General features: G+C 69.2%; 53 protein-coding genes and 1 pseudogene (1 of these 54 running past the window's edge). 25 read left to right on the top strand and 29 right to left on the bottom strand.

Annotated features, from left to right (window positions below; translation table 11 throughout):
- From ripB to SKC42_RS24660, 3 genes are all read right to left on the bottom strand, one after another.
- Positions 1-184: the beginning of an NlpC/P60 family peptidoglycan endopeptidase RipB gene (gene ripB, locus SKC42_RS24670; protein ID WP_330966860.1), read on the bottom strand. The gene continues 551 nt to the left of window position 1, outside the view; 184 of the gene's 735 nt are visible here — the first part of the coding sequence; the start codon lies at positions 182-184; its stop codon lies beyond the left edge, outside the window.
- 25 nt (positions 185-209) lie between these two features.
- Positions 210-1,655, bottom strand: a complete 1,446-nt coding sequence (gene ripA / locus SKC42_RS24665; protein ID WP_330966859.1) for an NlpC/P60 family peptidoglycan endopeptidase RipA — start codon at positions 1,653-1,655, stop codon at positions 210-212.
- A 228-nt stretch (positions 1,656-1,883) separates the two neighbouring features.
- Complete coding sequence (locus SKC42_RS24660; protein ID WP_330966858.1) at positions 1,884-2,432, bottom strand: Rv1476 family membrane protein; 549 nt, start codon at positions 2,430-2,432, stop codon at positions 1,884-1,886.
- Between the two features lie 346 nt (positions 2,433-2,778).
- Here SKC42_RS24660 and SKC42_RS24655 point away from each other — a divergent pair, with 346 nt between their 5' ends.
- Both SKC42_RS24655 and SKC42_RS24650 read left to right on the top strand, forming a co-directional pair.
- On the top strand, positions 2,779-5,604 hold the full coding sequence (locus SKC42_RS24655; protein ID WP_330966857.1) for an aconitate hydratase: 2,826 nt from the start codon (positions 2,779-2,781) through the stop codon (positions 5,602-5,604).
- Positions 5,605-5,616: 12 nt separating this feature from the next.
- Positions 5,617-6,222, top strand: a complete 606-nt coding sequence (locus SKC42_RS24650) for a TetR/AcrR family transcriptional regulator (protein ID WP_330966856.1) — start codon at positions 5,617-5,619, stop codon at positions 6,220-6,222.
- A gap of 29 nt (positions 6,223-6,251) precedes the next feature.
- Here SKC42_RS24650 and SKC42_RS24645 read toward each other — a convergent pair whose 3' ends face one another.
- The 5 genes and pseudogenes from SKC42_RS24645 to SKC42_RS24625 form a co-directional block, all read right to left on the bottom strand.
- Complete coding sequence (locus tag SKC42_RS24645; protein WP_330966855.1) at positions 6,252-6,443, bottom strand: helix-turn-helix domain-containing protein; 192 nt, start codon at positions 6,441-6,443, stop codon at positions 6,252-6,254.
- Between the two features lie 91 nt (positions 6,444-6,534).
- A complete protein-coding gene (locus SKC42_RS24640; protein ID WP_330966854.1) occupies positions 6,535-8,163 on the bottom strand; it encodes an ABC-F family ATP-binding cassette domain-containing protein in 1,629 nt (542 codons plus the stop codon).
- A gap of 18 nt (positions 8,164-8,181) precedes the next feature.
- Positions 8,182-9,009: pseudogene (locus SKC42_RS24635) on the bottom strand (enoyl-CoA hydratase); the annotation flags it as partial.
- A gap of 9 nt (positions 9,010-9,018) precedes the next feature.
- On the bottom strand, positions 9,019-9,378 hold the full coding sequence (gene trxA, locus SKC42_RS24630; RefSeq protein ID WP_330966853.1) for a thioredoxin: 360 nt from the start codon (positions 9,376-9,378) through the stop codon (positions 9,019-9,021).
- 7 nt (positions 9,379-9,385) lie between these two features.
- Positions 9,386-9,796, bottom strand: a complete 411-nt coding sequence (locus tag SKC42_RS24625; protein ID WP_330966852.1) for a MerR family transcriptional regulator — start codon at positions 9,794-9,796, stop codon at positions 9,386-9,388.
- Between the two features lie 32 nt (positions 9,797-9,828).
- Here SKC42_RS24625 and SKC42_RS24620 point away from each other — a divergent pair, with 32 nt between their 5' ends.
- The 4 genes from SKC42_RS24620 (at position 9,829) to SKC42_RS24605 (ending at position 14,352) form a co-directional block, all read left to right on the top strand.
- Positions 9,829-10,860 (top strand): NAD-dependent epimerase/dehydratase family protein, encoded by a 1,032-nt coding sequence (locus SKC42_RS24620; protein ID WP_330966851.1) that lies wholly within the window; start codon positions 9,829-9,831, stop codon positions 10,858-10,860.
- 99 nt (positions 10,861-10,959) lie between these two features.
- On the top strand, positions 10,960-12,789 hold the full coding sequence (locus SKC42_RS24615; RefSeq protein ID WP_330966850.1) for an acyl-CoA dehydrogenase: 1,830 nt from the start codon (positions 10,960-10,962) through the stop codon (positions 12,787-12,789).
- A gap of 70 nt (positions 12,790-12,859) precedes the next feature.
- Positions 12,860-13,627: a DUF5666 domain-containing protein gene (locus SKC42_RS24610; RefSeq protein ID WP_330966849.1), complete on the top strand. Its 768-nt coding sequence runs from the start codon at positions 12,860-12,862 to the stop codon at positions 13,625-13,627.
- On the top strand, positions 13,594-14,352 hold the full coding sequence (locus SKC42_RS24605) for a DUF5666 domain-containing protein (RefSeq protein ID WP_442932248.1): 759 nt from the start codon (positions 13,594-13,596) through the stop codon (positions 14,350-14,352). The genes SKC42_RS24610 and SKC42_RS24605 overlap by 34 nt, the downstream gene beginning before the upstream one ends.
- An 11-nt stretch (positions 14,353-14,363) precedes the next feature.
- Here the strand turns inward: SKC42_RS24605 and SKC42_RS24600 are convergent, their stop codons facing one another.
- Genes SKC42_RS24600 through SKC42_RS24570 form a run of 7 tightly spaced genes read right to left on the bottom strand, consistent with a single transcriptional unit; the run spans position 14,364 to position 20,623 of the window.
- Positions 14,364-14,711 (bottom strand): metal-sulfur cluster assembly factor, encoded by a 348-nt coding sequence (locus SKC42_RS24600; protein WP_330966848.1) that lies wholly within the window; start codon positions 14,709-14,711, stop codon positions 14,364-14,366.
- Positions 14,686-15,174 (bottom strand): Fe-S cluster assembly sulfur transfer protein SufU, encoded by a 489-nt coding sequence (gene sufU, locus SKC42_RS24595; RefSeq protein WP_330966883.1) that lies wholly within the window; start codon positions 15,172-15,174, stop codon positions 14,686-14,688. Before sufU ends, SKC42_RS24600 begins: the two co-directional genes overlap by 26 nt.
- Complete coding sequence (locus SKC42_RS24590; RefSeq protein ID WP_330966847.1) at positions 15,171-16,418, bottom strand: cysteine desulfurase; 1,248 nt, start codon at positions 16,416-16,418, stop codon at positions 15,171-15,173. The genes sufU and SKC42_RS24590 overlap by 4 nt, the downstream gene beginning before the upstream one ends.
- Before the next feature lie 2 nt (positions 16,419-16,420).
- Positions 16,421-17,254 (bottom strand): Fe-S cluster assembly ATPase SufC, encoded by an 834-nt coding sequence (sufC, locus tag SKC42_RS24585; RefSeq protein WP_330966846.1) that lies wholly within the window; start codon positions 17,252-17,254, stop codon positions 16,421-16,423.
- Positions 17,251-18,417: a Fe-S cluster assembly protein SufD gene (gene sufD, locus SKC42_RS24580; protein WP_330966845.1), complete on the bottom strand. Its 1,167-nt coding sequence runs from the start codon at positions 18,415-18,417 to the stop codon at positions 17,251-17,253. Before sufD ends, sufC begins: the two co-directional genes overlap by 4 nt.
- Positions 18,414-19,865: a Fe-S cluster assembly protein SufB gene (sufB, locus tag SKC42_RS24575; protein WP_330966844.1), complete on the bottom strand. Its 1,452-nt coding sequence runs from the start codon at positions 19,863-19,865 to the stop codon at positions 18,414-18,416. The genes sufD and sufB overlap by 4 nt, the downstream gene beginning before the upstream one ends.
- A complete protein-coding gene (locus SKC42_RS24570; protein WP_330966843.1) occupies positions 19,862-20,623 on the bottom strand; it encodes a helix-turn-helix transcriptional regulator in 762 nt (253 codons plus the stop codon). Before SKC42_RS24570 ends, sufB begins: the two co-directional genes overlap by 4 nt.
- A 176-nt stretch (positions 20,624-20,799) precedes the next feature.
- On the opposite strand from SKC42_RS24570, the gene SKC42_RS24565 reads away from it, so the two are divergent.
- The 5 genes from SKC42_RS24565 (at position 20,800) to SKC42_RS24545 (ending at position 25,916) form a co-directional block, all read left to right on the top strand.
- Positions 20,800-21,090 carry a hypothetical protein gene (locus tag SKC42_RS24565; RefSeq protein WP_330966842.1) on the top strand — a complete coding sequence of 97 codons (291 nt, stop codon included), beginning with the start codon at positions 20,800-20,802 and terminating at the stop codon, positions 21,088-21,090.
- Positions 21,091-21,357: 267 nt separating this feature from the next.
- The gene (mptB, locus tag SKC42_RS24560) at positions 21,358-23,082 is read left to right on the top strand and encodes a polyprenol phosphomannose-dependent alpha 1,6 mannosyltransferase MptB (protein WP_442932246.1); all 1,725 of its coding nucleotides are present in this window, start codon (positions 21,358-21,360) and stop codon (positions 23,080-23,082) included.
- Positions 23,079-24,026, top strand: a complete 948-nt coding sequence (locus SKC42_RS24555; protein ID WP_330966840.1) for an ABC transporter ATP-binding protein — start codon at positions 23,079-23,081, stop codon at positions 24,024-24,026. The genes mptB and SKC42_RS24555 overlap by 4 nt, the downstream gene beginning before the upstream one ends.
- 65 nt (positions 24,027-24,091) lie before the next feature.
- Complete coding sequence (locus SKC42_RS24550; RefSeq protein ID WP_442932250.1) at positions 24,092-24,802, top strand: ABC transporter permease; 711 nt, start codon at positions 24,092-24,094, stop codon at positions 24,800-24,802.
- Positions 24,803-24,947: 145 nt separating this feature from the next.
- A complete protein-coding gene (locus SKC42_RS24545) occupies positions 24,948-25,916 on the top strand; it encodes a COX15/CtaA family protein (protein ID WP_442932245.1) in 969 nt (322 codons plus the stop codon).
- Here the strand turns inward: SKC42_RS24545 and SKC42_RS24540 are convergent.
- Positions 25,866-26,516 carry a hypothetical protein gene (locus SKC42_RS24540; protein ID WP_330966838.1) on the bottom strand — a complete coding sequence of 217 codons (651 nt, stop codon included), beginning with the start codon at positions 26,514-26,516 and terminating at the stop codon, positions 25,866-25,868. The two genes, SKC42_RS24545 and SKC42_RS24540, sit on opposite strands and share 51 nt — an antisense overlap.
- 19 nt (positions 26,517-26,535) lie before the next feature.
- On the opposite strand from SKC42_RS24540, the gene SKC42_RS24535 reads away from it, so the two are divergent.
- On the top strand, positions 26,536-27,510 hold the full coding sequence (locus SKC42_RS24535; protein ID WP_330966837.1) for a quinone oxidoreductase family protein: 975 nt from the start codon (positions 26,536-26,538) through the stop codon (positions 27,508-27,510).
- Here the strand turns inward: SKC42_RS24535 and SKC42_RS24530 are convergent.
- Positions 27,507-29,063: a PPE family protein gene (locus tag SKC42_RS24530; protein WP_330966836.1), complete on the bottom strand. Its 1,557-nt coding sequence runs from the start codon at positions 29,061-29,063 to the stop codon at positions 27,507-27,509. The two genes, SKC42_RS24535 and SKC42_RS24530, sit on opposite strands and share 4 nt — an antisense overlap.
- Positions 29,064-29,365: 302 nt before the next feature.
- Entirely contained in the window at positions 29,366-30,304 is a 939-nt protein-coding gene (locus SKC42_RS24525) for a heme o synthase (RefSeq protein WP_330966835.1), read from the bottom strand.
- 265 nt (positions 30,305-30,569) lie between these two features.
- Between SKC42_RS24525 and tkt the strand changes: the two genes are divergently transcribed.
- From tkt to SKC42_RS24495, 6 genes are all read left to right on the top strand, one after another.
- Positions 30,570-32,666 (top strand): transketolase, encoded by a 2,097-nt coding sequence (gene tkt, locus SKC42_RS24520; protein WP_330966834.1) that lies wholly within the window; start codon positions 30,570-30,572, stop codon positions 32,664-32,666.
- A 14-nt stretch (positions 32,667-32,680) separates the two neighbouring features.
- Positions 32,681-33,802: a transaldolase gene (tal, locus tag SKC42_RS24515; protein ID WP_330966833.1), complete on the top strand. Its 1,122-nt coding sequence runs from the start codon at positions 32,681-32,683 to the stop codon at positions 33,800-33,802.
- Positions 33,799-35,340 (top strand): glucose-6-phosphate dehydrogenase, encoded by a 1,542-nt coding sequence (gene zwf, locus SKC42_RS24510; RefSeq protein WP_330966832.1) that lies wholly within the window; start codon positions 33,799-33,801, stop codon positions 35,338-35,340. Before tal ends, zwf begins: the two co-directional genes overlap by 4 nt.
- A 74-nt stretch (positions 35,341-35,414) precedes the next feature.
- On the top strand, positions 35,415-36,326 hold the full coding sequence (opcA, locus tag SKC42_RS24505) for a glucose-6-phosphate dehydrogenase assembly protein OpcA (protein WP_330966831.1): 912 nt from the start codon (positions 35,415-35,417) through the stop codon (positions 36,324-36,326).
- Positions 36,323-37,069 (top strand): 6-phosphogluconolactonase, encoded by a 747-nt coding sequence (gene pgl, locus SKC42_RS24500; protein WP_330966830.1) that lies wholly within the window; start codon positions 36,323-36,325, stop codon positions 37,067-37,069. Before opcA ends, pgl begins: the two co-directional genes overlap by 4 nt.
- A gap of 2 nt (positions 37,070-37,071) precedes the next feature.
- Positions 37,072-37,470: an ATPase gene (locus tag SKC42_RS24495; RefSeq protein WP_330966881.1), complete on the top strand. Its 399-nt coding sequence runs from the start codon at positions 37,072-37,074 to the stop codon at positions 37,468-37,470.
- Positions 37,471-37,477: 7 nt separating this feature from the next.
- Here SKC42_RS24495 and SKC42_RS24490 read toward each other — a convergent pair whose 3' ends face one another.
- The 6 genes from SKC42_RS24490 to gap are packed head-to-tail and all read right to left on the bottom strand — an operon-like array spanning position 37,478 to position 44,489.
- Positions 37,478-38,302, bottom strand: coding sequence for a DUF1206 domain-containing protein (locus tag SKC42_RS24490; RefSeq protein WP_330966829.1), 825 nt, complete (start codon positions 38,300-38,302; stop codon positions 37,478-37,480).
- 16 nt (positions 38,303-38,318) lie between these two features.
- Complete coding sequence (gene ppc, locus SKC42_RS24485; protein WP_330966828.1) at positions 38,319-41,126, bottom strand: phosphoenolpyruvate carboxylase; 2,808 nt, start codon at positions 41,124-41,126, stop codon at positions 38,319-38,321.
- Between the two features lie 45 nt (positions 41,127-41,171).
- Positions 41,172-41,405: a preprotein translocase subunit SecG gene (gene secG, locus SKC42_RS24480; protein ID WP_047313827.1), complete on the bottom strand. Its 234-nt coding sequence runs from the start codon at positions 41,403-41,405 to the stop codon at positions 41,172-41,174.
- 30 nt (positions 41,406-41,435) lie between these two features.
- Positions 41,436-42,221: a triose-phosphate isomerase gene (gene tpiA, locus SKC42_RS24475; RefSeq protein WP_330966827.1), complete on the bottom strand. Its 786-nt coding sequence runs from the start codon at positions 42,219-42,221 to the stop codon at positions 41,436-41,438.
- On the bottom strand, positions 42,218-43,453 hold the full coding sequence (locus SKC42_RS24470; RefSeq protein ID WP_330966826.1) for a phosphoglycerate kinase: 1,236 nt from the start codon (positions 43,451-43,453) through the stop codon (positions 42,218-42,220). Before SKC42_RS24470 ends, tpiA begins: the two co-directional genes overlap by 4 nt.
- 4 nt (positions 43,454-43,457) lie before the next feature.
- Positions 43,458-44,489, bottom strand: coding sequence for a type I glyceraldehyde-3-phosphate dehydrogenase (gene gap, locus SKC42_RS24465; RefSeq protein WP_330966825.1), 1,032 nt, complete (start codon positions 44,487-44,489; stop codon positions 43,458-43,460).
- Positions 44,490-44,759: 270 nt separating this feature from the next.
- On the opposite strand from gap, the gene SKC42_RS24460 reads away from it, so the two are divergent.
- A complete protein-coding gene (locus SKC42_RS24460; protein ID WP_330966824.1) occupies positions 44,760-45,245 on the top strand; it encodes a hypothetical protein in 486 nt (161 codons plus the stop codon).
- 111 nt (positions 45,246-45,356) lie between these two features.
- On the opposite strand, the gene SKC42_RS24455 is transcribed toward SKC42_RS24460, so the two are convergent.
- From SKC42_RS24455 to SKC42_RS24440, 4 genes are all read right to left on the bottom strand, one after another.
- Positions 45,357-46,172, bottom strand: coding sequence for a L,D-transpeptidase (locus SKC42_RS24455; RefSeq protein WP_330966823.1), 816 nt, complete (start codon positions 46,170-46,172; stop codon positions 45,357-45,359).
- A 151-nt stretch (positions 46,173-46,323) separates the two neighbouring features.
- Positions 46,324-47,751: a phytoene desaturase family protein gene (locus tag SKC42_RS24450; RefSeq protein WP_330966822.1), complete on the bottom strand. Its 1,428-nt coding sequence runs from the start codon at positions 47,749-47,751 to the stop codon at positions 46,324-46,326.
- Positions 47,748-49,505, bottom strand: a complete 1,758-nt coding sequence (locus tag SKC42_RS24445) for a DUF3556 domain-containing protein (RefSeq protein WP_330966821.1) — start codon at positions 49,503-49,505, stop codon at positions 47,748-47,750. Before SKC42_RS24445 ends, SKC42_RS24450 begins: the two co-directional genes overlap by 4 nt.
- A 94-nt stretch (positions 49,506-49,599) precedes the next feature.
- Positions 49,600-50,034 carry a hypothetical protein gene (locus SKC42_RS24440; protein ID WP_330966820.1) on the bottom strand — a complete coding sequence of 145 codons (435 nt, stop codon included), beginning with the start codon at positions 50,032-50,034 and terminating at the stop codon, positions 49,600-49,602.
- Between the two features lie 140 nt (positions 50,035-50,174).
- Between SKC42_RS24440 and SKC42_RS24435 the strand changes: the two genes are divergently transcribed.
- Genes SKC42_RS24435 through SKC42_RS24425 form a run of 3 tightly spaced genes read left to right on the top strand, consistent with a single transcriptional unit; the run spans position 50,175 to position 53,899 of the window.
- Entirely contained in the window at positions 50,175-51,008 is an 834-nt protein-coding gene (locus SKC42_RS24435) for a lysophospholipid acyltransferase family protein (protein WP_442932244.1), read from the top strand.
- A 3-nt stretch (positions 51,009-51,011) separates the two neighbouring features.
- Entirely contained in the window at positions 51,012-52,655 is a 1,644-nt protein-coding gene (fadD12, locus tag SKC42_RS24430; protein ID WP_330966819.1) for an acyl-CoA ligase FadD12, read from the top strand.
- Positions 52,652-53,899 carry an alpha/beta hydrolase gene (locus tag SKC42_RS24425; protein ID WP_330966818.1) on the top strand — a complete coding sequence of 416 codons (1,248 nt, stop codon included), beginning with the start codon at positions 52,652-52,654 and terminating at the stop codon, positions 53,897-53,899. The genes fadD12 and SKC42_RS24425 overlap by 4 nt, the downstream gene beginning before the upstream one ends.
- Here the strand turns inward: SKC42_RS24425 and SKC42_RS24420 are convergent.
- Complete coding sequence (locus SKC42_RS24420; RefSeq protein ID WP_330966817.1) at positions 53,896-54,843, bottom strand: GlxA family transcriptional regulator; 948 nt, start codon at positions 54,841-54,843, stop codon at positions 53,896-53,898. The genes SKC42_RS24425 and SKC42_RS24420 overlap by 4 nt on opposite strands.
- 76 nt (positions 54,844-54,919) lie before the next feature.
- Here SKC42_RS24420 and SKC42_RS24415 point away from each other — a divergent pair, with 76 nt between their 5' ends.
- Genes SKC42_RS24415 through SKC42_RS24405 form a run of 3 tightly spaced genes read left to right on the top strand, consistent with a single transcriptional unit; the run spans position 54,920 to position 56,401 of the window.
- Entirely contained in the window at positions 54,920-55,576 is a 657-nt protein-coding gene (locus SKC42_RS24415) for a DJ-1/PfpI family protein (protein ID WP_330966816.1), read from the top strand.
- Between the two features lies 1 nt (position 55,577).
- Positions 55,578-55,916: a hypothetical protein gene (locus SKC42_RS24410; protein ID WP_330966815.1), complete on the top strand. Its 339-nt coding sequence runs from the start codon at positions 55,578-55,580 to the stop codon at positions 55,914-55,916.
- Positions 55,913-56,401, top strand: a complete 489-nt coding sequence (locus SKC42_RS24405; protein ID WP_330966814.1) for a DUF2269 family protein — start codon at positions 55,913-55,915, stop codon at positions 56,399-56,401. The genes SKC42_RS24410 and SKC42_RS24405 overlap by 4 nt, the downstream gene beginning before the upstream one ends.
- Positions 56,402-56,666 lie beyond the last annotated feature (265 nt).

Here is a 56,666-nt window from a genome sequence, read left to right as displayed (position 1 = left end):
AGGCGTTGGCGACGGCCAGCGGGTCGCCGGGGGCACCGGCGCTGATCATCGCGGGCAGGGTGGGGTCCCACCCGCCGGGGTCGGCCGCGGCCACCGGGGCCGGACCGGCCACCGACAGCATCAGTCCGGTCACCACGGCGGCGATCCAGGCGAAGGTCATCGGGCGAAAACGCTTGTGACGCATGGCTCCTCGTTTGCTACTCACTCGTTCACCACTCGATGTACCGAACCACGTAGGGAGTCATGCCGCTGGTGCGCACCGGCGCCACGCGGACCTTCAGGCCGATGTCGGGCGCCTCGAGCATCTGGCCGTCGCCGAGGTAGATGGTCACGTGCTGGCTGCCGCCCGGGCCGTAGAAGATGACGTCGCCGCGCCGCATCTGGGAGGACGGGATCTTGCGCCCCAGGTTGTACTGCGACCCCGAATAGTGGGGCAGCTTGATGCCCACCCCGGCGAACGAGTACAGGACCAGGCCCGAACAGTCGAAGCCGGTGATGCCGGCGCCGGAGTCGATACCGCGGCTCGCACCGGCCGCGTTGCCACCACCCCAGGAGTAGGGCACGCCGATCTGCGACATCCCGCGCCGGATCACGTACTCGGTGGCCTGACGCCCGTACACCCGCGGAATGCGCCCCGCGGTGCCGCCGGCCGCGTTGGTGATGCCGGTGTCGTCGGGCTTGAGGATGCCGAGCTGCTGCAGGAATCCGCGGCCCATGCTGGCGGTCACCTGCGTGGACGTCGCCGAGATGCCCAGCACCTGGTTGATCACCGCGATCGGGTCGCCGGGGACATTCGCGCTCGGGACCATGGGCAGCGTCGGGTCCCAGCCATCCCAGCGGCGGGCGCCGCCCTGCGGCGCGAGCGCGCCGGGCGACCCGCCGTCCCAGCGGTCGCCCGACGTGGGGGCGCCGGAGCCGCCCTGCCCAGCCGACCACTGCCGCGAGGCGGCCTCGCGCTTCGCCGCGTCCAGCCTGGCCTGGGCGGCGTCACGCTGGGCCGCCAGCCGGGTGATCTGCCCGCGCTGGTCGTCGAACTTCTGCTTGGAAGTGGTCAGCGCCGCGACGGCGGCGTCCTGGCTGGCTTTGGCGTCGGCCGCGGCCTTGTCGGCCTTCTGCTTGGCCAACCGCGCCGCCGATTCCCTGTTCACCTGCTCGGTGCGGGCGCGCTGCAGCTTGGCCATCACCTCTTGCGAGCTGGACGTCAGCGCCCGGGAGGCGGATTCGGTGGCGAGGATGTCCTCTGGACTGCGCGCGGTGAGGTAGCTCCCCGACGGCCCGTTCATGTAGGTGGCGGCGGCGAAGGTGTCAAAGCGCTGTTGCGCCGCGGCGATCGCCGCGTTGGCATCTTTGACGGCCCCTTGGCTGTCGTCCAGGTCGTGTTGGGCGGCGGCCACGTTGTCGCGCGCGGTTTCGACGTCCACCAGCGCCTTGTTGACGCTCTCCTGCTCGGACTGAATTTCTGCGCTCAGGTCCTCCAGGCGCTGATTGGCCTTGGCGACGTCGGCGATCAGCGCGGCCATGCCGTCGACATTCGGGTCGGCGTCCGCCAGACCCGGCGTGCAGAACAACAGGGCCGCACTCACGATCGACGGCACGACCGGCCGAACCAGCCTCGCGGCCGGTCGCGCGGAAGACCCCAAGCGTGCGCGTCTCATTCGACTCAGGTCTCCCTACGGCTCAACGCGGACGGCGGCGCCGGCCACGCTTCTGGCCACGGCGCCCAAGACAACACCAGCATCATTTGCACCGTACGTCACAAGAGACGCCATGCAAGCGCTCAAAACAAACTGCGCTCAGGACGTGCGTTTACTGTGACCGAATGGTGACCTGCGATGTTTGCCGCCCGACCGACTCGGGGCGGCCAGGCGAACCGAAACGCGGCCTTAGGCGGTGTTAGTCGGTGTCACCAGGCCCGCCGGGCCGGGGCCCTGAGGCGTTGCTGAACGCTTGGCGCACAGCTGCAGCAACCGGGCGCCGACGGCCGACGCGAGCACGGCGACGAGCAGGAAAATGGTGAGGCCGGTCCAGGGGAATTCCGGCGTTTCCAGCTCGTTGACGAAGTGCTGCGCCGAGACGACGGGATTGCCGGTCTTGGCGATGTCCTCGCCCGCCTCGAGCGTGACGCGGGGGAACTGGGTGCTGTACGTGCCGACGTAACTCGGGCTGAGGGTCAGGACCGTGGCGTCGCGGTAGTCCGCCCCGACGACCGTGGAGATGTCGCGCAGCGGGGTGTCATTCGGGGGGTTGTGGTCGAGCAGCACGATCTTGAGGTGGATGCCGTGGGCGTGCGCCTGATTCACGACGTCGAGCAGGCCGGGCACGACCGCGGCCGGCGCGCTGACGCCCTCGGCGGCGACCTGCGCCTTGATGGCGGCCATGTCGACGTCCTGTGGGATGTAGAGCGGCAGGACGAAGGAGTCGTGCCCGGTCATTTCGCCTCCCTGACTAGTGCTACAGGCACCGTACGCGAGGCGGGCTCGCGATCGCCCGCCCGTCGGTCGTGGCACCGTGGACCCGCGCCGCCGCCCTTGCCCTTGCCCTCACGACACATAACCGTCGCACACGACACGCCGACGCGGGTGTGCGACGTTTATGCCTCGAGAGCGTGCCCCTGCGCAAGTCCCAAGCGAGTCCACCCCGGGGGGTTTAAACCGCCGTGGAACGCGACAAGACTGGACGATACGAGTGCCCCGCCCGAATGCAGGACAAGCGTACTGTTAAAGTGGCACCGCCGCCGACACGGCCCGTCGGCGAAAGAACTTAATTCAGGGAGCTGATGTGACTAGCAAGGACTCGGTGAACTCGTTCGGAGCGCGCGACACCCTCAAGGTCGGCGACAACAGTTACCAGATCTACCGCCTGGACGCCGTCCCCAATACCGAGAAACTGCCCTACAGCCTCAAAGTCCTCGCCGAGAACCTGCTGCGCAACGAGGACGGCGCCAACATCACCAAAGACCACATCGAGGCGATCGCCAACTGGGATCCGAAGGCGGAACCCAGCATTGAGATCCAGTACACCCCCGCCCGCGTCGTTATGCAGGACTTCACCGGGGTGCCGTGCATCGTCGACCTGGCCACCATGCGCGAGGCGATCGGCGACCTGGGCGGCAAGGCGGAGAAGGTCAACCCGCTGGCGCCGGCGGACCTGGTGATCGACCACTCCGTGATCGCTGACCTGTTCGGCACCGCCGACGCGTTCGAGCGCAACGTCGAGATCGAGTACCAGCGCAACGGCGAGCGTTACCAGTTCCTGCGCTGGGGCCAGGGTGCATTCCGCGACTTCAAGGTGGTGCCGCCGGGCACCGGCATCGTGCACCAGGTCAACATCGAGTACCTGGCGAGCGTCGTGATGGAGCGCGACGGGGTCGCGTACCCGGACACGTGTGTGGGCACCGACTCGCACACCACGATGGTCAACGGCCTCGGCGTCCTGGGCTGGGGCGTCGGCGGCATCGAGGCCGAGGCCGCCATGCTGGGCCAGCCGGTGTCGATGCTGATCCCGCGGGTCGTCGGGTTCAAGCTGACCGGCGAGATCCAGGCCGGCGTCACGGCGACCGACGTCGTGCTGACCGTCACCGAGATGCTGCGCAAGCACGGCGTGGTCGGCAAGTTCGTCGAGTTCTACGGCGAGGGCGTGGCCGAGGTGCCGCTGGCCAACCGGGCCACACTGGGCAACATGAGCCCCGAATTCGGTTCCACCGCGGCCATTTTCCCGGTCGACGAGGAGACCATCTCCTACCTGCGGTTCACCGGCCGCTCCGAGGAGCAGCTGGCGCTGGTCGAGGCCTATGCCAAAGAGCAGGGCATGTGGCACAACCCCGAGCACGAGCCGGCCTTCTCCGAGTACCTCGAGCTCAACCTTTCCGACGTCGTGCCGTCGATCGCCGGCCCCAAGCGCCCGCAGGACCGGATCGCGTTGTCCGACGCGAAAGCCACCTTCCGCGAGCAGATTCCGGGTTACGTCGGCGACGCCCCCGAGAAGACGGGCTACACGAAGCTCGACGAGGCGGTCGACGAGTCCTTCCCCGCCAGCGACCCGGGGGCACTGGAGAACGGCCACGCCGACGATGCGCCCGGCGGAACTCCCGTGCACTCCGCGGCCGCGCACGCCGAGGGCCGGGTGAGCAACCCGGTGACGGTGAAGTCCGACGAGCGCGGCGAATTCGTGCTCGACCACGGCGCGGTGGTGATCGCCGCGGTCACCTCGTGCACCAACACCTCCAACCCCGAAGTGATGCTGGGCGCGGCGCTGCTCGCCCGCAACGCCGTCGAGAAGGGCCTGACGTCCAAGCCGTGGGTGAAGACCACGATGGCCCCCGGCTCCCAGGTCGTCAACGACTACTACGAGAAGGCCGGGCTCTGGCCGTACCTGGAGAAGCTGGGCTTCTACCTGGTCGGCTACGGCTGCACCACGTGCATCGGCAACTCGGGCCCGCTGCCCGAGGACATCTCGAAGGCGATCAACGACAACGACCTCTCGGTTGCGGCGGTGCTGTCCGGCAACCGGAACTTCGAGGGCCGCATCAACCCGGACGTCAAGATGAACTACCTGGCGTCCCCGCCGCTGGTGGTCGCCTACGCGCTGGCCGGGACGATGGACTTCGACTTCGACTCCCAGCCGCTCGGTCAGGACAAGGACGGCAACGACGTGTTCCTGAAGGACATCTGGCCGTCGCAGAAGGACGTGTCCGACACCATCGCCGCGGCGATCAGCCAGGAGATGTTCACCAAGAACTACGCCGACGTGTTCAAGGGCGACGAACGGTGGCGCAACCTGCCCACCCCGAGCGGCAACACCTTTGAGTGGAACGAGGATTCGACCTACGTGCGCAAGCCCCCGTACTTCGAGGGCATGTCGGCCGAACCCGAGCCGGTCAAGGACATCAGCGGCGCCCGGGTGCTCGCGCTGCTGGGTGACTCGGTGACCACGGACCACATCTCCCCCGCCAGCAGCATCAAGCCGGGCACCCCGGCCGCCCAGTACCTCGACGAGCACGGCGTCGCGCGCAAGGATTACAACTCCTTCGGCTCCCGGCGCGGCAACCACGAGGTGATGATCCGCGGCACGTTCGCCAACATCCGGCTGCGCAACCAGCTGCTCGACGACGTCTCCGGCGGCTACACCCGCGACTTCACCCAGGACGGTGCCCCCCAGGCGTTCATCTACGACGCCGCGCAAAACTATGCGGCGCAGAACATCCCGCTGGTGGTGCTGGGCGGCAAGGAGTATGGGTCCGGCTCGTCCCGGGACTGGGCCGCCAAGGGCACCCGGTTGCTGGGCGTGCGCGCGGTGATCGCCGAGTCGTTCGAGCGCATCCACCGCTCCAACCTGATCGGCATGGGCGTCATCCCGCTGCAGTTCCCGGAGGGCAAGACCGCCACGGAATTGGGGCTCGACGGCACCGAGGTGTTCAACATCACCGGCATCGAGGCCCTCAACGACGGCAAAACGCCGAAGACGGTGCACGTCAAGGCCAGCAAGGACGGGAGCAACCCGATCGAGTTCGACGCGGTGGTGCGTATCGACACCCCCGGGGAGGCCGACTACTACCGCAACGGCGGCATTCTGCAGTACGTGTTGCGCAACATGCTCAAGTCGTAGTCGTCAGCGCCTGTGCCCAAAGTCAGCCAGGATCATCTGGCGGCCCGCCGCCGCCAGATCCTGGACGGCGCGCGCCGTTGCTTTGCCGAATACGGTTACGACAGGGCGACGGTACGGCGGCTGGAACAGGCGATCGGGTTGTCGCGCGGGGCGATCTTCCACCACTTCCGCGACAAGGACGCGCTGTTCTTCGCGCTGGCGCACGAGGACGCCGAGCGGATGGCCGACGTCGCGTCCCGCGAGGGCCTCATCCAGGTGATGCGCGACATGCTCGCCGCGCCCGACCAGTTCGACTGGCTGGCCACCCGGTTGGAGATCGCACGCAAGCTGCGCAACGACCCGGCGTTCAGCCGCGGCTGGGCGGAGCGCTCGGCGGAACTGGCGGCCGCGACCACCGCCCGGCTGCGCCGGCAAAAGGAAGCGCAACGGGTGCGCGACGACGTCCCAGGCGACGTGCTGCAGTGCTACCTGGAACTGGTTCTCGACGGCCTGGTCGCCCGGCTGGCATCGGGGGAAGATCCGCAGCGGCTGTCCGCCGTCCTGGATCTGGTGGAGACCTCGGTGCGCCGCAACGACTCCGGCGGCGATCGCAGCGCCACTACGAACAAGGGGACATGATTTCGCAGTGACGCTGCGCTCGCGTGGATCTACCGATGCCGCGACGTGTGATTAGGGCCGCCGCGGCCGCGCATCGTGGTTCCCGACTCCCGCAGCATGCTGTGAATCGCGCCGTAGGACCGGCCGGTGCTGGCGGCGAGGTTGCGGATGCTGGCCCCGCCCTCGTAGGCGTTGCGCAACTCGTCGAGCATCTCTTCACGAGTCTTCGTTGAGTTCTCCATTACGCCACACCCCTGCTTGAACACGATGTCAAGCAAATAGGGTAAGAACCCGCCGCCGAAAACGGGCGGAATTGGCCGAATCCGTTGCCGGCTAGGCCAGCTCGATGAGGTCGCGGTACTCGTCGGACCAATGATCCTCGGTCCCGTCGGGCAGCAGCACGACCCGCTGCGGGTCGAGGGCCTCGGCTGCCCCGGGGTCGTGGGTCACCAGCACGACCGCGCCCTGGTAGCTGCGCAGCGCGTCGAGCACCTGTTCGCGCGACGCGGGATCGAGGTTGTTGGTCGGCTCGTCGAGCAGCAGCACGTTGGCGGTGGACGCCACCAGGCCGGCCAGCGCGAGCCGGGTCTTCTCGCCGCCGGACAGCGTTCCCGACGGCTGTTCGAGCTGCGGGCCGCTGAACATGAACGCGCCGAGCAGGCCGCGCAACTCCTGCTCGCCGGTGTCGGGCGCCGCGTGCCGGATGTTCTCCCACACCGTGGCGTCGTTGTCGAGGGTGTCGTGCTCCTGTGCGAAATAGCCGATCCGCAAACCGTGTCCGGGCTCGATGGCCCCCGTGTCGGGTTTCTCGACACCCGCCAGGACGCGCAGCAGCGTGGTCTTGCCCGCGCCGTTGAGGCCCAGCACCACCACCCGCGAGCCCCGGTCGATCGCCAGATCGACGCCGGCGAACACCTCGAGCGACCCGTACGCCTTGCTCAGCCCGGAGGCCGTCAGCGGCGTGCGCCCGCACGCGGCCGGGGTGGGGAACCTGATCCGGGCGACCTTGTCGGCCACCCGTTCTTCGTCGAGCGAGGCCATCATCCGATCGGCCCGACGTAACATGTTCTGCGCCGCAACGGCTTTGGTCGCCTTGGCGCCGAGTTTGGCCGCCTGGGTGCGCAGCGCGGCGGCCTTGCGCTCGGCGTTGGAACGCTCCCGGCGGCGGCGCTGCTCGTCGGTGGCCCGGGCGTCCAGGTACTTCCGCCAGTCCATGTTGTAGACGTCGACCTCGCCGCGGACGGCGTCGAGGAACCACACCCGGTTGACCACGTCGGCAAGCAGTTCGACGTTGTGGCTGATGATCACCAGCCCGCCGTTGTGACCGCGCAGGAAGTCGCGCAGCCAGCCGATCGAGTCCGCGTCGAGGTGGTTGGTGGGCTCGTCGAGCAGCAGGGTCGTGGACGACCCGGCGCCGGTGTCCGACGCGGCGAACAAGATGCGCGCGAGCTCCACGCGCCGGCGCTGGCCGCCGGACAGCGTGCGCAGCTTCTGCGTCAGCACCCGTTCGGGGAGCCCGAGGCTGGCGCAGATGCGGCTGGCCTCGCTCTCGGCGCTATAGCCGCCCAGGGCGACGAACCGCTCCTCCAGCTGCCCGTAGCGGCGGATCGCCCGGTCGCGCGCGTCGTCGTCGGCCACCTCGGCCATCAGCGCCTGCTGCTTTTCCAGGTCGGTGAGCAGGACGTCGAGCCCGCGGGCCGACAGCACGCGGTCGCGGGCCAGCACGTCGAGGTCGCCCTCTTTGGGATCCTGTGGCAGGTAACCGATTTCACCGCCCCGGCTGACCGATCCGGCGTACGGTTCGCTTTCCCCGGCCAGAATGCGCAGGGTGGTGGTCTTGCCGGCACCGTTGCGGCCGACCAGCCCGATGCGGTCGCCGGGCTGCACGCGCAAGTCCGGGCCGTCCGGCGAGAGCAGGATGCGCGCGCCCGCGCGGACCTCAAGGTCCGTGGCCGTGATCACATCTGCTCCCTTGGCATGTCATTTGTCGTCGGTGAACACCGCAGGTCGGCGCTCTGCGCGCGCGGCGACCGCTTCTTCGAAATTGGCGGTAAGCAAGCGGACGAAAAGCTGTCCCAAGCCCTCGGCTTGCATGTGCCCCTCCAGGCTACCGGCGTCCAGTCCACTCCACAGTGTGCGTTTGGTCAACTCGATGCCGGGGCGGGAGAACGCCGCGATCCGGGCGGCGATCGCATAACAGGTGTCCAGGAGCTGGCCTTCGGGCACCTGGTTCGACACCAGGCCGATGCGCTCGGCCTCCTCGGCGCTGATGTCACGGCCGGTCAGCATGATCTCGAACGCGCGCGACGACCCGATCGCCCTCGGCAGCAGGTAGGAGAGGCCCAGCTCGCTGGCCGTCAACCCGTTGTTGATGCCCGCCGCGCGGAAGTAGGCGCTGGTCGAGGCGACCCGGATGTCGCAGGCCAGGGCGAGGCACAGCCCGCCTCCGATGGCCGGACCGTTGATCGCCGCGATCACCGGCTGGTGCAGCCGCCGCAGCGCCAGGATGACGTCGTCCAGCAGCTCCATCGAGCGCAGCGCATACGTGGGCCGGGTCAGCCCGTCGACGTGCGGCACGCTCCCGGCCGACTTGTGGTCGGCGCCCGAGGAGAAGCCCCGGCCGGCCCCGGTCAGCACGACCACCCGGACCGCGTTGTCGTATGTCACCTTCTCGAGGGCCTCCTTGAGCGGGATCATGACGTCGAACGCCATGGAATTCATCCGCTCGGGCCGATTGAGGGTTATCAACGCCACCCCGGGCCGCGGGTGCTCCACCAGTACCAGGCTCACCCGAGAACGGTAGCGTGCAGCCGCGCCTCAGGCCTGTTCGGCTTGCCCTTCCTGGACCGCGTCGACGTCGAACGCCCGGATTTGCTGCACGAGGTCCTCCAGCGCCGAGGGCGGCAGGGCCCCGGCCTGGTTGAACAGCAGCTTGCCCTTCTTGAAGGCCATCAGCGTGGGGATCGAACGGATCTGAGCGGCGGCCGCGAGCTGTTGCTCGGCCTCGGTGTCGACCTTGGCGTGGACGATGTCGGGGTGCTTCTCCGACGACGCCTGGAACGTCGGCCCGAACTGGCGGCACGGCCCGCACCAGGACGCCCAGAAGTCGACCAGCACGATGTCGTTGCCCTCGATGGTGTCGTTGAACTTCTCAGCGGTGAGATCAAGAGTTGTCACACCGGCGCTAACGCTCAGACCTGGCCCGATGTTCCCGGCCCCAGCCGCGCGGGTCGTCGGCGCCCTCGAGGTAAGCCTCCAGTGTCGCGCGCCGTTCGGCGATGCGTAGCTCCTGCGCGGCCAGCGCGTCGCGGACCCGCCGGATGCGGTCCCGCAGCGCCGAGCAGGCCACCTCGGGACCCGGCTCCTGGGTGCAGGGGAGCACGTCGCGGATCACCGTCGAGGGCAGCCCGGCCCGGTACAGGTCCTGGATGAACGCGACGACGCGCGCGGCGTCCGGACCGTACTCGCGGTAGCCGTTGGCTCGCCGCTCACTGTGCAGCAGGCCCTGGCTTTCGTAGTACCGCAGGGCGCGCGCGCTCACGCCTGTCGCCGCGCTCAATTCTCCGATCCGCATCGCCCCATCAGACCTTGACATTGACGCTAACGTCAAGGCTTAGCGTCGGCTCCATGACTGACTTTCCCCCTTATCGACAGACCGTGCTCGTCACCGGCGGTTCGGGCTATCTCGGCAGCTGGACCATCGTCGAGTTGCTGGAGCGCGGTTACCGCGTGCGCACGACAATCCGCGACCCGGCGCGCGAGGTCGCCGTGCGGTCGATGATCGCGCGCCGCACCGGCGACACCGACCGGCTGTCGTTCGTGCAGGCGAACCTGCTCGACGACGGCGGCTGGAAGCGGGCGGCCGACGGGACCGACTTCGTGGTGCACGCCGCGTCACCCATGCCGGTCGGGGAATACCGCGGCAGCGACATCGTGGCTCCCGCGGTGGAGGGCACCCGGCGCGTGCTGCGGGCCGCACGGGAAGCCGGTGTGCGGCGCGTCGTCCTGACATCCTCGGCAATGGCCGCCCTGCCGGACCAGGCGGCTGGCCGCGTCGCCGACGAGACCGTGTGGAGCAATGTCGCCACCTCCTCCCGCGCGGATATCTATGCCCGCGCCAAAACCGTTGCCGAACAGGAGGCTTGGTCTTTCGTCGCGTCGACCGGCGACCTGGAGCTGACCAGCGTGTTGCCCTGTTTCCTGCAGGGTCCCGTCCTGGGCGCCGATTATTCGGGCTCGGTCGACATGGTCGCGATGATGCTGCGCGGCAAGTTCCCGGCCCTGCCACGCGTCGGCTGGGACATCGTCGACGTTCGCGACATCGTGGATCTGCACCTGCGCGCGATGACGTATCCCGAAGCGGCCGGTGAACGCTTCATCGGATCCGGCGAATTCTTGTGGCTCACAGACGTTGCCGCGATCTTGCGGGAGAACCTGGGCAACGGGGCCGCGAAGGTGCCGCGCCGCACGCTGCCGAACGCCGTCGTCCGGGCCGGCGCGCTGTTCAGCGGGCTGATGAAGGACATCGTCCCGCGTCTGGATACCCACCAGTCGGTCAGCTCGGACAAGGCACGGCGATTGCTCAGCTGGACGGCGCGGCCGGTGGCCACGACGCTGCTGGACACTGCGCGGAGCCTGATCGCCGAGGGCCTCGTCTAGCGGTCCGCCCCGACGAACCGACTCCCGAGGTTACGGTTGCGTACGCTTTCCCGCGTCCGACACACTAGGCGGGACGATCCGCCGACTGAGGGAATCACATTGGGTCACTACATCGCCAACGTCCGTGACCTCGAGTTCAACCTGTTCGAGGTACTCGAGATCGGCACCGTTCTCGGCGGCGGGCACTACGGCGACCTCGACGAGGACACGGCGCGCACAATCCTGGCGGAGGCCGCCCGCCTCGCCGAAGGACCCGTCGCCGAGACCTTCGCTTTCGCCGACCGCAACCCGCCGGCGTTCGACCCGGCCACCCACACCATCAGCGTGCCCGACGAACTGGCCAAGACGGTGCGGGCGATCCAGGAAGCCGGCTGGTGGCGGCTGATGCTGGACGAGGAGATCGGCGGCATGGCGGCGCCCCCGCCGCTGGCGTGGGGTGTCAACGAGATGATCATCTGCGCCAACCCGTCGGCGAACTTCTTCTGCCTCGGCCCTTTGATGGCCCAGGCCCTGTATGCCGAAGGCAACGAAGAGCAGCGGCGCTGGGCGGCCGAGGGCGTCGAGCGAGGCTGGGCGGCCACCATGGTACTCACCGAACCCGATGCGGGCTCCGACGTCGGCGCGGGCCGCGCCAAAGCCGTCGAACAACCCGACGGGACTTGGCACATCGAGGGCGTCAAGCGCTTCATCTCCGGCGGCGACGTGGGCGACACCGCCGAGAACATCTTCCACCTGGTGCTGGCGCGGCCCGAGGGCGCCGGCCCCGGCACCAAGGGGCTCAGCCTGTTCTACGTGCCCAACTATCTCTTCGACCCCGAGACGTTCGAACTCGGTTCGCGCAACGGTGTTTTCGTCACCGGCGTGGAGCACAAGATGGGCATCAAGTCCTCCCCCACGTGCGAATTGACCTTCGGCGCAACGGATGTCCCCGCGGTCGGGTACCTGGTCGGCGGGGTGCACAACGGGATCGCGCAGATGTTCACCGTGATCGAGCACGCCCGCATGACGATCGGCGTCAAGGCCGCGGGCACCCTGTCCACCGGCTACCTGAACGCCCTGGCGTTCGCCAAGGAGCGGGTGCAGGGCGCGGACATGACCCAGATGGCGGACAAGACCGCGCCGCGCGTCACGATCATGCACCACCCCGACGTGCGCCGCAGTCTGATGACGCAGAAGGCTTACGCCGAGGGCCTGCGCGCGCTCTATATGTACGCCGCCGCCCATCAGGACGACGCTGTGGCGCAGCATGTTTCGGGTGCTGATCACGACATGGCGCACCGCATCGACGACCTGCTGCTGCCCGTCGTCAAGGGGGTGAGCTCCGAACGGGCCTACGAGGTGCTGACCGAGTCGCTGCAGACGCTGGGCGGCTCGGGGTTCCTGATGGACTATCCGCTCGAGCAGTACATCCGCGACTCCAAGATCGACTCGCTCTACGAGGGCACCACCGCCATCCAGGCGCTGGACTTCTTCTTCCGCAAGATCGTTCGCGACCGCGGCGCCGCCCTACAGTTCCTGACGGGCCAGATCAGCCGGACCATCGACACCTGCGACGAGGCGCTCAAGCCCCAGGCGCAGGCGGTGCAGACCGCGCTCGACGACGTCACCGCGATGACGGCCGCCCTGACCGGCTACCTGATGTCCGCCGGGCAGCAACCGACCGACATCTACCGCGTGGGGCTGGCGTCGGTGCGATACCTGCTCGCGGTCGGTGACCTGCTCATCGGATGGCGCCTGCTGGTGCACGCGGGGGTTGCGCACGCCGCGCTGGGCGACTCGCCGTCGCAGAAGGACGAGCACTTCTACCGGGGCAAGGTCGCGACCGCGACGTTCTTCGCGAAGAACGTGCTGCCCAGGCTGACCTCCTTGCGGGTCGTCCTCGAATCGATCGACGACGACATCATGCGTGTCTCCGAAGACGCCTTCTGATACACAGGTCAGACACAGCTTCAGCGGGTACATCTTTTCGTGGTCCACACCACGATTGGAGATGCCCCCGATGTCCGCCAGTCCCCGGCTCGCCCGGTTCGCCATCCTGACCGTCGCGGGCGCCACCGCGCTTTCCCTCGCCGCCTGCGGTTCATCAAACAACGCGACTCCGACGTCGACCTCCACCTCGACGGTGACCTCCACCACCACGGCGCCGGCCCAGGGCGAGGCGAAGGTCAGCGGCCTGATCGCGTCGGTGGCCGGCAACTCGATCCAGGTCACCAAGGAGGACAAGACCAACGCCACCGTGAACTTCACCTCGACGACCAAGATCACCGAGGTCGCCCCCGCCACGTTGAGCGACGTCACCTCGGGCAGCTGCGTCACCGTGCGGCCCACCAAGGAACAGGCCCAGGGGCAGCCGGTGACCGCGGCGGCCGTCCGGCTCAGCCCGTCGGTCAACGGCACGTGCCCCGAGCCCAAGGCCGGTCCCGGTGCCAGCACATCGCCGCCGTCAGGGCCGCCGTCCGGGCCGCCCTCGCCGGGGCCCGCGCAGCCCAAGGCGCTGCGAGGCTCGGTGGCCTCGGTGTCGGGCAACACGATCACCGTCGCGGGCGCAGACGGCAGCGGCAACACGACGCAGACGGCCGTGACGGTCGATGACCGGACCAAGTACTCCAAGCTGGCCACCGGCACCCCCGCCACGATCACGCAGGGCAAGTGTGTGATGGCGCGCGGCACGACGGAGAACGGCGGCGCGCTGCAGGCCACGTCGATCAACGTGCGGGCGGCCGTCGACGGCAAATGCGGCGGCCCGGGGAAGCCGCCGGGCCACTGAGTCCGCGCCTGCTCCGGTTCGCGGGGGGCGCGCTCGTCGTCGCGCTGGTCGCCCTGGGACTCAGCATGTGCGGGCACTCGAACGACACGGCGAGCTACACCGGAAAGCCGACGGTGTCCGCGGTCCCCCCGGCCCCGGCCCCGCCACCGAGCGCCGCGCCGCCGGGGCCGCCGCCTCCGCCGGCGGCCAAGGACTACGTCGAGGGCATGGTGCAGTCGGTGTCGGGTGACACGATCGCGCTGCGCACGCGGACCGGGGCGGCGACGGTCGACTTCACCCCCACCACGCCGGTCTTCCAGGTTGCCCCGGCCCAGCGCGGTGACGTCACCGTGGGCAGCTGCGTCAACGTGCGGGCGATCCCGCAGAGCGCACCGGGTGCGGGGATCACCGCGCAGGCGGTGACGATTGCTCCGACCGTCGACGGCAACTGCCCGCCGCCGACCGGGTTCTACGGCACGGTCGCCTCGGTCTCAGGGAACACGTTCGCGGTCAGCGGGATCGGCCCCGGCGGCCCGACCAGCGTGACCGTCGACGACTCGACGTCCTACAAGAAGCAGACCCTGTCCAGCGCGCAGGCGATCTCGAACGGCGCGTGCATGGGCGCCCAGGGCACCGAAGACGGCGGCGCGCTGCGGGCGGTGACGATCAGCCTGGAGCAGTGCCCCCCGATGGGGGCGCCGCACCACCACCTGCACATCCCCCACCTCCCGCACCTACACCTGTAGGGCGGGCCCGGTCAGACCGTGAAGCCCAGGGCGCGCAGCTGCTCGCGGCCGTCCTCGGTGATCTTGTCCGGTCCCCACGGCGGGTTCCACACCCAGTTGATCCGAAGGTCGTCGACGAGGCCGCTGCTCACCAGCGCGCTGCGCGACTGGTCCTCGATGACGTCGGTCAGCGGGCAGGCCGCCGACGTCAAGGTCATGTCGATCAGGGCGACCGTGCCGTCGTCGCCCTCCTCGAGGTTCATGCCGTAGACGAGCCCCAGGTCGACCACGTTGATGCCCAGCTCCGGGTCGACGACGTCGCGCATCGCCTCCTCGACGTCGGCGAGCAGTTCTTCATCCGGTGCGGCGGTCTCGCTCATCTGCAACCTCCTCGAAAGCCGAGCTGGCCTGGGCCAGCGCATCTTTAAACGCCATCCACCCCAGCAGCGCGCACTTCACGCGCGCCGGGTACTTGGCCACGCCCGCGAACGCAACCCCGTCACCGAGCACGTCCTCGTCGCCCTCGACGGTTCCCCGCGAGGACACCATCTCGGAGAAGGCGGCGACGGTCTCGAGCGCCTCGGTCAAGCTCTGGCCGATCACCTGCTGGGTGAGCACGGAGGTGGCCGCCTGGCTGATGGAGCAGCCCTGCCCGTCGTAGGAGACGTCGGCGACGCGCTCGCCGTCTTCCGACAGCGCGACCCGCAGGGTCACCTCGTCCCCGCAGACCGGGTTGACGTGATGCACCTGCGCCCCGAACGGCTCCCGCAGCCCGCGGTGCTGCGGATGCTTGTAGTGATCCAAGATCACGTCCTGATACATCTGTTCCAGGCGCAAGGTCAGTCTCTCCCGAAGAAATCCAGCGCGCGTCGCACGCCGGCCACCAGCCGCTCGACCTCGTCGGGGGTGTTGTACACCGCGAACGACGCCCGCGCGGTGGCCGCCAGGCCGAACCTGCGGTGCAGCGGCAGCGCGCAGTGGTGCCCGACGCGCACCGCGACACCCTCGTCGTCCAGCACCTGCCCAACGTCGTGCGCATGCACACCGGAGACGACGAACGAGACGGGCGAGCCGCGGTCCTCCATCGACGTCGGGCCGAGGACGCGCACACCCTCGATGCCGGACAGACCCTCGAGGGCGGCCGCGGTCAGCTCGCGCTCGTGGGCCCGGACGGCGTCCATGCCCAGCGCCCCGAGGTAGCGCACGGCCGCGCCGAGCCCGACCACCTGCGAGGTCATCGGCGTGCCGGCCTCGAACCGCTGCGGCGGCGCCGCGTAGGTGGCGGCCTCCATGGTGACCGTCTCGATCATCGACCCGCCGGTGAGGAACGGCGGCAGCTCGGACAGGTGCGGGCGCCGCCCGTAGAGCACCCCGATCCCGGTGGGGCCCAGCATCTTGTGCCCGGAGAACGCGGCGAAGTCCACGCCCAGCGCATGAAGATCGACCGGCTCGTGCGGCACCGACTGGCAGGTGTCAAGCACGGTCAGGGCGCCCACCGCCCCGGCCCGCGCGACCAGCTCATGCACGGGCGCGAGCGCCCCGGTCACATTCGAATGATGGCTGAAGGCAACGACTTTGACGCGATCGTCGAGCCGCAGCGAGTCGACGTCGATGCGCCCGTCGTCGGTCACGCCGTACCACTTGAGCGTGGCGCCGGTCCGCCGGGCGAGTTCCTGCCACGGGATCAAGTTGGCGTGGTGCTCCAACTCGGTTGTGACAATGACATCGCCGGGCCCGACGGTACGCTGAAACCGGTTGTCGCCCAACGCGTATGCCAGCAGGTTGAGCGCCTCGGTGGCGTTCTTGGTGAACACCAATTCGTCGGTGCCGGCGCCCACGAACGCCGCGATGTCGGCGCGGCCCTGCTCGTAGGCGTCGCTCGCCTCCTCCATCAGCTGGTGCGCACCCCGGTGCACCGCACCGTTGGAGGTGACCAGGAACTCCCGCTCGGCATCGAGCACCTGCAGCGGGCGCTGCGACGTGGCGCCGGAATCCAGGTACGCCAACTGCTTTCCGCCGCGCATGGTGCGCTTGAGGATCGGAAAGTCAGCGCGGATGGCGTCGACGTCCAGTGGATTCGCGGCCATGCCTACGCCCCCGCGGCGGCTTGCGGCGATCGCAAACGCGGCGAAGCCGGGCTCCGGAGGTCGCCGCCACCGGCCTGGGTGAAGCGCTCGTAGCCGTTTTCCTCCAGCTCGTCGGCCAGTTCCGGGCCGCCGGACTCGATGATGCGGCCGCCGACGAACACGTGGACGAACTGCGGCCGGATGTAGCGCAGGATCCGGGTGTAGTGCGTGATCAGCAGGATGCCGCCGTGCTCGGCTTCCGCGTAGCGGTTGACCCCCTCGCTGACCACTCGCAGCGCGTCGACGTCCAGTCCGGAGTCGGTCTCGTCGAGGATCGCGATCTTCGGCTTGAGCAGATCCAGCTGCAGGATCTCGTGACGCTTCTTCTCCCCGCCCGAAAACCCTTCGTTGACACTGCGTTCGGCGAACGCCGGGTCGATGCCGAGGTCAGACATCGCGGCCTTGACCTCTTTGACCCACAGCCGCAGTTTCGGCGGTTCGCCGCGGACGGCGGTGGCGGCGCTGCGCAGGAAGTTCGACATCGACACCCCCGGCACCTCGACGGGGTACTGCATCGCGAGGAACAGGCCGGCCCGGGCGCGCTCGTCGACGCTCATGTCCAGGACGTTCTGGCCGTCCAGGGTGATCGAGCCTGACGTCACCCGGTACTTCGGATGCCCGGCGATGGCGTAGGACAACGTCGACTTGCCGGAACCGTTGGGGCCCATCACCGCGTGGGTCTCGCCGGATTTGATGGTCAGGTTGACGCCGTTGAGGATGGGGATCTCGCGCCCACCCTCGGGCGCGTTCGGGTCCTCGACGCTGACGTGCAGGTCTTTGATTTCCAGGGTCGTCATGACGCTGTTGCTCTCGATTCTGTTTTCGCCAATTCGTTTTCGATGGCCGCGGTGAGGCGTTCCCGGATGTCCGGCATCGCGATCTTAGAGATGATCTCGCCAAAGAAGCCGCGCACCACCAGCCGGCGGGCCTGATCTTCGGGAATCCCGCGCGAGCGCAGGTAGAACAATTGCTCGTCGTCGAACCTGCCGGTGGCGCTGGCGTGTCCGGCCCCGGCGATCTCGCCGGTCTCGATCTCGAGGTTGGGCACGGAGTCGGCGCGCGCGCCGTCGGTCAGCACCAGGTTGCGGTTGACCTCGAAGGTGTCGGTGCCGGTAGCGGTGGCGCGGATCAGCACGTCGCCCACCCAGACGGTGTGCGCGTCGGGCGCCGACGACGCCGGATCCCCTTGCAGCGCGCCCTTGTAGAGCACGTTGGACCTGCAGTTCGGTTGCGCGTGGTCGACCAGTAGCCGCGACTCGAGGTGCTGGCCGGCATCGGCGAAGTAGAGGCCTAACAGCTCGGCGTCCCCACCCGGGGCGGCAAAGCGCACGTTGGCCGAGGTGCGGACGACCTCGCCGCCCAGCGTGACGGCGACGTGGCGCAGCACCGCATCCTTGCCGAGCTTGGCGTGGTGGGCGCCGACGTGGACGACGTCGTCGGCCCAGTCGGCGATCCACACGACGGTGAGCCGCGCGGCGTCGCCGACGACGAATTCGACGTTGTCGGCGTACGTTCCGCCGCCGCGGTGATCGATGACGACGACCACCTCGCCGAGCTCCTCCACCCGGATCTGCAGGTGACCGTAGGCCACCGCGCCCTCGCCGGGCCCCGTCACGGTGATGCCGACCGGTTCGGCGATCTCCGCGCCCCGGCCGACGGTGACCACGGTCGCCGAGTTGAACGACGAGAACGCCTGCGCCGCAACGCGATCGGCGGGAACGCCGGCCTCCCCCAGCCGCTCGTCGCCGCGGCGCACCGTCTCGACGCGCACGCCCTCCCGGTCGGCGACCTCGATGCGCGCGCTGCCGGTGGCGGGCGCGGAACCGTCGTGCAGGCCGCGCAGCCGTCGCAGCGGGGTGAACCGCCACATCTCGTCGCGTCCGCTGGGAACCTCGAAGGCGTCCACGTCGAACGACGCGAACAACTCGCCCTTGTTCAGGGCCGCCGCCGGAGACGTCATCCGACCGCACCCTCCATCTGCAACTCGATGAGCCGGTTGAGCTCGAGGGCGTACTCCATCGGCAGCTCCTTGGCGATCGGCTCGACGAAGCCGCGGACCACCATGGCCATCGCCTCCTCCTCGGTCAGCCCGCGGCTCATCAGGTAGAACAGCTGGTTCTCGCTGACCTTCGACACCGTGGCCTCGTGGCCCATCGTGACATCGTCCTCGCGGATGTCGACGTACGGGTAGGTGTCGCTGCGGCTAATCGTGTCGACCAGCAGCGCATCGCATTTCACGCTGGAGCGCGACCCGTGCGCGCCCTTGTTCACCTGCACCAGGCCGCGGTAGGAGGTGCGGCCGCCGCCGCGGGCCACCGACTTCGAGACGATGTTGCTCGAGGTGTTCGGCGCCAGGTGCAGCATCTTCGCGCCGGCGTCCTGGTGCTGGCCCTCGCCGGCAAAGGCCACCGACAGCACCTCACCCTTGGCGTGCTCGCCGGTCATCCAGACGGCGGGGTACTTCATGGTGACCTTGGAGCCGATATTGCCGTCGACCCATTCCATGGTCGCGCCGGCCTCGGCGCGGGCGCGCTTGGTTACCAGGTTGTAGACGTTGTTCGACCAGTTCTGGATCGTCGTGTAACGGCAACGGCCACCGGGCTTCACGATGATCTCCACGACGGCCGAGTGCAGCGAGTCCGACGTGTAGATGGGCGCGGTGCAACCCTCCACGTAGTGCACGTAGGCGTTTTCGTCGACCACGATCAGCGTCCGCTCGAACTGGCCCATGTTCTCGGTGTTGATCCGGAAGTAGGCCTGCAGCGGGATGTCCACGCGCACGCCCGGCGGCACGTAGATGAACGAGCCACCGCTCCACACCGCGGTGTTGAGGGCGGAGAACTTGTTGTCCCCGGCCGGGATCACCGTGCCGAAGTGCTGCTGGAAGAGCTCCTCGTGCTCGCGCAGGCCGGTGTCGGTGTCGACGAAGATGACGCCCTGGGATTCCAGGTCCTCGCGGATCTGGTGGTACACCACCTCGGACTCGTACTGGGCGGCCACGCCCGCCACCAGCCGCTGCTTCTCGGCCTCCGGGATGCCCAGCCGGTCGTAGGTGTTCCGGATGTCCTCCGGCAGGTCGTCCCACGACGCCGCCTGCTTCTCGGTCGAGCGCACGAAGTACTTGATGTTGTCGAAGTCGATGCCGGACAGATCCGAACCCCAGTTCGGCATCGGCTTGCGGTCGAAGATCCGCAGCGCCTTCAGCCGGGTCTGCAGCATCCACTCCGGCTCGTTCTTCTTGGCGGAGATGTCGCGGACCACCGCCTCGGACAACCCGCGCTGCGCGCTGGCGCCCGCGATGTCGGAGTCAGCCCAGCCGTAGCCGTAGCGGCCCAGCGAGGCGATCGCCTGCTCCTGGGTCAACGGCTCGGTGGCCTCGATAGCGGCCTTGTCGACCTCCAGGGTCATAACGACGCTCCTTCGTTGCTTGTCGTGTGGCGCGGGCTGGGCGCCTTGCTCGTGGTCTGGGTCAGCGGGACGTGCGTGGTGCAGGCGCAGTTGCCGTTGACGATCGTCGCCAGCCGCTGCACATGGGTGCCCAGCACCTCGGCCATGGCCTGCCTCTCGGCGTCGCACAGCTCCGGGAACTCCTCGGCGACGTGCGCCACCGGGCAATGATGCTGGCAGATCTGCACGCCGTGGATCGGGCCGCCCACCCGCGCGGTGGTCGCCACGTACCCGGCTTCGGTCAATGCGGCGGCGATCCGGCCCGCCGCCTCCTCGATGTCCGCCTCCGCCGCGCCGTCCGCCGGCGCGACGTCGGCGAGGATGGCGTCGATCCGCTGCCGGGCGAACGTCTGCACCGCGGCCTCACCGCCGATGGCCCGCAACTGCCGCATGGCGGCCGCCGCGAGGTCGTCGTAGGCGTGGTCGAGCTTGGCCCGGCCGGCCGGCGTCAACCGGTAACGCTTCGCCGGACGCCCGCGCCCCACCTGTTGCCACGCCGCGGCGGGGGCCGATTCGGCGTCACCCGCCTCGATGAGCACGTCCAGATGGCGCCGAACGCCCGCGGCCGACAAGCCCAGCCGGTCACCGATCTCCCCGGCGGTGATCGATCCGGACTCCACCAGCAGCCGCACGATCGCCCGGCGGGTCTGCTTGTCGGGAACCGGACCGGCGGCCAGCGCCGATGCCGCGGGGATTTTCACAACACCAGTGTGACGCAATTCCGGGGATCGGTCTAGCGAGGGTCCCCTCTGTCGGGGTTGCGCTGATCACACTCCCGCGCACGGCGGAAGACCATTGGCACCGACGAGGGGACCTTCGCCCTTAGCACGCGGGCCACCGCGCCGAATAGCGTCGGCGGCGGTAGTGAAAAACAAAATCCCAGGAAGGAATTGGCATGCCTGACACGACTGAATCGAAGTCCGTCGCATCGCGTTCGAGCGACCTGCTCGACGAGGTACGCGAATCGGCCAAAGCCGGCCAGCACGCCGCGGCGGAGGCGCTTCGGGCGTTCCACAAGACCCTCGACGAGGCAATCCCGGAGGCGGTGCAGCCGCTGCGCACCAAGATTGTCGACGCCGCCATCGAAATGGCCGACAAGCTCGTCGCCGCCCAGTATCAGTTCAACCGCAGGCTGGTCTCGACCGCCGACCGGGCGCTGAGCAGGGCCGACGGCGAAAAGAAGTAGCCAAGACCGCTGGGGGGCCGGCTATCGCCGGCTCCTCTTCAGCGTTGTGGACCAAACGCTTTCGGGTGATCCGGGTTCGTCTACGACCGGTCTGGGGCCGGTCTGGGGCACGAGCCAATGCCGCTGTGGCCGAACGCAATTTCGTCCGTGGAATCCACCCGGCATCGGGATCCGCTTCGGGCACACCGCATAACTCGAAGCCGGTGGTTCCCGGCCGGGGATGTGATGGCGGCGGGCGGCGAGCCCCGCTGCCGCTACGCTGCTCTGATGGCAGCCCGCCACCATTCACTCAGCTCGTCGATCGCCAGCCTGCACGGCGACGAGCAGGCGGTGGGCTCTCCGCTCAACGCTACCGAGCTCACGGCGCTGCGCCGCACCCGCCTGTTCGGCGCCACCGGCACCGTGCTGATGGGGATCGGGGCCCTGGGCGCCGGGGCCCGGCCCGTCGTGCAGGACCCCACATTCGGCGTGCGGTTGCTCAACCTGCCGTCCCGGATCCAGACCGTGTCGCTGACCATGACCACCACCGGGGCGGTCATGATGGCGCTCGCCTGGCTGATGCTGGGCCGGTTCGCACTGGGCAGCAGGCGGATGTCGCGCGGCGATCTGGACCGAACGCTGTTGCTGTGGATCCTGCCGCTGCTCATCGCGCCGCCGATGTACAGCAAGGACGTCTACTCCTACCTGGCGCAGAGCCAGATTTCGCTGGAGGGGCTGGACCCGTACCGGGTCGGTCCGGCGTCCGGACTCGGCCTGTCCCATGTGTTCACGCTGTCCGTGCCGACGCTGTGGCGGGAGACGCCCGCGCCGTACGGGCCGTTGTTCCTGTGGATCGGGCGGGGAATCTCGGCGCTGACCGGCGAGAACATCGTGGCCGCGGTGCTGTGCCACCGGCTGGTGGAGCTGGCCGGCGTCGGCCTGATCGTGTGGGCCACGCCGCGGTTGGCGCGGCGCTGCGGCGTCGCAGAGGTCAGCGCGTTGTGGCTGGGCGCCGCCAATCCGCTGCTGATCATGCATTTGGTCGCCGGCGTACACAACGAGGCGCTGATGCTCGGCCTGATGCTCGCGGGGGCCGAGTACGCGCTGCGGGGGATCGCTTCCCCGAAACTGCTGCCGTCCTCCTGGCGGCCCGGACCCGACTGGGAACCGCTGGGCATGCTGCTGGCCGGCTCCGTGCTGATCGTCCTGTCGTCGCAGGTGAAGCTGCCGTCGCTGCTCGCGCTCGGGTTCGTCACCATGGCGTTGGCCTACCGCTGCGGGGGCAATCTGCGCGCGCTGCTGCTGGCGGGCGGCGCGATGACCACGCTGTCGCTGGCCGTGATGGCGCTGGTCGGGTGGGCCAGCGGGCTCGGTTTCGGCTGGATCAACACGCTAGGCACCGCCAACGTGGTGCGCAGCTGGATGTCGCCGCCGACGCTGCTCGCCCTGGGCACCGGGCAGGTGGGCATCCTGCTGGGTCTGGGCGACCACACCACCGCGGTGCTGGGTCTGACGCGTGGCATCGGCGTGCTGATCATCACCGTGATGGTGACGTGGTTGCTGATCGCGGTCTTCCGCGGCCGGCTGCATCCGATCGGCGGCCTGGGCGTCGCCTTGGGCATCACCGTGCTGCTCTTCCCCGTGGTGCAGCCCTGGTACCTGCTGTGGGCCATCATCCCGCTGGCCGCCTGGGCAACCCGCCCCGGCTTCCGCGTGGCCGTGATCATCGTCACCCTCGTCGTCGGAATCTTCGGCCCGACGGCCAACGGCGACCGCTTCGCGCTGTTCCAGATCGTCGACGCGACCCTGGCCAGCACCCTCATCGTGGTGGTGCTCATCGCCCTGACGTACACGCGCCTGCCGTGGCGGCGGCTCCCCGGCGAGGGCAGGGACACGGATTTGCCACCCGCCGCCGGTCCCGGGTCGCCGGCGGAGCCCACCAGTCCCGCCGCGACCCCGGAGGCCCCGCAAGCGAGCGCGGCGCCCGACGACGCCTACGCTGATTCCACGTGACCTCGAAGATCGTCGAAACGGTCGTGCGGCTGCGCGGCGTGAGCAAGCGCTACGGGTCCGGCGGGACCGCCGTCGAGGCCGTCCGCAACCTCGACCTGGAGGTGCGCGCGGCCGAGGTGCTCGCCCTGCTCGGACCCAACGGCGCCGGGAAGACCACCACCGTCGAGATGTGCGAGGGCTTCGCGCGGCCCGACGCGGGCACCATCGAGGTGCTCGGGCTCAATCCGATCACCGACAACGCGCGGCTGCGCGCCCGCATCGGCGTGATGTTGCAGGGCGGCGGCGGCTATCCGGCGGCGCGGGCCGGGGAGATGCTCGACCTGGTGGCGTCGTACGCCGCCAACCCCTTGGACCCGGCGTGGCTGCTGGACACGCTGGGCCTGACCGACGCGGCGCGCACCACCTACCGGCGGCTGTCCGGCGGCCAGCAGCAGCGGCTCGCGCTGGCGTGCGCGCTGGTCGGCCGACCCGAGCTGGTGTTCCTCGACGAACCCACCGCCGGCATGGACGCGCACGCGCGACTGTTGGTGTGGGAGCTCATCGACGCGCTGCGGCGCGACGGGGTGACGGTGTTGCTCACCACCCACCAGCTCAAGGAGGCCGAAGAACTCGCCGACCGGCTGGTCATCATCGACCACGGGCAGACGGTCGCGGCCGGCACGCCGACCGAGCTGATGCGGGCCGGCGCGAAGGATCAGCTGCGGTTCAGCGCGCCGCCGCGGCTCGACCTGTCGCTGCTGTCCTCGGCGCTGCCCGAGGACTACAAGGCGACCGAGGTGACCCCGGGCGAGTACCTGGTCGAGGGCCCGGTGGACCCGCAGGTGCTGGCCACCGTCACGGCGTGGTGCGCCCAGATCGACGTGCTCGCCACCGACATGCGCGTCGAACAACGCAGCCTCGAGGACGTGTTCCTGGACCTCACCGGCAGGAAGTTGCGGCAGTGACCGAATCGAACGTCTTCCCCCCGGGCACCTTCTCCCCCGACCCGCGCCCGAACGCGGTGCCGAAGATGCTGGCCGCCCAGTTCGGGCTGGAGCTCAAGCTTCTGCTGCGCAACGGCGAACAGCTTCTGCTCACCATGTTCATCCCGATCACGCTCTTGGTCGGGCTCACACTCCTGCCGTTCGGCGAGTTCGGCCACAACCGTGCCGCCACGTTCGTGCCCGTCATCATGGCGCTCGCGGTGATCTCCACCGCGTTCACCGGGCAGGCCATCGCCGTGGCGTTCGACCGCAGGTATGGGGCGCTGAAGCGGCTCGGGGCCACCCCGCTGCCGGTGTGGGGCATCATCGCCGGCAAGTCGATGGCGGTGGTGACCGTCGTGTTCCTGCAGTCGATCATCTTGGGCGCCATCGGTTTCGCGCTCGGCTGGCGGCCCGCCCCGGCCGCGCTGGGATTGGGCGCGGCGGTGATCGCGCTGGGCACCGCGGGGTTCGCGGCGCTGGGCCTGTTGCTCGGCGGGACGCTGCGCGCCGAGATCGTGCTGGCCGTCGCCAACCTGATGTGGTTCGTCTTCGCCGGCCTCGGCGCGCTGACCGTCGAAACGCGGATGATCCCGGCCTCGGTGAAATGGCTGTCCCGGCTCACCCCGTCCGGGGCGCTCACCGAGGCCCTCTCGCGGGCGATGGCGCTGTCGGTGGACTGGTTCGGCGTCGCGGTGCTGGCCGCGTGGGGCGCGCTGGCGGCGCTGGCCGCGCTCCGGTGGTTCCGGTTCACCTGAGCTGACCTCGGAGCTCACGACACGTAAACCACGCACACGACACGCGGGCGCCGATGCGAGGTTTACGTCTCGTCGACGGCAGGGCCGACGCCGATGCCGACGCCAGCCCGGCGTGGAAGACCCGTACTACAGGGCGTAGTTTTCGGTGGCCTACGATCGGGCCGTGAGACGAGCGCTGATGCGGTTGGTGGATCTGCTGCCCGACCCCTCCTTGCGCGCCCAGCGGACGATCGCCGCGCTCGTCATCCTCACCCAGGGCGGCATCGCCGTGACCGGCTCGATCGTGCGCGTCACCGCCTCCGGGCTCGGCTGTCCCACCTGGCCGCAATGCTTCCCCGGCAGCTTCACCCCCATAGCGCACGCCGAGGTGCCGCGCGTGCACCAGGCGGTCGAGTTCGGCAACCGGGTGCTCAGCATCGGGGTGGTGATCGCCGCGGCGCTGGCGGTACTGGCCGTGACGCGGGCGCGCCGCCGCGGTGAAGTCCTGCTGTATGCGTGGCTGATGCCGGCGTCGACCGTCGTCCAGGCGGTGATCGGCGGCATCACCGTGCGCACCGGCCTGCTGTGGTGGACGGTGGCCATCCACCTGCTGACGTCGATGGCGATGGTGTGGCTGTCGGTGCTGCTGTACGTGAAGGTCGGCGAGCCGGACGACGGCGTGGTCCGCCCGCTGGTGGCCGGACCGCTGCGTGCGCTGACGGCGTTGACCGGCGTGAACCTCGCCGCGGTCCTGGTGACGGGCACGCTGGTGACGGCCGCCGGTCCGCACGCGGGCGACCGCAGCGCCAGCCGGACGGTCCCGCGGCTGAAGGTCGAGATCGAGACGCTGGTGCACGCGCATTCGTCGCTGCTGGTCGCCTACCTGGCCTTGCTGGTCGGGCTGGGATTCGGGCTGCTGGCCGTGCACGCCGCCCGGCCCATCCTGGCCCGCCTGGGCGTGCTCGTCGTCCTCGTCTGCGCGCAGGCCGCGGTCGGCGCCGCCCAGTACTTCACCGGGGTGCCCGCCGCCCTGGTCGCGATCCACGTGGCCGGCGCCGCCGCCTGCACGGCGGCCACCGCCGCGTTATGGGCCGCGATGCGAGAACGGGCCCAGCCCCAGTCGCTCGAGGGCTAACTCGACGGCCAGCGCGAAGCCCCGCTGCGCCCGGTCGCGGCCGTCGGCGTCCAGTCGCCGCCAACCCAGCGACGGCGCGACGAGGTCGAGGCTCACCAGCCGTCCCCCGCTCACGTCGGCCCGCGCGTACAGCAGCCGGGCCGCGTCGACTCCGGCCCGTTCGGCGGCCGCCGTCGTGGCGGCCGAACCCAGCTCCCACAGCTCGAAGTCGGGCTCGACCGGCCCCGCGTCGTCGAACGCGTGGGACGGCTGGCCGCCCACAAAGATCAACGCCGTCCGGGCCGCTGGATCGCCGCGGTCGGTCGGCACGCCGGCGCTCTCGAGGTCGCGCAGATACCGCCCGTCGAGATTCCAGGCGACGACGGCGGGCGGGTTCAGCAGATTCCGGACGCGCGTGGTCCAGGCCCGGAACTCGGCGCAGTCGTGGGCCGTGCGCAGGATCACCAGATCCGCGTCGGCGGTGCGGGGATCGTCCCAGGACAGCCAGCGAGCGTGCAGGCCACGGCGCCGAAGCGCGCCCACCAGTCCGGCGTCGTCTACGCCGGCGGTCCCCGCCAGCACGATGCGGGGATGGAAGATGTCCGGACGGGCGAGCTTCATGCCCGGGCATGATATCCACATGTATGCAATCGAAGTCGGTGAAACCGGCGGCCCCGAGGTTCTGCGCTACGTCGATGCCCCCCAACCCAAACCCGGCCCGGGCGAGGTGCTCATCAAGGCCGAGGCCATCGGCGTCAACTACATCGATACGTATTTCCGGTCCGGGCAGTACCCCGTGGAGCTGCCCTTCATCCTCGGCTCGGAACTGTGCGGCACCGTCGCCGGCACGGGCGAGGGCGTCGACGGGTTCAGGGAAGGCGACCGTGTGGTCAGCGCCGCCGCGACCGGCGGGTACGCCGAATACGCTAACGCCCCAGCAACTTTGACCGCGCACGTGCCCGACGGCGTGACGTCTGAGGTGGCCGCGTCGGTGCTGCTCAAGGGCCTCACCGCGCACTACCTGCTGAAGTCGGTATACCCGGTCCAGGCCGGCGATACCGTGCTGGTGCATGCGGGCGCGGGTGGGGTGGGGCTGATCCTGACGCAGTGGGCCACGCTGCTGGGCGTCCGGGTGATCACGACGGTGTCCACTCCCGAGAAGGCGCGCGCGTCGAGGCAGGCGGGAGCCGCCGAGGTGCTCGACTATCCCGACGACGCCGAGGAATTTGGCAAGCGGATCCGCGAACTCACGGACGGCACCGGCGTCGCGGCGGTGTACGACGGCGTGGGCGCCACCACCTTCGACGCCAGCCTGGCCAGCCTCGCCATCCGCGGCACCCTGGCGCTGTTCGGCGCGTCCAGCGGCCCGGTTCCGCCGTTCGATCCGCAACGTCTCAACACGGCGGGGTCGGTCTACCTGACCCGGCCGACGCTGGCCCACTTCGTCCGTAGCGGACAGGAATTCGGCTGGCGGGCGGAGGAATTGTTCGACGCCATCGGCGGCGGGGACATCACGATCGAGGTGGGCGGGCGGTATCCGCTCGCCGAAGCGGCCCAGGCCCACCGCGACCTGCAGGGCCGCAAGACCACCGGCCCGATCGTGCTGCTGCCCTAGTCCTGGGGCGGTGGGTCCGGCTCCCAGGTGCCCGGCACCATCGGCACCGTCGGCCCCCCGCCGAACGCGTCACCGGTCAGCACCGTCAGGCCGGCCGCCCGCGCGGCGCCCTGCTCGATCGTTCCGCTGAAGCCCAGCGGTCCCCCGCCGCGGTCGGATGCTCCCGGCGAGGAGTCCGCGTCGAGGTCCGCGAATTCGTCGGCGTAGCTGCGCATCGGCTCGTCCTGCTCCCGCCTCTTGCGTCGCCGCCGCCGTGCCGCCGCCGTGGTGGCGACCGCGGCTGTGTCCGGCTCGGCTGCCCGCGCCCGGGCGCGGGCGGCGGCGGTTGCCGTGTGTCCCGTGTCGAAGCCGGTTCCCGGCGAGCCGCCGACCGCGTAGGGGAAGAATCCCGGGCCGGCGGGCGCCGCCGGTGAGGGCGGCGCTGAGCTGGCGACGGTGCCCGCCGCGGTTGCTGGCGTCGCCGGTGCGCCGGTGCCGACGCTGCCGGCGAGCGTCGCGGTCGGCGCGATGGCCGGAATCACATGCGACACCGCCACGATGGGAGCCAGCACCGGTGCGACGACCGGCACGCTGGCGACCGGCAGGACGGCCAGGGCGGCGACCGCCGCCACGCTGGCCGCTGCCGCCGCTGCGGGGAGCGCCGACAGTGTCGACAGGGCCGGACCCAAAGCGATCGCGATGGCCAACAGCGGATGCAAGGACAGGTACAGAGCAACCTGGGCCGGCGTGAGCGTGCCGAGGTACTGCAGCAGTAACACCGGGTTGGTCAGCAGGAGCTGCACGAACGAGTTGAAGTCCTGACCGTACGAGAGGTCGCGGGTTATCCAATAGATCAGCGTCAGCGGGTTGTTGTAGTCCAGGTACGGAATCCCGTTGATGGTGCCATTCGCGGGGTCCCAGTCATACCCCATGGCGGCCAGCAGGCGCTGTAACAGTTCTCGCGGAAGGCTCGAGATCTGCTGAAACACCTGGTCGATCTGCTGCAGCGGGTCAGTGGGAGCGGATGCATTCTGTGACTTCACAATCTGCGGCGCGGGGGGTGATTGCGGGGTGCCGCTCACCGCCGCGTCCGAAACCGCTTGATAGGTCCCCATCGTGGTGGCGGCCTGGATCCACATCCGGACATAGTCCGCCTCGTTGAGGGCGATCGGGATGGTGTTGACACCGAAGAAGTTGGTCACCGTCAGCACCGCGTGGACGGCGTGGTTGGCGGCCAGCTCGGCGAGCGTCGGCATGGCGGCCAGCGCGGCCGTGTACGCCGTGCCCGCCGCCTCGTGCTGGGTTGCGGCGGCTGCGCTGTCGAGACCGGCCCGCGCGAGCCAGGCCAGGTACGGCAGGTGTGCCCCCACGTACGACACGGCGCTGGACCCCTCCCACGATCCGGCCTCAACCGACGCCAGCAGCGCGGTGAGTTCGTCGGCGGCCGCGGCGTATTCCGCGCTGAGCGAGCTCCAGGCGCCGGCCGCCGCGAATAACGACGCCGGTCCCGGACCGCTGCTCAATAAGGCCGAATGCACCTCTGGCGGCGAAGCCATCCAGATGGGCGCAGCCATCGTCAGCCCGGCGCGTGGTGATAGCCGACACCCGGTCGAGGGAGACAGGAGCGTCCCGGTCCTTGGGTAACGACATGCAACGTCATGCCAGACAACTCCTTCCCCGCCCCGAGTGACCAGCTATTACAGGGAAGATCCGATCTCAGCACGCGGGTTACCGCAACCGGGCCGCCCCGGGGCGTGGCACCCCAGCCGGCGGCGATGCGAGCGGTATTGCGTTGCGGCACCTAGAGATTCGGGCGCAAATCGAAAGCCGCCCGGCGCGCGCCGGGTTTTATTCGCGCCAATTCAGAACGGCTAATTCAGAACAGGTGGGGCAGCGCGATGGCCGAGTCGACCGCCAGCGCGCAGAACACCACCGCCAGGTAGTTGTTCGACTGCAGGAACAGGCGCAGCGGCTTGACCGGCTCGCCGGCACGCACCCCGGCGTACAGCTGGTGGGCCATCGCCAGGAACCACAACCCGGCCACCACCGCGACCGCCGCGTACAGCCAGCCGGTGGCCAGCGCCAGCGTCAGCGTCGCCAGCACGGTCAACCACGTGTAGATCAGGATCTGCTTGGTGACCTGGCGCTCGGTCGCCACGGCCGGCAGCATCGGCACGCCCGCCGCCTTGTAGTCGTCCTTGTAGCGCATCGCGAGCGCCCAGGTGTGCGGCGGTGTCCAGAAGAAGATGACCGCGAACATCACCAGCGCCGGCCAATCGATGGTGCCGGTGACCGCCGACCAGCCGATCATCACCGGCATGCAGCCGGCCGCACCGCCCCACACCACGTTCTGCGACGTGCGGCGCTTGAGGAACAGGGTGTAGACGAACACGTAGAACGCGACGGTGGCCATGGCCAGCAGCCCCGACAGCAGGTTCGTGGTCCGCCAGAGCCAGCAGAACGACGCCGCCGTCAGCAGCAGGCCGAACACCAGGGCGTTGCGCGTCGGGACGGCCGCGCGCGCCAGCGGGCGGCGCGCGGTCCGCTTCATCACCTTGTCGATGTCGGCGTCGGCCACGCAGTTGAGCGTGTTGGCGCCGCCGGCGGCCAGCATCCCGCCGACCAACGTGTTGACGATCAGCAGCGGATGCACGGCGCCGCGGTGCGCGAGCAACATGGCGGGGATCGCGGTGACGAGCAGCAGTTCGATGACCCGCGGCTTGGTCAGCGCCAGGTAGGCCAGCAGCGTGCCCTGGACGCGACCCGGCAGCCGGGTCTGTGTTCCGCTCGGCGCGACGCGCCCGCGAACGCTCACGCAATAACTCCTCGGGGTCGCAGCGGGGCGCAGCACTACTACGCACGATGGTAGACCGCGACGGGACGGCCGCCCGCCCGCAGGGTCCTTAACGAGGATTCTTGCGAGAAATCCGAACGGAATGCAAAACAGCGGCAACGAACGCGTTACTTCGCCGATTTTCGCGACGGCCCGGCGTGGGTACCCGAAACCTGGACTGCATTAGCCAGCACTCCCGCACTAGGGTGGGACTCGATCACCTCGATGACCCAAGGAACTTGACTCTGTGACGACACTCGACGAGATCTCCACGCTGACCCAACCGCACCACCCCGACGACTGGACCGAGATCGACTCCGCGGCCGTCGACACCATCCGGGTGCTGGCGGCCGACGCGGTGCAGAAGGTGGGGAACGGCCACCCCGGCACCGCAATGAGCCTGGCGCCGCTGGCCTACACGCTGTTCCAGCGCACCATGCGCCACGACCCCAGCGACACCTACTGGCTGGGCCGCGACCGGTTCATCCTGTCGTGCGGCCACAGCAGCCTGACGCTGTACCTGCAGCTATACCTGGGCGGGTTCGGGCTGGAGCTCGCCGATATCGAGGCGTTGCGCACCTGGGGCTCCAAGACCCCCGGGCACCCGGAGTTCCGCCACACCAAGGGCGTGGAGATCACCACGGGCCCGCTCGGCCAGGGGCTGGCCTCGGCCGTGGGGATGGCGATGGCGGCGCGTTATGAGCGCGGCCTGTTCGACCCGGACGCCGCACCGGGCACGAGCCCGTTCGACCACTTCGTCTACGTGGTCGCCTCCGACGGCGACATCGAGGAGGGCGTCACGTCCGAGGCGTCCTCGCTGGCCGCGGTGCAGCAGCTGGGCAACCTCATCGTGTTCTACGACCACAACGAGATCTCGATCGAGGACGACACGGACATCGCCCTGTGCGAGGACACCGCCGCCCGGTACCGCGCCTACGGCTGGCACGTGCAGGAGATCGAGGGCGGCGAGAACGTCGTGGCGATCGAGGAGGCCATCGCCAACGCGAAGGCCGTCACCGACCGGCCGTCGTTCATCTCGCTGCGCACCATCATCGGCTACCCCGCACCCAAGTTGATGAACACCGGCAAGGCCCACGGCGCGGCGCTCGGCGATGAGGAAGTGGCCGCCGTCAAGGAGATCCTCGGGTTCGACCCCGAGAAGAAGTTCGAGGTGCGCGACGACGTCATCGCCCACACCCGCAAGCTGGTGGACCGCGGCAAGGAGGCCCACCAGAAGTGGCAGGCCGACTTCGACGCGTGGGCCGAGCGCGAGCCGGAGCGCAAGAAGCTGTTGGACCGGTTGACCGCCGAGGAGCTGCCCGAGGGCTGGGACGCGGAAATCCCGACCTGGACGCCCGACGACAAGCCGCTGGCCACCCGGGCCGCGTCCGGCAAGGTGCTGTCCGCGGTGGGGCCGAAGCTGCCCGAGCTGTGGGGCGGTTCGGCCGACCTCGCGGGCAGCAACAACACCACCATGGACGACGTGAAATCCTTTGGTCCGCCGTCGATTTCGACCAAAGACTACACCGCCGACTGGTACGGCCGCACCCTGCACTTCGGGGTCCGGGAGCACGCGATGGGCGCCATCCTGTCCGGCATCGTGCTGCACGGGCCCACCCGCGCTTACGGGGGCACGTTCCTGCAGTTCTCCGACTACATGCGCCCGGCGGTGCGGCTGGCCGCGCTGATGGACATCGACACCATTTACGTGTGGACCCACGACTCGATCGGACTCGGCGAGGACGGGCCCACCCATCAGCCGATCGAGCACCTGGCGGCGCTGCGCGCCATCCCCAAGCTGTCCGTGGTGCGGCCCGCCGACGCCAACGAAACCGCCTACGCCTGGCGCACCATCCTGGCCCGGGGCAACGGCAGCGGTCCGGTCGGACTGATCCTGACCCGCCAGGGCGTGCCCGTACTCAAGGGCACCAACATCGAGGGCGTCGCGCGCGGCGGCTACATCCTGGGTGACAACGCCGCGAGCGGCGCGGAGCCCGACGTCGTCCTGATCGCGACCGGCTCCGAGGTGCAGCTCGCCGTCGAGGCCCAGAAGTTGTTGGCGGACAAGGATATTGTCGCGCGAGTGGTGTCGATGCCGTGCGTGGAGTGGTTCGAGTCCCAGCCGGAGGAGTACCGCGACAGCGTGCTACCGCCATCCGTGTCGGCCAGGGTGGCCGTCGAGGCCGGCGTCGCGCAGAGCTGGCACAAACTGGTCGGTGACACCGGCCGGATCGTCTCGATCGAGCACTACGGAGAGTCCGCGGACTACAAGACGTTGTTCCGCGAATTCGGCTTCACCGCCGAAGCCGTCGCTGCGGCCGCGGAGCAAGTCGTGGATAACTAGAAAGGGTGGTTCACATGGCCGGTCAGAACCCTAACCTGGCGGCGCTGAGCGCGGCGGGCGTATCGGTGTGGCTGGATGACCTGTCGCGAGAACGGTTGCGTTCGGGGAATTTACAGGAACTCATCCACACCAAGAGCGTCGTCGGCGTGACCACCAACCCGTCGATCTTCCAGAAGGCGCTGGCCGACAGCGACACCTACAACGACCAGATCTCCGAGCTGGCCGAGCGCGGTGCCGACGTGGACGCGACCATCCGCACCGTCACCACCGACGACGTCCGCAACGCGTGCGACGTGCTGCGGCCGCAGTGGGAGTCCTCCGACGGCGTCGACGGCCGGGTGTCCATCGAAGTCGACCCACGCCTTGCCGCCGAGACCGAGAAGACGACCGCGCAGGCCATCGAGCTGTGGAAGATCGTCGACCGGCCGAACCTATTCATCAAGATTCCGGCGACCAAGGCCGGCATCCCGGCCATCAGTTCGGTGTTGGCCGAAGGGATTTCGGTCAACGTCACGCTGATCTTCTCCGTGGAGCGGCACCGCCAGGTGATGGACGCGTACCTGGAGGGCCTGGAGAAGGCCCGCGAGGCCGGCCACGACCTGTCCAAGATCCATTCCGTCGCTTCATTTTTCGTCTCCCGGGTGGACACCGAGGTGGACAAGCGGCTGGAGAAGATCGGCTCCGAGGAGGCGCTCGGGTTGCGCGGCAAGGCCGGTGTGGCCAACGCGCGCCTGGCCTACGCCGCCTACCAGGAGGTGTTCGAGGGCGGCGACCGCTTCGAGGCGCTCAAGGCCAGCGGCGCGCGCGTGCAGCGCCCGCTGTGGGCCTCCACCGGCGTGAAGAACCCCGACTACTCCGACACGCTCTACGTGACCGAGCTGGTCGCGCCGAACACGGTGAACACCATGCCGGAGAAGACGATCGACGCCGTCGCCGACCACGGCGAGATCAAGGGCGACACGGTGAGCGGCACGGCCGGCGCGGCGCAGGAGCTGTTCGACAAGCTGGACGCGATCGGGATCGACCTGACCGACGTGTTCAAGGTGCTGGAGAACGAGGGCGTGGACAAGTTCGTGGGGTCCTGGACGGAGCTGTTGGAGGAGACGCAGAAACAGCTGGACTCCGCCGACAAATGAGCCCGGGCAAAACCACACGCTGGCAAAACCCCCTCTGGGACAAGCGCGACAAGCGGCTGCCGAGGATCGCCGGCCCGTGCGGCATGGTGATCTTCGGCGTGACCGGGGACCTGGCCCGCAAGAAGGTGATGCCGGCGATTTACGACCTGGCCAACCGCGGGTTGCTGCCGCCCACCTTTTCGCTGGTGGGTTTCGCCCGCCGCGACTGGGACACCGAGGATTTCGGCGAGGTGGTCTACCAGGCCGTCAAGGAGCACTGCCGGACGCCGTTCCGGCAGGAGAACTGGGACCGTCTGGTCGAGGGTTTCCGGTTCGTCAATGGTTCGTTCGACGACGACGACTCGTTCGGCCGGCTCGCCGAGACCCTGGACAAGCTCGACGCCGAGCGCGGAACGGGCGGCAACCACGCCTTCTACCTGGCGATCCCGCCCAAGTCGTTCCCCGTGGTGTGTGACCAGCTGGCCAGGTCGGGGCTCGCCCGCCCGCAGGGCGACAGGTGGAGCCGGGTGGTCATCGAGAAGCCCTTCGGCCACGACCTGGAAAGCGCGCAGGACTTGAACCGGGCCGTCAACGCCGTGTTCCCGGAGGAGGCCGTCTTCCGGATTGACCACTACCTCGGCAAGGAGACGGTCCGCAACATCCTGGCGCTGCGGTTCGCCAACCAGCTGTTCGACCCGATCTGGAACGCGCACTACGTCGACCACGTCCAGATCACGATGGCCGAGGACATCGGCCTGGGCGGCCGGGCCGGCTACTACGACGGCATCGGCGCCGCCCGAGACGTCATCCAGAACCACCTGATGCAGCTGCTCGCGCTCACCGCGATGGAGGAGCCGGTCAGCTTCAATCCGCAGTCGTTGCAGACCGAGAAGATCAAGGTGCTCTCCGCGACCCAGCTCGCCGAGCCGCTCGACGAGACGACCAGCCGCGGCCAGTACTCCGGCGGCTGGCAGGGCGGGCAGAAGGTGGTCGGGCTGCTCGACGAGGAGGGGTTCGCCAAGGACTCCAAAACCGAGACGTTCGCGGCCATCACGCTCGAGGTCGACACGCGGCGCTGGGCCGGTGTGCCGTTCTACCTCCGCACGGGTAAACGCCTGGGCCGCAGGGTGACCGAGATCGCCCTCGTCTTCAAGCGGGCGCCGCACCTGCCGTTCGACGCCACCATGACCGACGAACTGGGCGCCAATGCGATGGTCATCCGGGTCCAGCCCGACGAGGGCGTCACGCTGCGGTTCGGCTCCAAGGTGCCAGGCACCGCGATGGAGGTCCGCGACGTCAACATGGACTTCTCCTACGGCTCGGCGTTCGCCGAGGAGTCGCCGGAGGCCTACGAGCAGTTGATCCTGGACGTGCTACTCGGTGAGCCGTCCCTGTTTCCGGTCAACGAGGAGGTCGAATTGGCCTGGCGGATACTGGATCCCGTTCTCGACAACTGGGCGGCCGACGGTAAGCCCGAGCCGTACGAGGCCGGCACCTGGGGTCCGCAGTCGTCGTTCGAGATGCTGCGGCGCACCGGCCGGGAATGGCGGAGGCCCTAAGTGCGCGCCGGCGACGATGCAGTGCGAAACAGCGAGGTGGGGGCACCCCCGCTCACGGGGGAGAGTGGCGCTAAGTGATCGTCGACATGGAAGACACCACCACCACGGCCATCAACAAGAAGCTCGACGAACTGCGGGAGAAGGCCGGCGCGGTCACGATGGGCCGGGTGCTGACGCTGCTCGTCGCCCCGGAGAGCGAGGACGTGCTGGAGGATTCGCTCGAGGCGGCCAACAACGCCAGCCACGAGCACCCGAGCCGGATCATCGTGACGATGCGGGGCAACCCGTATGCCGACGAGGCGCGCCTGGACGCGCAGCTGCGCGCGGGCGGCGACAGCGGCGCCAGCGAGGTGGTGATCCTCAAGCTATCGGGGCCGCTGTCCAATCACGCCGCCAGCGTGGTCATCCCGTTCCTGCTCCCCGACATCCCGGTGGTGGCCTGGTGGCCGGACATCGCCCCCAAGAAGCCCGCGGAGGACCCGTTGGGCAGGTTGGCGATTCGCCGCATCACCGACGCGACCAACGGCATCGACCCGCTGATGGCGATCAAGGGCCGGCTGGACGGCTACACCGCCGGCGACACCGACCTGTGCTGGGCCCGCATCACCTACTGGCGGGCGCTGCTCACCTCGGCCGTCGACCAGCAGCCCCACGAACCGATCGAGTCGGCGTTGGTCTCGGGCCTGCAGACCGAACCGGCGCTCGACGTGCTCGCGGGCTGGCTGGCCAGCCGGCTGGACTGCCCGGTCCGCCGGGCCGTCGGTGACCTGAAGGTCGAGCTCGCGCGCAAGAGCGAGACGATCACGCTCAGCCGGCCGCAGGACGGCAGGACGGCCACGCTGAGCCGGACCGCCAAACCCGACGCGCTGGTCCCGTTGGCGCGCAGGGAAACCGGTGAATGCCTCGCCGAGGATCTGCGGCGGCTGGACGCCGACGAAATCTACCTCGCGGCGCTGGAAGGAATTGAGAAGGTGCAGTACGTGTGAGCAGGGTCGTCGAGATATTTCCGGACAGTGAAGCCCTGGTGGAGGCCGCGGCCCGCCGGCTCACCGACACAATCGGTGCGGCCGTCGCGGCCCGCGACCGCGCGCTGATCGTCCTCACCGGCGGCAGCAACGGCATCGGGCTGCTGCGGTCCCTCGCCGGACGGGAGATCGACTGGCCGAAGGTGCACCTGTTCTGGGGCGACGAACGCTACGTGCCCGAGGACGACGACGAGCGCAACGACAAACAGGCCCGCGAGGCGCTGCTCGATCGGGTCGACATCCCGTCGAGCCAGGTGCACCCGATGCCGGCCAGTGACGGCGAGTTCGGCACCGATCTCGCGGCCGCGGCCCTGGCCTACGAGCAGCTACTGGCGGCGAACGCCGGACCCGGTCAGCCGGTGCCGAATTTCGACGTCCACCTGCTGGGGATGGGGCCGGAGGGCCACGTCAACTCGCTGTTCCCCGACACGCCGGCCGTGCTGGAAACCACCCGCATGGTCGTCGCGGTCGAGGACTCCCCCAAGCCGCCGCCGCAGCGGATCACGTTGACGCTGCCGGCCGTTCAGCGGTCCCGCGAGGTGTGGCTGATGGTGTCCGGTTCCGGGAAGGCCGAGGCGGCCGCCGCCGCCATCGGGGGCGCCCCGCCGGTCTCGATCCCTGCAGCCGGCGCCGTCGGGCTCGACACGACACTCTGGCTGCTCGACGAGGAGGCTGCGGCTAAACTTCCCGCCCGACCGGGGTGATAATTGCGGTCATGGCGGACAGAACCGTGCGCGGCGGTCATGAGCGAAGTCGCATCAAGACCCTCGCCCAGGCGGCACTGAACGCCGACAAGACGGTCGAGCAGGTCGAGGACGTTCTCGACGGCCTGAGCCGGACGATGACCGAGCTGAACAGTTCCCTGTCGGCCCTTAACGCCACGGTCGAGCGCATGGAGAAGGGCCTGGATCACCTGGACGGCACGCTGTCCCGCCTGGACGATCTGGCGAGGCGGCTCGTCACGCTGATCGAGCCGATGGAGGCGGTCGTCCACCGCGTCGACGACATGATGAGGATGGGCGAGACGATGATGACGCCGCTGGCGGCCACCGAGCACGCGGTTCGCGGCGTTATCGACCGGTTGCGCAACCGCAGCGTCCAATAGCGCCTGCTCACATCCGGGTCGAGCGCGCCATCACGAAGCTGTACAGGCCGTAGGTGATGAGCCCGACGCCCGAGGCGGTCAACAGCGCCGCCCCGAACGGCTGCGCCCCAAGCGTTTTCAGTGCCCCGTCCAGCCCGGTGGCCTTCTTCGGTTCCGACCGGCAGGCGGCGACGACGACGAGCGCTCCCGTGGCCGCGATGACCACCCCCTTGGCGACGTAGCCGGCCGCGCCGAGCCGTCGCACCAGGTCGCCCGACTTGCCCTCGAGGTCGTCGACGAAGCTTCGGCTGGCGCCCTTGTAGATGTGGTAGCCGCCGACCGCGACGATGACCAGGCCGCCCGCGATCAGCGCGACGGTGCCGGCGGTGGTCTCCATCAAGCGCGCGCTGATGGTCGAGTTCTGCTGGTCGGCCGACCGCCCGGCCCCACGGGCGAATCCGAACGCGGAATACGCGAAGGCGAGATACACCGCCGCCAGGCCGAAGGCCTTCGCCCGGTCCGACACCGTCCACGTCGCGTCCCGTTTACGCCGGTCGCTCGACCGGCCGAGGACGGTCTCGACGAGCCGCCAGAGGCCCATCGTCAGCAGGGCGCCCGCCGCGACCCACAGCAGGACCGGGCCGCCGGGCTTCCCCGCCAGCGTGGCCAGCGCGCCGGTCTGGTCGGCGGTGCCGCCGTCGCCGAAGGCGATCCGGATGGCGAGGTAGCCGACGATCAGGTGCAGCAGCCCGTTCACGACGTAACCGGCACGCGCCAACCGCTCGAAGATGACGTTCTGGGCCACGTCCTGGGCCAACTGTGCGGGGGCGACCGACGACGCGTTGTCCGACATGGCCTACGAATGCCCGTCAGCCGCTGTTGCGTAACGCGCTCGCAAGGCCGTTCATCGTCAGCAGGATGCCGCGCTGCACCAGCTCGTCGTCGTCACCCGAACGGTAGCGCCGCAGCAGTTCGACCTGCAGGTGGTTGAGCGGCTCAAGATACGGGAAGCGGTTGAACACCGAGCGTGCCAGCGCCGGGTTGTCGGCGAGCAGGTCGTCCTGACCGGTGATCAGCTTGTGCATCTCGATGGTGCGCCGGTGCTCCTCGACGATTTTGTCGAATACCCGGTGGCGCAACTCCTCGTCGGCCACCAGCTCGGCGTAGCGGGCCGCCAGGCCCAGGTCACTCTTGGCCAGCACTTGTGCCAGATTGGACAGCACGCTGCGGAAGAACGGCCACCGCTCGTAGAGTTCGTGCAGCGTCTCGACGCGCTCGGCCTCGCTCTCGGGGCCCGCCTTGATCCACTGCTCGAACGCCGACCCCGTGCCGTACCAGCCGGGCAGCATCACCCGCGACTGGCTCCAGGCCAGCACCCACGGGATCGCGCGTAGGTCCGAGATCGACTCGGTGGGCTTGCGCGACGTCGGCCGGCTGCCGATGTTCAGCGATCCGATCTCGCTGACCGGCGTCGACTGTTTGAAGTACTCGACGAAACCCGGTGTGTCGTGGACCAGTTCGGCGTACGCCCGCTGCGCGAGGGTCGCCACCTCGTTGAGCACCGCGTAGGCCGGCTCCGCCGCGTCGCCCAGCCCCTCGACGTCGAGCAGCGTGGACTCCAGCGTGGCGGCCAGCAGGCTCTCCAGGTTGCGCCGCGCGGTCTGCGGCTCGGCGTACTTGGCGGCGATCACCTCGCCCTGCTCGGTGAGCCGCAGCGAGCCGCCCACAGCGCCCGGCGGCTGGGCCAGGATGGCCTGGTAGCTCGGGCCGCCACCGCGGCCGACGGTGCCGCCGCGACCGTGGAACAGCCGCAACCGGATTCCTGTCTTGCGGGCCACCTCGACGAGGGCCAGCTCGGCGCGGTAGACCGCCCAGCTGGAGGCCAGGTACCCGCCGTCCTTGTTCGAGTCGGAGTAGCCGAGCATCACCTCCTGGCAACCGCCGCGGGCATCGACCATCGCCCGGTAGACGGGCAGCTCCAGCATCGCGTGCAAGATCTCGGCGCCGTTGTGCAGATCGTCGATGGTCTCGAACAGCGGTGAAATGCCCACCGGTGCATAGGGTTCCGGTCCGGCGGCATCCAGCAAGCCCGCCTCCTTGAGCAGGATCGCGGTCTCCAGGACGTCCGAGACCGAGCGGCACATCGAAATGACGTAGTTGGGCACCGCGTCCGGGCCGTAGAGCTCGACGGCGCGGGTCGCGGCCGTCACCACGCCGAGTTCGGTGCGCGCCAGGTCGGACAGCGCCGCGCGATCGCCGACGAGTGGGCGGCGGGTGCCGAGCTCGGCCGCCAGCAGCGCGACCCGCTCGTCCTCGGACAGCGACGCGTAGTCGTCGTGCACGCCCGCCCAGGCCAGCAGCTCGCCGACGACCTCCTCGTGCACGTCGGAGTTCTGCCGCATGTCCAGGCCGCTGAGGTGAAACCCGAAGACGCGGACCCCTTCGCGCAGCAGCGCCAGGCGATCCTCGGCGAGCAGCGCGCTGCCGTGGCGGCGCAGGGAGGCGTCGATCGTGTCTAGGTCGGCCTGCAGCTCCGACGGCGCGGTGTACGGGGGCAGGCCCAGGTCGAGGCCGTGCTGAGGTTGTCGGTCCAGGATCTCGGCGGCCGTCGCGGTCAGCCGGCCGCGGATCACCCGCAACGCCCGCCGATAGGGCTCGTCGGCGCGGGCCTTCTCCTCGCAGCCGGCCGCCAACTCGGCCAGCTCGTCCGTGACGGACACCAGCCGCGCCGACATCGTCAGCTCCTGCTCGAGCGCGGTGAGTTCGGCCAGGTAATGCGACAGGGCGGTAAACGCCGCGCTCTCGGTCGCCTGGCGCACGACGTCGGCCGTCACGTTCGGATTCCCGTCGCGGTCACCGCCGATCCAGGACCCCGGTTGCACGATCGGCCCGGGCAGCAGGTCGGCGTCGGGCCAGCGGGTGCGCAACGCGTCGCGGACCTCGGCGTTCACCTGCGGGATGACCTTGAAGAACGCGGCGGGGTAATACCGCAGCCCGACCTCGATTTCGTCGGTGATCTGCAGCCGCGACAGCCGGATCAGCGCGGTCTGCCACAGCGTCAGGACCTGGCGACGCAACTCGGACTCGATGTTGCGACCGTGGTCGGTCTCGGTGTGGCCCTCGGCGTGCAGCCGCATCAGCTGGGTGATCCGGTGCTGGGTGACGAAGACGGTGCGCCGGCGGGTCTCGGTGGGGTGCGCGGTGATCACCGGCGACACCAGGGCGCCTTTCAGCGCCTCGGCGACGGTGGCCGAATCCAGCTCCGCATCATCGAGTTTCGCGTAGGTCGCGGCCAGGCTGCTGTCCTGCGGCGGGTCGCCGGCCTCGACGTGAATGGAGCGCCGGCGCTCCCGGTGGATGTCTTCGGCCACATTGGCCAGCAGCGCGAAGTGGCTGAACGCCCGGATGACGGGGATCGCCCGGTGGATGTCGATGCCGTCGAACATCCGCGCCAGCTCGGACCGGTCGATCTCGGAGCGGCGCACCCGGAAGGACTCCACCCGGGCCCGCTCCACGAGGTCGAACACCTCGTCACCGTTCTGCTCGCGGACGGTGTCCCCCAAGATGGCGCCCAGCAGCCGGATGTCGGCCCGCATCGGCTCGGTGGCCTCGCGGCCAGTCTGCGTCCGTTGCACGGCGCCAATCGGTTCCAGCGCGGTGTCAGAAACCTCAACCATGTGTTCCAGTATCGGGGCGCTTGCCGCGCGGCGCCCGTCGGCCGGTCAGCGGTACTTGATCAGCAGGGCCACGCCGATGATGGACACCAGCCAGATGCCGGTGATGAACAGCGTCAGCCGGTCGAGGTTCTTCTCCACCACGGTCGACCCCGACAGGCTGGACTGGACACCGCCCCCGAACAGGGTCGACAGGCCGCCGCCCTTGGCGCGATGCAGCAACACCAACAGCACCACCAGGATGCTGGTGACCACCAGGGTGATCTGCAGGGCCAATTCCATGTCCGAGAGCCTACCGGTGCGGCGGCGCCGTCAAGGCAGCGGCCCGCCGGCCGCGATCGCCGCCAGAGTCGCGAACTGCTCCCCGTCCAGGGAGGCGCCGCCGACCAGCGCGCCGTCGATGTCGTCACGGGCGACGATTTCGCCGACGTTCTTGGCGTTCACCGACCCGCCGTAGAGCACCCGCACGCTGTCGGCGACCTGCGGCGAAGCCAGCCCGGCCAGGCCCTTGCGGATCGCCGCGCACACCTCCTGGGCGTCGGCCGCGCTGGCGACCCGCCCCGTGCCGATGGCCCAGACGGGCTCGTAGGCGATGACGACCTTGCCGATCTGCTCGGCCGACAGGCCGGCCAGCGAGCCGCGCAGCTGTTCCTCGCAGTGGGCGACGTGACCGCCCGCCTCGCGGACATCGAGGTGCTCGCCGATGCAGACGATGGGCGTCAGTCCGTGCTTCAGCGCGGCGGCTGCCTTCGCGGCCACCAGCGCGTCGTCCTCGTTGTGGTAAGTGCGGCGCTCGGAGTGGCCGACCACGACGAAGCTGCAGCCCAGCTTGGCCAGGAACGCGCCGCTGACCTCGCCGGTGTACGCCCCCTCGTCGTGCCGGGACAGGTCCTGCGCGCCGTAGGTCAGCCGCAGCTTGTCCCCGTCGACCAGGGTCTGGACGCTGCGCAGGTCCGTGAACGGCGGCAGCACCGTGACGTCGACCTTGTCGTAGTACTTGTCCGGCAGCGCGAACGCGATCTTCTGCACCAGCGCGATCGCCTCGAAGTGATTGAGGTTCATCTTCCAGTTGCCGGCGATCAGTGGCTTGCGGCTCACGCGTTGCCTCCGTCTGGCTGGGGTTCACCGAGGACCTCGATGCCGGGCAGCGTCTTGCCCTCGAGGTATTCGAGCGACGCTCCCCCGCCGGTGGAGATGTGCGAGAAGTCACCCTCGGGGATGCCGAGGGCGCGCACCGCGGCCGCGGAGTCGCCGCCGCCGACCACGCTGAAGGCACCCTTGCCGGTGGCCGCGGCCACCGCTTCGGCGACGCCCTTGGTGCCGGCAGCGAACGCCGGGAATTCGAACACGCCCATGGGACCGTTCCAGAAGATGGTCTTGGCGTTGGCCAGCAGCGCGGCGAACCGCTTGACCGACCCCGGCCCGATGTCGAGGCCGATCCGGCCATCCGGGATGGCGTCGGCGGCGACGATCTCCGGCGGGGAGTCGGCGGCGAACTCCTGGGCCACCACGATGTCCACCGGGAGGCGCAGGACGTCGTGATAGGTGTCCAGCAGCCGGCGGCAGGTGTCGATCATGTCGTTCTCCAGCAGCGAGTTCCCGACCGACAGGCCTTGCGCCGCAAGGAATGTGAAGCACATGCCGCCGCCGATGACGATGCTGTCGGCCCGGGTCGCCAGCTGTTCGATGACGCCAAGCTTGTCGGACACCTTCGACCCGCCGAGGACCACCGCGTACGGCCGCTCGGTCGAACTGGTGAGCTGCTCGAGCACCCGCACCTCGGCGCCGACCAATTTCCCCGCGTAGTGCGGCAGCAGGGTGGCCACGTCGTACACCGAGGCCTGCTTGCGATGCACCACCCCGAAGCCGTCGGAGACGAAAGCGCCGTCGGGCGAGACCAGTTCGGCCAGCTGCCGGGCCAGCGCCAGGCGCTCGCCGTCATCCTTGCTGGTCTCGCGCGCGTCGAAGCGGATGTTCTCCAGCAGCAGGATGTCGCCGTCGGTGAGCCCCTCGGCGCGGGCCAGGGCGTCGGTCCCGACGACGTCACCGGCCAGCTGCACATGTTGGCCCAGCTGCTCGGCGAGCGCGGCGGCGACCGGGGCCAGCGACAGCTTCGGGTCGGGCCCGCCCTTCGGCCGCCCCAGGTGCGCCGTGACCACCACCTTGGCGCCCGCGTCGAGCAGCGCCTTCAGGGTCGGGACCGACGCGGTGATGCGCCCGGGATCGGTGATCCTGCCGTCGTCGAGCGGCACATTCAGGTCGGAGCGCACCAGCACGCCCCGACCCGAAACGCCTTCGGCCAGAAGGTCGTCGAGAGTGTGGATCGACACGGCTCTACAGCGACTTGCCGACCAGCGCGACCAGGTCGATGAGGCGGTTGGAGTAGCCCCACTCGTTGTCGTACCAGGACACGACCTTGGTCTGGTTGTCGATCACCTTGGTCAATCCGGAATCGAAGATCGAACTGTGCGGGTCGGTGACGATGTCGCTGGAGACGATCGGGGCGTCGTAGTACTTGAGGATGCCCTTGAGCCGGCCCTCGGCGGCGGCCTTGAAAGCCGCGTTGATCTCGTCGACGCCGGCGGCCTTGGACAACTCGGCGGTGAGGTCGGTGACCGAGCCCGTCGGGATCGGCACCCGCAGCGCGTAGCCGTCGAGCTTGCCCTTCAGCTCGGGCATCACCAGCCCGATCGCCTTGGCTGCCCCGGTGGAGGTGGGCACGATGTTCAGCGCCGCCGCCCGCGCGCGCCGCAGATCCTTGTGCGGCCCGTCCTGCAGGTTCTGGTCCTGGGTGTAGGCGTGAATCGTGGTCATCAGGCCGCGCACGATGCCGAACTCGTCGTGCAGCACCTTCGCCAGGGGCGCAAGGCAGTTCGTCGTGCACGACGCGTTGGAGATGATGTTCTGGCTGCCGTCGTACTTGTCCTCGTTGACGCCCAGCACGATGGTGATGTCCGGGTCGGTGGCCGGCGCGGAGATGATGACCTTCTTGGCCCCGGCATCCAGGTGTCCCTTGGCCTTCGCGGCGTTGGTGAACAGACCCGTGGACTCCACCACCACGTCGACGCCCAGGTCGCTCCACGGCATCGCCGCCGGGCCCTCCCGGACCTCCAGCGCCTTGATCCTGCGGTCGCCGACCACGATGGTGTCCTCGCCGTCAAGGCTCACGTCGAAGGGCAACCGGCCGAGAATCGAGTCGAATTTCAGCAGGTGCGCCAGCGTGTGGTTGTCGGTGATGTCGTTGACCGCGACCACCTCGATGTCGGCCCCGGCGCTGCCAGGACCCTGCTCCTGTTGAGCCAGCAGGGCCCGATAAAAGTTGCGGCCGATTCGACCGAAGCCGTTGATGCCTACCCGGACCGTCACTTTGTCTCTCCCTGTCTTTTGTTAGCTGATGAGCGCTGGCTTCAGCCTAGATCAGTGACGGGCACCACTGCCCTGCTGGTTCCGCCCCGGCCGCGGCGCCCCAGGTAACCGGAGGATGACTCCTTTGTATCGGTTGCATAAGTGCCCCAACTGTCGCGCGTCCAATAGGAACAACCGGCCCTACATTCGACACGAACCGCGGTACGGCTATGCGGAACTGCTGCACCGATTGATCGCCCAAATACGAAAGCGCTGAAGGAGTCGACGTTCATGACCGTATTTGATCGGTTGAACATCAAAGTGGGTGCCATCGCCGGATTGTGCGGGGCCGCCGCTGTGGCGTTGAGCCCCGATGCGGCCGCCACCCCGCTGAAAGCCGGCGGTTACGCGTGCGTGGAAGGGCAGGCGGGCGAAGCCGCGGCGCCGCTCGCCGGCGGACCCGCGCTGGCTGGCGGAGCGGGAGCGGCCGCTCCGGTGTGTGCGGCCAGCGCTCCGATCGCCGACATGGCCGGCGTCCCCCTGGCCGTCCCCGGCCCGATCCCGGTGGTCCCGGCGGGCGTCCCGCTGATTCCGCTCGGCGCGCCCCCCCTCCCGATCGTGCCGGCCGGCGCCCCGCTGATCGCGCTGGCGGACGGGGTGCCGGCCGGCGCCCCGATCATCGACATGTCCGGCACGGCCAAAGACGCGCCGACCGGTCCGCCGCCCACGGGTGGCCCCGTTCCCGGCCAGCCGTTGCCCGCCGGGCCGGGACACTGACGAGCGAACAAAAAGGACCCGCTGGGACATCCCAGCGGGTCCTTTTTGTGGACCCGGATTGTTTCGGAGCTTGTTTCGGAGCCGACTGTTTCGGGCCCGACTATTCGTGGGCTATTCCTCCACGATCACCGGGTCGCCGATGTTGACCGTGTCGAAGTACCACTGCGCGTCGGTGGGACTGAGGCTGATGCAGCCGTGGCTGACGTTTTCCAGCCCGAGCGAATTGATGGCCCACGGGGCGGAATGCACGAAAAGGCCGTGGCCAGTGATTCGCACGGCGTAATCGACGGGAATCCGGTAGCCGTCCGGGTCGTCGACGGGGATCCCGACGCTGCTGGAGTCCATGATGATCGTGCGCTCCTTGGACAACACGGTGTAGGAGCCGACCGGCGTCGGGTACTCGGGCCGACCCATCGAGGCGGGCAGCACGCCCTCTTCTCCCCAGTGGGGCCGGTGGTGCGGCGCCGGCAGCGAAGGCGGCGGTCCCGCGTCGACTCCGTCGATGCTCACCCGGAACGTGTGCTCCGAGATGCTGGCTACACCGACGACGGCGGGGCCCGTCTCGAAGCTGGTGGCCAGGCCACCGACGGACAGGGCCACCGTTTCGTGCGCCGGCCAGAACCGGTCGGGCAACCACTGCACCACGTCGTTGGCGAGCCACTCGTACCTGCCCGTCATCGCGGGTGCCGACCGGACGTCAAGCGCGCGTTCTGCGGCGTGCCGGCTGGCCGGATCGGCCATCGGCTCCCTGAACTTCACGACCACGGGGTGCGCCACGCCCACGATCGAGCCCGAGGCCGGTAGCACCGACGCGATCGTCGACCCGTACGAGTGACTCGCCGCCGCCAGATTCACCTCTGGCGGCTTTGCCACGACGCTGGCACCGATCACGCTGACCGCAAGAAGACACCGCACAACCGCACGCATGGCCCCAATTCCTGTTTACGGACGTCGTTAACTGACGTCGTTGCAATAGTGATGGTATGGGCGCGTGTCCCGTGGAACTCGAAGGGCGCGTTAGCAATTCGGTCAAGGGTGCGTCACGGTTCGGCCACGGCGGTTAGACCAAGCGGTAACGTCAGCGGTTGCCGCGCTTGCGCAGCCAGCGCAGCGCGGACTCGGCGGCGTAGTAGCCGCACAGCCCGTGGATGCCCGCGCCGGGCGGCGCGGACTGCGAACACAGATACACACCCGGCACGCCGAGTGTGTACGGGTTGACGGCGATCCGGGGGCGGAAGAGGACCTGCAATCGGTCGTTGGCGCCGCCGATGATGTCACCGCCGACGAAGTTGGGGTTGTAGGCCTCCAGGTCGGCGGTGCCCTTGCTGACGGTCGCCACCACGCGGTCGCGGAAGCCCGGCGCGAACCGCTCGATCTGGTCGACGACGGCGGCGGTGGCGTCGCCGCTGTAGCCGAACGGCACGTGGGCGTACGCCCAGACCGGGTTGACGTTCCCCGCCGAGCGGGACGGGTCGGCCAGGTATTGCTGGCCGACGAGCACGAACGGCCGCTCTGCCATCTTGCCTTGCGCGCGTTGGCGTTCCGTGTCGTTCATCTCGGCGAACGTCCCGCCGAGGTGCACCGTGCCGGCGCGGCCGCATTCGGGGTTCGTCCACGGGATGTCCCCCTCGATGACGAAGTCGACCTTGAAGGCCGACGACCCCTCGCGGTAGCGCCGGTAGGAGCGCTTGATGAGGGCGGGCATGGCGTCGCCGTAGATCCGGACCGCCGCGGCGGGGCTGAGATCCAGCATGACGAGATCGGCGTCGGGGATGTCGGTGCGCCCCGTGACGGTGACTCCCGTGGTCACGGCGCCGCCGTGTTCCTCGAGGGCCTTGCCGAGGGCCCGCGTGATCGCGCCGGAGCCGCCCTCAGCGACGGGCCAGCCGTACCGGTGCCCGCTAGCCAGGATCATCAGGCCGAGCGAGGCCGTGAGCGGCCGGTCCAGCCGGGTGTACACGTGCGCGGCGGCGCCGCCGAACAACGCGCGGACCTGCTCGGTACGAAACCAGCGGGCCATGATGGTCGCCGGGAGCAGCGCGCGCGGCCCGAAGCCGGCGAGCCGAAGGGGGTGTCGCGGAATGTTGAGCACCGGGCGGAGCAGATCCTCGGCGAGAGCGTCGAATTCGGCGGCGAGGTCGCCGATGGCGCGGCGCCACCGGGTGGCGTCGGGCCCCATCCCGGCCGTCGTCCGATCGATCGAGCGGTAGAGCACGCCAGCGGTGCCGTCGTCGAGCGGGTGCGCGCAGTCGATCTCCGGCCACTTCCACGTTAGGCCGTAGCGCTGCAGGTCGATCTGCTTCCAGAACGGCGAACCGATGCCCAGCGGGTGGAAAGCCGAGCAGTGGTCGTGGATCACGCCGGGGACCGTGAGCTCGCCCGAGCGCGCTCCCCCGCCGATCGTGTCGCGCGCCTCGAGCACCTGGACCTCGACGCCGTGGCGGGCGAGGTGAATGGCCGCGGCCAGGCCGTTGGGCCCGGCGCCGACGACGACCGCGGTGGTCATCGCGAGCGCTGCGGGTCGCCGGTGGCCAGGACATGGACCGGCAACTCGTCGCCCGGTTCGGGCCACGGTTGGCGGGTCAGCATGTCCTTGACGTCGATGTAGCCCTTCTCGATCACCCCGGCCTTGGCGTCGAGGATGCGGTAGGACTGCCGCTGGATGTGGATCGGCTGCCCCTCGAGGACGATGACGCGGACGTCGCCGTCCTCGAACTGGCACCGGCGTTGCACGGCCTCGAGGAGTTGCTCGTTGTGCAGGTGGCCCTCGCCGAAGTTCCAGCCGACCAGCGGCCCGGCGACGATCTCGCCCTCCCGGATCTTGTAGTCCGCCTCGTCGTCGACAGCGCGGGGCAGCAGCGCGTTGAGCGCCCGGCCGTGCACGTGCATCGCGCGGAACGCCGCCGTCTTGTCGGCCATGATCTCCGCGGTCTGGGGGTCGTAGAGCCGGGCCAGCTGGTTGACCACCAGCGCGGAGCTCTTGATGACCGCGGCGTCGATCTTCTCCTCGACCCCCGCGCGAAAGCACCACACGCTGGTGGCCCAGTTGCCGGCGTAGTAGCGCATGGCGGGGAGAAACGAAATCTTCTCGGGGAACATGTTTCCCGCGATCACGATGGCGACCGCGACGATCACCAGCGCGAGCAGCAGGGGCGAACGCAGGTCCGTCGCGCGAATCGCGCCGTAGTGCCCGAACAGATAGAACAGCGAGAAGATGAAGAAGACGTTCCACTCCAATGGGACACCCATCGGCAGGTTGGAAATGATGTTGAGGTGGAAGATCACCATGAACACGATCAACAACCACCGCCACGGGTGATCGCCGGCAAAGAAGACCAGCACCGTAGGCACCACGAATTCGGCGGTGGTGCCGCCGACATGGGCCATCAGCTTCGGTAACCAGGAGGGGCGCAAGTCGTTGACGTGGTCCAGGTAGAGCGCGTGTTTGACCTGGTTGAACAGCCTCGGACGCAGCAGCGCGTTGTTACTGGTCATCACCGCGACGACGTACGGGAAGTGGTGGTTGAGCTTGGACGTCGCCGCCCCCCACCACAGGCACAGCATGATGATCTTGTAGGCCGCGATCTGGTCGATGAACGGGAAGAAGAACACGAACAGCTTCAGCCAGTAGTGCTCGCCGCGCGCGGCCAAGAAGATCGTTTTGTCACGCAGGCCCAGCAGTGCCAGAGCGACGATCGTCGGGATGACCCGGACGGGGTCGATGAGGCCGACGTCGCCGGCGGCCGTCACGGGCCCGCCCCGACCCGGTGCCAGCAGCGCCCATACACCGCCCGCCAGCACGATCGCGTACAGCGCGACGTCCAACGGGGTGCGGGCGTCCCCGGCGGTAAATGGGACCTTCCCAGGCCAGGCGGGCAGTCGAATTGTGTTGGGGCGCAACCAGTACAGGACACCGCCGATCGGGGGCATGAACCGCCCCGTCAGGGGTCCGGAGCCGCAACCCAGGCCGAGGACCTCGAACAGCAGCGTGAAGACGACGACCTTCTGGTACACGATCGGCTGCGTCCACCAATCGGCGATGTGGCGCAGCCCGCCGAGGCCCGGGGTCAGCGAGATGATCGCCGCAGGCACCCCGACATACAGGCCGATCTTGAGCAGATAGAGGAGGTACACCGCGTACGGAGTCCCGAAACCGTGTTCGGCCCAGTGCCGGGCCACCACCTGCAGCCGCGTGGCCCGCGGCAGGGTGGGCCAGGTGTCAGGGTCGACGTCCGGCAGCTCCGGTGACATGAATCCCATGGTTGGCCTCGCTCCATTGAGAAACCAGCTCGCCAGTCCAATCTATCCGCACGGCCCAATCTATCCGCACGACAACGGCGGCGGGCCGCGGCGGTCAGCGAACCGCGGACACCGCCCGGCGCGCGACCGGACCGCCGTCCCCGCGCGAAAATCGCCGGCGCAGTTGGTCGATCAGGCCGTCGACGGTCTGCCGGTCCCGCTCCTCGCCCAGCGCCAAGCGGCGCAAGGCGCCGGCGCCCTCGGCGTCACCCTTGACGTCGGCCGCGGCGATCGCCTTGCGGTATTCGTCGATCCGGTGGTCGATGAGGCGGCGATTCTGGGCGAGCAACCGCAGGAAGTAGTCGGCCTGCAAACGGTCGGCTGCGGCGGCGCCGTCCTGCGACTGGTCCGCGGGAGACGCCGGGTGGCCGGGCTCCATCCGGACCGGGACTGCGTGGGGCCCGACGGCGGGGCGCTCGCAACCGGCATTCGCCCTGCGTGCGACGCCCGAGCGGACGCTGTGCTCGTGAGTGAACCCTGCGAGTTCCATCGGTTCTCCTCACGCGAGCCGAGCGTCGGGCTTGGTAACAATAGCGCTCGGGGCGGACCGGCACCATATGGTTCGCCGAGCCGGGGCCAACCGACCCGGCGGCGCTGTTGCTGGCTAACATCGAGTGACTCGGCGCGGCAATGCGGCTGCGCCCGAGCCTCAAGGGGAGGACCGTGAGCGACAAACCGGACACCGGAGACATCGACAAGTTCGACCCCGGCCTGACCCAGCGCCTGATGGCCGTGATCCGCCCGGTCTTGAAGACCTACTTCCGCTCAGAGGTGCACGGGCTGGAGTCGTTTCCGCCCGGCGGGGCGCTGGTCGTCGGCAACCATTCGGGCGGCATGTTCCCGATGGACGTGCCGATCTTCAGCGTCCACTTCTACGAGAAGTTCGGCTACGGCCGGCCCGTGTACACGCTGAGCCACGACATCCTCATGACGGGCCCCACCGCGCAGCTCTTCCGGCGCACCGGCTATATCCGCGCCAACCGGGAGAACGCGGCCCGGGCGCTGCGGTCCGGCGGCGTCGTCATCGTGTTTCCCGGCGGCGACTACGACGCCTACCGGCCCACCCTCGCCGAGAACGTCATCGACTTCAACGGCCGCAAGGGGTACGTCAGGACCGCGATCGAGGCCGGGGTGCCGATCGTGCCGGCGGTCTCGATCGGTGGGCAGGAAACCCAGTTCTACCTGTCCCGCGGCACCTGGCTCGCCGAGCGGCTCGGGGTGAAGCGCCTGCTGCGCAGCGCGATCCTGCCGCTCTCATTCGGCTTCCCCTTCGGCTTCAGCGCCGTGATCCCGCCCAACGTGCCGCTGCCCACCAAGATCGTGACGCAGGTGCTCGCACCCATCGACCTGGCGCGCTTCGGTGACGACCCGGACGTCGACGAGGTCGACGAGCACGTGCGGTCGGTGATGCAGCAGGCCCTCACCGAGCTCGCCGCCAATCGCCGCTTCCCAATCCTGGGCTGAGACATGGCATCCCGTCTCAGTGATGCCGTCGGGCTCATCAGCACCTTCAGGCGCGCGGGCGTGCTCGCGCCGATGCGGCCCGACCGCTACCTCAAGATCGCCGCGGCCATGCGACGCGAGGGCGTGGGCATGACCGTCGGCTTCGCCGGCGCGGCGCAGCGCTGCCCCGACCGGCCGGCGCTGGTCGACGAACTCGGCACGCTCACCTGGCGCGAGCTCGACGAGCGCATCAACGCGCTGGCCGCCGCGCTGCAGAAAACGGCTGGGGGCCAACCGAAGGCGGTCGGCGTCATGTGCCGCAACCACCGCGGTTTCGTGGAGGCCGTGGTGGCCGCCAACCGGATCGGCTCCGACGTCGTCCTGCTCAACACGTCGTTCGCCGGCCCGGCGCTGGCCGACGTGGTGAATCGCGAGGGTGTCGACACGGTCATCTACGACGAGGAGTTCACCGAGACGGTGGAGCGCGCGCTGGCCGACAAGCCGGACGCCACCCGCATCGTCGCCTGGGCCAACGGTCAACACGAACTGACCGTGGAGCGGCTGATCAAAGCGCACCTTGGGCAGCGGCCGGAACGCACCGGCGGCAAGGGCAAGATGATCTTGCTGACCTCCGGCACGACCGGAAGCCCCAAGGGGGCCAACCAGTCCGGCGGCAATGCCGGGGTGGGCACGCTCAAGGCGATCCTGGACCGCACGCCGTGGCGCACCGAGGAGCCCGTCGTGATCGTGGCTCCGATGTTCCACGCCTGGGGGTTTTCGCAGCTCGTCTTCGCCGCGTCCATGGCCTGCACGGTGATCACCCGGCGCAAGTTCGACCCCGAGGCGACCCTCGACCTGGTCGACCGGCACCGGGCGACCGGCCTCGCCGTCGTGCCGGTGATGTTCGACCGCATCATGGAGCTGCCCGACGAGGTGCGGAAGCGGTACAGCTGCAAGTCGTTGCGGTTCGCCGCCGCCTCCGGATCGCGGATGCGTCCCGATGTCGTCATCAAGTTCATGGACGAGTTCGGCGACGTCATCTACAACAACTACAACGCCACCGAGGCGGGCATGATCGCCACCGCCACCCCGGCGGACCTGCGCGCCGCGCCGGACACCGCGGGCCGGCCGGCCGGCGGAACCGAGATCCGCATCCTGGACAAGGACTTTCACGAGTTGCCGACGGGCGAGGTCGGCACCATCTACGTGCGCAACGACACCCAGTTCGACGGCTACACGGAGGGATCGTCCGGCAAAGGCAAGGCCTTCCACGCCGGGTTCATGTCCTCGGGCGACGTCGGTTACCTCGACGAGAACGGCCGGCTGTTCGTCGTCGGCCGCGACGACGAGATGATCGTCTCGGGCGGCGAGAACGTCTATCCCATCGAGGTGGAGAAGACGTTGGCCGCACACCCCGACGTGGCAGAAGCCGCGGTGATCGGCGTGGACGACGAGCAGTACGGCCAGCGGCTGGCGGCGTTCGTGGTGTTGAACCCGGGCGCGTCCGTGGACAAGGCAGCGACCGTCGACACGCTCAAACAACACGTGCGGGAGAACCTGGCCAACTACAAGGTGCCGCGCGAGATCGCCATCCTCGACGAGCTTCCCCGCGGCAGCACCGGCAAGATCCTGCGCAACGAGCTGCAGGCCAAGGTGGACGGCGCGTGACCCCGAGGCCACTGCTTCGCGCGGCGGTCGAACTTGCCAACGCCGCCAACGGTTTACGGCCACTGGCGCGGAAGGGCTACATCACCGTCCTGGTGTTCTGGTTCGGCTGGCCGACGTCGGAGGTGCCGGGCGTGTACTTCTCCGTCTCGCTGCTGGACGCGCTGCGGCGCGCGCGGCGCGGGCACTTCGCCGGGCGGCGGGGCAGGGCGGCGCTGGGCATGACCGTCGCGTCGTGGGCGATCCTCGGGCTGATCCGCTACCGCGGCGTCACCACCCCGGGCCCCGTTCTGGAGGCGGGGCTGCGCGAGCAGCTGGGCCCGGACTACGCGAACGAGATCGCCGAGCTGCCCACGCAGCCGACCCGCAGCGGGCGGCGCAACCTGCCGTTGAGCGGCACGGTGGCGCGCCGCCGCTACGTCGAAAAGACCAACGTCGTGTCCTACGGCCCGCACGGTCGCGCCAATCTCGCCGACATCTGGCGCCGCCGCGACCTGCCGCGCGACGGCAAGGCCCCGGTGCTGCTGCAGGTGCCCGGCGGCGCTTGGATGATCGGGATGCGCCGCCCGCAGGCCTATCCGCTGATGAGCCACTTGGCCGCCCGCGGCTGGGTGTGCGTGTCGATCGGCTACCGCGTCTCCCCCGTGCACACGTGGCCCGACCACATCGTTGACGTCAAGCGGGCGCTGGCCTGGGTGAAGGAGAACATCGCCCGCTATGGCGGCGACCCCGAATTCGTCGCGATCACCGGCGGCTCGGCCGGCGGCCACCTGTCCGCGCTGGCGGCCCTGACCCCGGGTGACCCCAAATTCCAGCCGGGCTTCGAGGATGCCGACACCTCCGTGGTCGCGGCGGTCCCGGTGTATGGGCGCTACGACTGGTTCTCCACGCGCGGCGAGGGCCGCCCGGAATTCATCGGCCTGCTCGAAAGGCTGGTCGTCAAGCGGAAATACGCCACCCACCGGCACGTCTACGTCGACGCCTCGCCGATCCACCAGCTGCACGCCGACGCCCCGCCCTTCTTCGTGTTGCACGGCCGCGACGATTCGCTGATCCCGGTCGGCGAGGCCCAGGAATTCGTCGACGAACTGCGCGCGGTGTCGAAGTCACCCGTCGCCTACGCCGAATTGCCCAACGCGCAACACGCTTTCGACATCTTCAGCTCGCCCCGGGCGCACCGGTCGGCGGAGGCTGTCGCGCGGTTCCTGTCGTGGGTGTACGCGACGAATCCGCCCGCGCGCGACTAGGGCTTGCCCGTCGCACGGAAGGCCGTGCGATAGGCCTGTGGCGACACGCCCACGGCGCGCTTGAATTGCTCGCGGAAATTCGCCGCAGATTCGAAACCCACGCGGGAGCCGATGCTTTCAACGGCCTCGGACGTGCCCTCCAGTAGCCGCTGCGCGTGGCGCACCCGCGCACCGGTCACCCACTGGATCGGCGTCTGACCCGTCTCGGTCTGGAATCGGCGGTTGAGGGTGCGGATGCTGGTGGACGCATACGCCGCGATCTCACGCAGCGTCAGCTTCTGAGCCGCGTGCGCCTCGATCCAGGCGAGCACCCCGTCGAGCTCGGTATTGGTGGGCCGCCGGTTGCGCACGATAAACTGCGCCTGGCCGCCCGCCCGATGCAATGGCGCGACCGCGAGGCGCGCGGACTCGGCGGCGACCGCCGACCCGTAGTCCCGCGCGACCATGTGCAGACACAAGTCCAGACCCGCCGACGCCCCGGCCGACGTCAAGATCTGACCCTCGTCCACATAGAGCACGTCGGGGTCGAGATCGACGGCGGGATAGGCGGTGCGGAAGTCGGCCGCGCCCAGCCAGTGGGTGGTGGCCCGCCGACCGTCCAGGACGCCGGCAGCCGCGAGGACGAACGCCCCAGTACAGATGGAGGCGATGCGAATTCCGCTGTCGTAGGCCGCTTTCAGGGCCACGACCAGCGCCGGCGGCGGCGCCGACACGGGGTCGTTGCAGCCGGGCACCACCACTGTGTCGGCGTCGTGGAGCGCGGCGATCCCGCGTTCGGTCCCGATGCGTATCGAACCGGCGGTAATTTCCCGTTCCGTGCCGCACACCTCGACCCGGTAGCCCGCCGTGCCGTCCGCCAGCCTGACCCGGCCGAAGACGTCGATCGGTGTCGCCAGGTCGGAGAGCACGCAATCCGGCGACGCGACCACGGCGACTCGGTGCATCTTTGGCAATATACCGGCGTGATGTGTCCATCTAGCCACTAGCACCGGCGACGATGCCCTGCCAGCATTGGCGGCTGTGTTTGCGCAAATCGCTCTGATCGACGACTTCGATGCGCTCGACGTCATCGCGCCCTTCGAGGTGCTCGCGGCGGGCGCCCGAGCGGTGGGCGGGGACCTGACCGTCGAGTTGGTCTCGGCCGATGGACTCCGTGAAGTCGCAAGTGGCACCGCGGGTGTCACCCTGACGGCGGCCGGCGCCCTCGACCCGGAAAAACCCGGGTACGTGGTGGTCCCGGGCGTCAGTGGGCCAATCGCGGGCGACCCGGACGACGGTATCGACACAGTCCCCGTCCTGCTGGCTCGGGCGCTCGACACCGCCCTCATCCCGTTGCTGCGCCGCGGATTCGACAGCCCCGACGTCGTCGTCGCGACCGTCTGCGGGGGATCCGCGCTCCTGGCCATGGCCGGCCTGATCGAGAACCGTTACGCCACAAGCCATCACCTCGGCATCGAGCTCCTCCACGCAGCGGGGGTCAACGCCGTTCGGGCGCGGGTGGTCGACGACGGGGACTTCATCAGCGCAGGTGGGGTCACCTCGGGGCTCGATCTCGCCTTTCACCTCCTGGAACGCTCGTACGGTCCGCGTATCGCACACGCCGTCGAGGAACTATTCGAATACGAACGCCGGGGCATCGTGTGGAGGCCAGCGGGACGCCAACCACGGGAGTTTTGAGATGACCATCGTCGGAGAGTGGGACGTCACCATCAAGACGCCGATCGGGTCCCTGGCCGTCACGTACTCGTTCAGCCCGGTCGACGGTCGCCTCGACGGCACGGCCATCTTGAACGGCGAAACGACACCGGTACAGGACATTTTGGTCGACGGCGGCAGGGTGACCTGGCGGCAGTCGGTCAGCAAGCCGATGCGGCTGAACCTCGAGTTCGACGTCGTCGTCGAAGGCGACGAACTGAGCGGGCATTCCCGGGCCGGGCGGCTCCCCCGCTCGAAGGTGACCGGGCGCCGCAATCGTGAGGGGCCCCGCCCCCAGAGGGCTGACGGGGCGACCGGATGAGCGCTTTCCTATTGTCGGTCCACCTGGTGACGGCGATCCTCGCGGTCGGTCCCATCGCGGTGGCCGCCAGCATGTTCCCGCCCGCGGCCCGCGCCGCGCTCGCGGCCGGCGATCAACGAGCGGCCACCGCGGTCCGGGTTCTGCATCGAATCGCCAACGTGTACAGCGTCGTCGGCGTCGCGGTGCCGTGCTTCGGATTGGCGACCGCCGCCAGCCTCGGAGTCCTCGGCCAGGCGTGGTTGCTGGTGTCGATCGCGTTGACCGCCGTGGCCGCCCTCGTCCTGGTCGTGCTGATCCTTCCCGCCCAGCGGGTGGTTCTCGACGGAATCCAGGGCGCTTCGTCCATCGGCGCTCAAACGGCCGAGGCGTTGGCCCTCCTTGCGCGTCGGCTGGCGATGCGGACCGGCATCTTCAACCTGCTCTGGGTCGTCGTGGTCGTGCTCATGGTCCTGCGGCCGGGCTCGACGACGGGGGTGGGGCTGTGAAACCGTGCGGCCTCTTGGCTTCTCGGATGGGGTGACGGCGCGGAACGATTATTCTCTTGTGTCACTTTGGTTTCTGTGGTCACAATGCGGCCGGTTTTGAGTTCCTAACGGATGTCAAGCGACGTGTTGGCTCGTAGGCTTGGGTGTGGCGGGCCTGGATGTTGGAGCGTTTGGCGACTCCTGTGACTCCTGGCCCGCCGCCTGCTTGCGGCGGTTTCGCATGCGTTGGTGGCGGACGTTGTCTCGGCGGCGTGGCTCGATCTGG

Origin of the sequence: Mycobacterium sp. 050134, assembly GCF_036409085.1 — a bacterium.
In the GTDB taxonomy this organism is placed as follows: Bacteria; Actinomycetota; Actinomycetes; order Mycobacteriales; family Mycobacteriaceae; genus Mycobacterium.
Note: the sequence above shows the minus strand (reverse complement) of the source record. Positions and strands in the feature narration are given on the sequence as shown.

What these genes read in the sequence shown, in the direction of transcription:
- ppc (WP_330966828.1), bottom strand. Translation starts at nt 41,126, where the DNA reads ATGGTTGAGGTTTCTGACACCGCGCTGGAACCGATTGGCGCCGTGCAA.
- zwf (WP_330966832.1), top strand. Translation starts at nt 33,799, where the DNA reads ATGAGCCCGGGCAAAACCACACGCTGGCAAAACCCCCTCTGGGACAAG.
- tal (WP_330966833.1), top strand. Translation starts at nt 32,681, where the DNA reads ATGGCCGGTCAGAACCCTAACCTGGCGGCGCTGAGCGCGGCGGGCGTA.
- SKC42_RS24410 (WP_330966815.1), top strand. Translation starts at nt 55,578, where the DNA reads ATGACCATCGTCGGAGAGTGGGACGTCACCATCAAGACGCCGATCGGG.
- SKC42_RS24445 (WP_330966821.1), bottom strand. Translation starts at nt 49,505, where the DNA reads ATGGGATTCATGTCACCGGAGCTGCCGGACGTCGACCCTGACACCTGG.
- SKC42_RS24610 (WP_330966849.1), top strand. Translation starts at nt 12,860, where the DNA reads ATGTCCGCCAGTCCCCGGCTCGCCCGGTTCGCCATCCTGACCGTCGCG.
- SKC42_RS24590 (WP_330966847.1), bottom strand. Translation starts at nt 16,418, where the DNA reads ATGGCCGCGAATCCACTGGACGTCGACGCCATCCGCGCTGACTTTCCG.
- SKC42_RS24455 (WP_330966823.1), bottom strand. Translation starts at nt 46,172, where the DNA reads ATGCGTGCGGTTGTGCGGTGTCTTCTTGCGGTCAGCGTGATCGGTGCC.
- SKC42_RS24565 (WP_330966842.1), top strand. Translation starts at nt 20,800, where the DNA reads ATGCCTGACACGACTGAATCGAAGTCCGTCGCATCGCGTTCGAGCGAC.
- SKC42_RS24420 (WP_330966817.1), bottom strand. Translation starts at nt 54,843, where the DNA reads ATGCACCGAGTCGCCGTGGTCGCGTCGCCGGATTGCGTGCTCTCCGAC.
- SKC42_RS24440 (WP_330966820.1), bottom strand. Translation starts at nt 50,034, where the DNA reads ATGGAACTCGCAGGGTTCACTCACGAGCACAGCGTCCGCTCGGGCGTC.
- SKC42_RS24625 (WP_330966852.1), bottom strand. Translation starts at nt 9,796, where the DNA reads ATGTCAAGGTCTGATGGGGCGATGCGGATCGGAGAATTGAGCGCGGCG.
- sufB (WP_330966844.1), bottom strand. Translation starts at nt 19,865, where the DNA reads ATGACCCTGGAGGTCGACAAGGCCGCTATCGAGGCCACCGAGCCGTTG.
- SKC42_RS24620 (WP_330966851.1), top strand. Translation starts at nt 9,829, where the DNA reads ATGACTGACTTTCCCCCTTATCGACAGACCGTGCTCGTCACCGGCGGT.
- SKC42_RS24460 (WP_330966824.1), top strand. Translation starts at nt 44,760, where the DNA reads ATGACCGTATTTGATCGGTTGAACATCAAAGTGGGTGCCATCGCCGGA.
- SKC42_RS24450 (WP_330966822.1), bottom strand. Translation starts at nt 47,751, where the DNA reads ATGACCACCGCGGTCGTCGTCGGCGCCGGGCCCAACGGCCTGGCCGCG.
- SKC42_RS24490 (WP_330966829.1), bottom strand. Translation starts at nt 38,302, where the DNA reads ATGTCGGACAACGCGTCGTCGGTCGCCCCCGCACAGTTGGCCCAGGAC.
- mptB (WP_442932246.1), top strand. Translation starts at nt 21,358, where the DNA reads ATGGCAGCCCGCCACCATTCACTCAGCTCGTCGATCGCCAGCCTGCAC.
- SKC42_RS24600 (WP_330966848.1), bottom strand. Translation starts at nt 14,711, where the DNA reads ATGAGCGAGACCGCCGCACCGGATGAAGAACTGCTCGCCGACGTCGAG.
- ripA (WP_330966859.1), bottom strand. Translation starts at nt 1,655, where the DNA reads ATGAGACGCGCACGCTTGGGGTCTTCCGCGCGACCGGCCGCGAGGCTG.
- SKC42_RS24540 (WP_330966838.1), bottom strand. Translation starts at nt 26,516, where the DNA reads ATGAAGCTCGCCCGTCCGGACATCTTCCATCCCCGCATCGTGCTGGCG.
- SKC42_RS24535 (WP_330966837.1), top strand. Translation starts at nt 26,536, where the DNA reads ATGTATGCAATCGAAGTCGGTGAAACCGGCGGCCCCGAGGTTCTGCGC.
- SKC42_RS24550 (WP_442932250.1), top strand. Translation starts at nt 24,092, where the DNA reads ATGCTGGCCGCCCAGTTCGGGCTGGAGCTCAAGCTTCTGCTGCGCAAC.
- sufD (WP_330966845.1), bottom strand. Translation starts at nt 18,417, where the DNA reads ATGACGTCTCCGGCGGCGGCCCTGAACAAGGGCGAGTTGTTCGCGTCG.
- SKC42_RS24435 (WP_442932244.1), top strand. Translation starts at nt 50,175, where the DNA reads ATGCGGCTGCGCCCGAGCCTCAAGGGGAGGACCGTGAGCGACAAACCG.
- SKC42_RS24660 (WP_330966858.1), bottom strand. Translation starts at nt 2,432, where the DNA reads ATGACCGGGCACGACTCCTTCGTCCTGCCGCTCTACATCCCACAGGAC.
- SKC42_RS24645 (WP_330966855.1), bottom strand. Translation starts at nt 6,443, where the DNA reads ATGGAGAACTCAACGAAGACTCGTGAAGAGATGCTCGACGAGTTGCGC.
- SKC42_RS24530 (WP_330966836.1), bottom strand. Translation starts at nt 29,063, where the DNA reads ATGGCTGCGCCCATCTGGATGGCTTCGCCGCCAGAGGTGCATTCGGCC.
- SKC42_RS24605 (WP_442932248.1), top strand. Translation starts at nt 13,594, where the DNA reads ATGCGGCGGCCCGGGGAAGCCGCCGGGCCACTGAGTCCGCGCCTGCTC.
- SKC42_RS24405 (WP_330966814.1), top strand. Translation starts at nt 55,913, where the DNA reads ATGAGCGCTTTCCTATTGTCGGTCCACCTGGTGACGGCGATCCTCGCG.
- secG (WP_047313827.1), bottom strand. Translation starts at nt 41,405, where the DNA reads ATGGAATTGGCCCTGCAGATCACCCTGGTGGTCACCAGCATCCTGGTG.
- sufC (WP_330966846.1), bottom strand. Translation starts at nt 17,254, where the DNA reads ATGACGACCCTGGAAATCAAAGACCTGCACGTCAGCGTCGAGGACCCG.
- fadD12 (WP_330966819.1), top strand. Translation starts at nt 51,012, where the DNA reads ATGGCATCCCGTCTCAGTGATGCCGTCGGGCTCATCAGCACCTTCAGG.